The sequence below is a fragment of the Micromonospora rosaria genome (assembly GCF_001567585.1).
GTDB lineage: Bacteria > Actinomycetota > Actinomycetes > Mycobacteriales > Micromonosporaceae > Micromonospora > Micromonospora rosaria.
In genome coordinates, this window is the sequence record NZ_LRQV01000004.1 from 1 (window position 1) to 56959 (window position 56959).

Annotated in this window: 52 protein-coding genes and 4 tRNA genes (1 of these 56 cut by a window edge); 43 read left to right on the plus strand and 13 right to left on the minus strand. The window is 72.6% G+C overall.

What is annotated here, in order from left to right; all coding sequences use genetic code 11:
• The 6 genes from AWW66_RS34190 to AWW66_RS01955 all read left to right on the plus strand — a co-directional run.
• On the plus strand, positions 1-2028 hold a 2028-nt coding region (locus AWW66_RS34190; protein WP_067359566.1), incomplete at its 5' end, for a hypothetical protein.
• Positions 2029-2053: 25 nt separating this feature from the next.
• Positions 2054-3028, plus strand: coding sequence for an alpha/beta fold hydrolase (locus tag AWW66_RS01935; protein WP_067359567.1), 975 nt, complete (start codon positions 2054-2056; stop codon positions 3026-3028).
• 184 nt (positions 3029-3212) lie between these two features.
• Positions 3213-4130 (plus strand): DUF3152 domain-containing protein, encoded by a 918-nt coding sequence (locus tag AWW66_RS01940; protein WP_245647836.1) that lies wholly within the window; start codon positions 3213-3215, stop codon positions 4128-4130.
• Between the two features lie 100 nt (positions 4131-4230).
• Positions 4231-5121 (plus strand): DUF3152 domain-containing protein, encoded by an 891-nt coding sequence (locus tag AWW66_RS01945; RefSeq protein WP_245647839.1) that lies wholly within the window; start codon positions 4231-4233, stop codon positions 5119-5121.
• 92 nt (positions 5122-5213) lie between these two features.
• A complete protein-coding gene (moeZ, locus tag AWW66_RS01950; protein ID WP_211271815.1) occupies positions 5214-6434 on the plus strand; it encodes an adenylyltransferase/sulfurtransferase MoeZ in 1221 nt (406 codons plus the stop codon).
• 106 nt (positions 6435-6540) lie between these two features.
• On the plus strand, positions 6541-7362 hold the full coding sequence (locus tag AWW66_RS01955) for a prenyltransferase/squalene oxidase repeat-containing protein (protein ID WP_083978161.1): 822 nt from the start codon (positions 6541-6543) through the stop codon (positions 7360-7362).
• Between the two features lie 86 nt (positions 7363-7448).
• Here AWW66_RS01955 and AWW66_RS01960 read toward each other — a convergent pair whose 3' ends face one another.
• The 3 genes from AWW66_RS01960 to proB form a co-directional block, all read right to left on the minus strand.
• A complete protein-coding gene (locus AWW66_RS01960; protein ID WP_067359659.1) occupies positions 7449-8465 on the minus strand; it encodes a methyltransferase in 1017 nt (338 codons plus the stop codon).
• Positions 8466-8589: 124 nt separating this feature from the next.
• Entirely contained in the window at positions 8590-9834 is a 1245-nt protein-coding gene (locus AWW66_RS01965; RefSeq protein ID WP_067359569.1) for a glutamate-5-semialdehyde dehydrogenase, read from the minus strand.
• A gap of 86 nt (positions 9835-9920) precedes the next feature.
• The gene (proB, locus tag AWW66_RS01970; RefSeq protein WP_067359570.1) at positions 9921-11078 is read right to left on the minus strand and encodes a glutamate 5-kinase; all 1158 of its coding nucleotides are present in this window, start codon (positions 11076-11078) and stop codon (positions 9921-9923) included.
• A 13-nt stretch (positions 11079-11091) separates the two neighbouring features.
• Between proB and AWW66_RS01975 the strand changes: the two genes are divergently transcribed.
• The 4 genes from AWW66_RS01975 to AWW66_RS01990 are packed head-to-tail and all read left to right on the plus strand — an operon-like array spanning position 11092 to position 15105.
• Positions 11092-11412, plus strand: a complete 321-nt coding sequence (locus AWW66_RS01975; RefSeq protein ID WP_067359571.1) for an MGMT family protein — start codon at positions 11092-11094, stop codon at positions 11410-11412.
• A gap of 27 nt (positions 11413-11439) precedes the next feature.
• On the plus strand, positions 11440-12894 hold the full coding sequence (locus AWW66_RS01980; protein ID WP_083978154.1) for an MFS transporter: 1455 nt from the start codon (positions 11440-11442) through the stop codon (positions 12892-12894).
• Complete coding sequence (locus tag AWW66_RS01985; protein ID WP_083978155.1) at positions 12891-14474, plus strand: pyridoxal phosphate-dependent decarboxylase family protein; 1584 nt, start codon at positions 12891-12893, stop codon at positions 14472-14474. The genes AWW66_RS01980 and AWW66_RS01985 overlap by 4 nt, the downstream gene beginning before the upstream one ends.
• A 52-nt stretch (positions 14475-14526) precedes the next feature.
• On the plus strand, positions 14527-15105 hold the full coding sequence (locus tag AWW66_RS01990; protein WP_067359572.1) for an NADH-quinone oxidoreductase subunit B: 579 nt from the start codon (positions 14527-14529) through the stop codon (positions 15103-15105).
• Positions 15106-15545: 440 nt separating this feature from the next.
• Here AWW66_RS01990 and AWW66_RS01995 read toward each other — a convergent pair whose 3' ends face one another.
• A complete protein-coding gene (locus AWW66_RS01995) occupies positions 15546-15755 on the minus strand; it encodes a helix-turn-helix transcriptional regulator (protein ID WP_083978156.1) in 210 nt (69 codons plus the stop codon).
• A 273-nt stretch (positions 15756-16028) separates the two neighbouring features.
• On the opposite strand from AWW66_RS01995, the gene AWW66_RS36295 reads away from it, so the two are divergent.
• Genes AWW66_RS36295 through AWW66_RS02010 form a run of 3 tightly spaced genes read left to right on the plus strand, consistent with a single transcriptional unit; the run spans position 16029 to position 18074 of the window.
• A complete protein-coding gene (locus AWW66_RS36295; protein ID WP_396890330.1) occupies positions 16029-16478 on the plus strand; it encodes a hypothetical protein in 450 nt (149 codons plus the stop codon).
• Positions 16475-16720, plus strand: coding sequence for a flavin reductase (locus tag AWW66_RS02005; protein WP_067359574.1), 246 nt, complete (start codon positions 16475-16477; stop codon positions 16718-16720). The genes AWW66_RS36295 and AWW66_RS02005 overlap by 4 nt, the downstream gene beginning before the upstream one ends.
• 37 nt (positions 16721-16757) lie before the next feature.
• The gene (locus AWW66_RS02010) at positions 16758-18074 is read left to right on the plus strand and encodes a DUF2252 domain-containing protein (RefSeq protein WP_067359575.1); all 1317 of its coding nucleotides are present in this window, start codon (positions 16758-16760) and stop codon (positions 18072-18074) included.
• Between the two features lie 74 nt (positions 18075-18148).
• Here AWW66_RS02010 and AWW66_RS02015 read toward each other — a convergent pair whose 3' ends face one another.
• The 3 genes from AWW66_RS02015 to AWW66_RS02025 are packed head-to-tail and all read right to left on the minus strand — an operon-like array spanning position 18149 to position 20787.
• Positions 18149-19150 carry a hypothetical protein gene (locus tag AWW66_RS02015; protein WP_157527080.1) on the minus strand — a complete coding sequence of 334 codons (1002 nt, stop codon included), beginning with the start codon at positions 19148-19150 and terminating at the stop codon, positions 18149-18151.
• Positions 19147-19680: an RNA polymerase sigma factor gene (locus tag AWW66_RS02020; RefSeq protein WP_083978157.1), complete on the minus strand. Its 534-nt coding sequence runs from the start codon at positions 19678-19680 to the stop codon at positions 19147-19149. Before AWW66_RS02020 ends, AWW66_RS02015 begins: the two co-directional genes overlap by 4 nt.
• A 60-nt stretch (positions 19681-19740) precedes the next feature.
• Positions 19741-20787 (minus strand): glucose 1-dehydrogenase, encoded by a 1047-nt coding sequence (locus AWW66_RS02025; protein ID WP_067359661.1) that lies wholly within the window; start codon positions 20785-20787, stop codon positions 19741-19743.
• A gap of 513 nt (positions 20788-21300) precedes the next feature.
• Here AWW66_RS02025 and AWW66_RS02030 point away from each other — a divergent pair.
• On the plus strand, positions 21301-22065 hold the full coding sequence (locus AWW66_RS02030; protein WP_067359578.1) for an NADH-quinone oxidoreductase subunit C: 765 nt from the start codon (positions 21301-21303) through the stop codon (positions 22063-22065).
• Positions 22065-23030: a complex I subunit 1/NuoH family protein gene (locus tag AWW66_RS02035; protein WP_067359579.1), complete on the plus strand. Its 966-nt coding sequence runs from the start codon at positions 22065-22067 to the stop codon at positions 23028-23030. Before AWW66_RS02030 ends, AWW66_RS02035 begins: the two co-directional genes overlap by 1 nt.
• Positions 23031-23142: 112 nt before the next feature.
• On the opposite strand, the gene AWW66_RS02040 is transcribed toward AWW66_RS02035, so the two are convergent.
• The 3 genes from AWW66_RS02040 to AWW66_RS02050 all read right to left on the minus strand — a co-directional run bounded on the left by AWW66_RS02040 (position 23143) and on the right by AWW66_RS02050 (position 26550).
• Positions 23143-24372 (minus strand): S8 family peptidase, encoded by a 1230-nt coding sequence (locus AWW66_RS02040; RefSeq protein ID WP_067359580.1) that lies wholly within the window; start codon positions 24370-24372, stop codon positions 23143-23145.
• Positions 24373-24713: 341 nt separating this feature from the next.
• Entirely contained in the window at positions 24714-25754 is a 1041-nt protein-coding gene (locus tag AWW66_RS02045) for a glutathione S-transferase family protein (RefSeq protein WP_067359581.1), read from the minus strand.
• 82 nt (positions 25755-25836) lie between these two features.
• A complete protein-coding gene (locus AWW66_RS02050) occupies positions 25837-26550 on the minus strand; it encodes a CPBP family intramembrane glutamic endopeptidase (RefSeq protein WP_067359582.1) in 714 nt (237 codons plus the stop codon).
• Between the two features lie 61 nt (positions 26551-26611).
• Here AWW66_RS02050 and AWW66_RS02055 point away from each other — a divergent pair, with 61 nt between their 5' ends.
• Complete coding sequence (locus tag AWW66_RS02055; protein WP_067359583.1) at positions 26612-27202, plus strand: TetR/AcrR family transcriptional regulator; 591 nt, start codon at positions 26612-26614, stop codon at positions 27200-27202.
• Positions 27203-27283: 81 nt separating this feature from the next.
• Here AWW66_RS02055 and AWW66_RS02060 read toward each other — a convergent pair whose 3' ends face one another.
• A complete protein-coding gene (locus AWW66_RS02060; RefSeq protein WP_067359584.1) occupies positions 27284-27859 on the minus strand; it encodes a Uma2 family endonuclease in 576 nt (191 codons plus the stop codon).
• Positions 27860-27970: 111 nt separating this feature from the next.
• Between AWW66_RS02060 and AWW66_RS02065 the strand changes: the two genes are divergently transcribed.
• The 9 genes from AWW66_RS02065 (at position 27971) to AWW66_RS02105 (ending at position 37772) form a co-directional block, all read left to right on the plus strand.
• Positions 27971-28717 carry a NuoI/complex I 23 kDa subunit family protein gene (locus AWW66_RS02065; RefSeq protein WP_083978158.1) on the plus strand — a complete coding sequence of 249 codons (747 nt, stop codon included), beginning with the start codon at positions 27971-27973 and terminating at the stop codon, positions 28715-28717.
• Complete coding sequence (locus tag AWW66_RS02070; protein WP_083978159.1) at positions 28714-29316, plus strand: NADH-quinone oxidoreductase subunit J family protein; 603 nt, start codon at positions 28714-28716, stop codon at positions 29314-29316. The genes AWW66_RS02065 and AWW66_RS02070 overlap by 4 nt, the downstream gene beginning before the upstream one ends.
• A gap of 1 nt (position 29317) precedes the next feature.
• Complete coding sequence (gene nuoK / locus AWW66_RS02075; protein ID WP_067359585.1) at positions 29318-29722, plus strand: NADH-quinone oxidoreductase subunit NuoK; 405 nt, start codon at positions 29318-29320, stop codon at positions 29720-29722.
• Complete coding sequence (locus AWW66_RS02080) at positions 29719-31659, plus strand: NADH-quinone oxidoreductase subunit 5 family protein (protein WP_067359586.1); 1941 nt, start codon at positions 29719-29721, stop codon at positions 31657-31659. Before nuoK ends, AWW66_RS02080 begins: the two co-directional genes overlap by 4 nt.
• Complete coding sequence (locus tag AWW66_RS02085) at positions 31656-33191, plus strand: complex I subunit 4 family protein (protein ID WP_067359587.1); 1536 nt, start codon at positions 31656-31658, stop codon at positions 33189-33191. The genes AWW66_RS02080 and AWW66_RS02085 overlap by 4 nt, the downstream gene beginning before the upstream one ends.
• Complete coding sequence (locus AWW66_RS02090) at positions 33188-34726, plus strand: NADH-quinone oxidoreductase subunit N (protein WP_067359588.1); 1539 nt, start codon at positions 33188-33190, stop codon at positions 34724-34726. The genes AWW66_RS02085 and AWW66_RS02090 overlap by 4 nt, the downstream gene beginning before the upstream one ends.
• 90 nt (positions 34727-34816) lie before the next feature.
• Positions 34817-35692 (plus strand): zinc metalloprotease HtpX, encoded by an 876-nt coding sequence (htpX, locus tag AWW66_RS02095; protein ID WP_067359589.1) that lies wholly within the window; start codon positions 34817-34819, stop codon positions 35690-35692.
• A 154-nt stretch (positions 35693-35846) separates the two neighbouring features.
• Positions 35847-37121, plus strand: coding sequence for an MFS transporter (locus AWW66_RS02100; protein ID WP_067359590.1), 1275 nt, complete (start codon positions 35847-35849; stop codon positions 37119-37121).
• A 69-nt stretch (positions 37122-37190) separates the two neighbouring features.
• Positions 37191-37772: a hypothetical protein gene (locus AWW66_RS02105; RefSeq protein ID WP_067359591.1), complete on the plus strand. Its 582-nt coding sequence runs from the start codon at positions 37191-37193 to the stop codon at positions 37770-37772.
• A 122-nt stretch (positions 37773-37894) separates the two neighbouring features.
• Here the strand turns inward: AWW66_RS02105 and AWW66_RS02110 are convergent, their stop codons facing one another.
• Positions 37895-38389 carry a YajQ family cyclic di-GMP-binding protein gene (locus AWW66_RS02110; protein ID WP_067359592.1) on the minus strand — a complete coding sequence of 165 codons (495 nt, stop codon included), beginning with the start codon at positions 38387-38389 and terminating at the stop codon, positions 37895-37897.
• Between the two features lie 149 nt (positions 38390-38538).
• Here AWW66_RS02110 and AWW66_RS02115 point away from each other — a divergent pair.
• Both AWW66_RS02115 and AWW66_RS02120 read left to right on the plus strand, forming a co-directional pair.
• Positions 38539-38622: transfer RNA gene (locus AWW66_RS02115), tRNA-Tyr, on the plus strand.
• A 1078-nt stretch (positions 38623-39700) separates the two neighbouring features.
• On the plus strand, positions 39701-40411 hold the full coding sequence (locus tag AWW66_RS02120; protein ID WP_157527082.1) for a hypothetical protein: 711 nt from the start codon (positions 39701-39703) through the stop codon (positions 40409-40411).
• Positions 40412-40555: 144 nt separating this feature from the next.
• Here the strand turns inward: AWW66_RS02120 and AWW66_RS02125 are convergent, their stop codons facing one another.
• Entirely contained in the window at positions 40556-41095 is a 540-nt protein-coding gene (locus AWW66_RS02125) for a hypothetical protein (RefSeq protein ID WP_067359594.1), read from the minus strand.
• A 208-nt stretch (positions 41096-41303) separates the two neighbouring features.
• On the opposite strand from AWW66_RS02125, the gene AWW66_RS02130 reads away from it, so the two are divergent.
• From AWW66_RS02130 to AWW66_RS02205, 16 genes are all read left to right on the plus strand, one after another.
• Positions 41304-41795 (plus strand): hypothetical protein, encoded by a 492-nt coding sequence (locus AWW66_RS02130; protein WP_157527084.1) that lies wholly within the window; start codon positions 41304-41306, stop codon positions 41793-41795.
• 898 nt (positions 41796-42693) lie between these two features.
• On the plus strand, positions 42694-45222 hold the full coding sequence (locus AWW66_RS02135) for a putative bifunctional diguanylate cyclase/phosphodiesterase (protein WP_067359596.1): 2529 nt from the start codon (positions 42694-42696) through the stop codon (positions 45220-45222).
• 397 nt (positions 45223-45619) lie between these two features.
• Positions 45620-45692 (plus strand) — tRNA-Thr (locus AWW66_RS02140).
• A 26-nt stretch (positions 45693-45718) separates the two neighbouring features.
• Positions 45719-45791, plus strand: a tRNA-Met gene (locus AWW66_RS02145).
• 132 nt (positions 45792-45923) lie between these two features.
• Positions 45924-46091: a 50S ribosomal protein L33 gene (gene rpmG, locus AWW66_RS02150; RefSeq protein ID WP_046567246.1), complete on the plus strand. Its 168-nt coding sequence runs from the start codon at positions 45924-45926 to the stop codon at positions 46089-46091.
• Positions 46092-46299: 208 nt separating this feature from the next.
• Positions 46300-46746: a MaoC family dehydratase N-terminal domain-containing protein gene (locus tag AWW66_RS02155; protein ID WP_067359597.1), complete on the plus strand. Its 447-nt coding sequence runs from the start codon at positions 46300-46302 to the stop codon at positions 46744-46746.
• A 1-nt stretch (position 46747) separates the two neighbouring features.
• A complete protein-coding gene (locus AWW66_RS02160) occupies positions 46748-47140 on the plus strand; it encodes a MaoC family dehydratase (protein WP_067359598.1) in 393 nt (130 codons plus the stop codon).
• A gap of 131 nt (positions 47141-47271) precedes the next feature.
• Positions 47272-47344 (plus strand) — tRNA-Trp (locus AWW66_RS02165).
• A gap of 210 nt (positions 47345-47554) precedes the next feature.
• Positions 47555-47971, plus strand: coding sequence for a preprotein translocase subunit SecE (gene secE, locus AWW66_RS02170; RefSeq protein ID WP_067359599.1), 417 nt, complete (start codon positions 47555-47557; stop codon positions 47969-47971).
• 38 nt (positions 47972-48009) lie between these two features.
• A complete protein-coding gene (gene nusG / locus AWW66_RS02175) occupies positions 48010-48732 on the plus strand; it encodes a transcription termination/antitermination protein NusG (RefSeq protein ID WP_067359600.1) in 723 nt (240 codons plus the stop codon).
• A 210-nt stretch (positions 48733-48942) separates the two neighbouring features.
• Entirely contained in the window at positions 48943-49374 is a 432-nt protein-coding gene (gene rplK / locus AWW66_RS02180) for a 50S ribosomal protein L11 (RefSeq protein ID WP_067359601.1), read from the plus strand.
• 82 nt (positions 49375-49456) lie between these two features.
• On the plus strand, positions 49457-50173 hold the full coding sequence (rplA, locus tag AWW66_RS02185) for a 50S ribosomal protein L1 (RefSeq protein ID WP_067359602.1): 717 nt from the start codon (positions 49457-49459) through the stop codon (positions 50171-50173).
• A 449-nt stretch (positions 50174-50622) separates the two neighbouring features.
• Complete coding sequence (gene rplJ, locus AWW66_RS02190) at positions 50623-51171, plus strand: 50S ribosomal protein L10 (RefSeq protein ID WP_067359603.1); 549 nt, start codon at positions 50623-50625, stop codon at positions 51169-51171.
• Positions 51172-51225: 54 nt separating this feature from the next.
• Positions 51226-51615, plus strand: a complete 390-nt coding sequence (gene rplL, locus AWW66_RS02195) for a 50S ribosomal protein L7/L12 (protein ID WP_067359604.1) — start codon at positions 51226-51228, stop codon at positions 51613-51615.
• 573 nt (positions 51616-52188) lie between these two features.
• Complete coding sequence (gene rpoB, locus AWW66_RS02200; RefSeq protein ID WP_067359605.1) at positions 52189-55629, plus strand: DNA-directed RNA polymerase subunit beta; 3441 nt, start codon at positions 52189-52191, stop codon at positions 55627-55629.
• 87 nt (positions 55630-55716) lie between these two features.
• Positions 55717-56959, plus strand: partial view of a DNA-directed RNA polymerase subunit beta' gene (locus AWW66_RS02205; RefSeq protein ID WP_067359606.1) — the start only. 2645 nt of this gene lie beyond the right edge of the window; only the first 1243 of its 3888 coding nucleotides appear in the window; its start codon is at positions 55717-55719; its stop codon lies off the right edge, out of view.

Here is a 56959-nt window from a genome sequence, read left to right on the forward strand (position 1 = left end):
GGGCCGGAGGCCGAGCGGTCGTACCCGGCCGGCCCGGAGGCCGAGCGGTCGTACCCGGCCGGCCCGGAGGCCGAGCGGTCGTACCCGGTCGCTGACGGGGACCGTCCCGGCGCCGACGGCCGGCCGGGCCGGGCGTACGAGCACCGGGGCGCGGGACCCTACGAGCCGGCGGACACCGAGGCGCACCGCCCGTACGAGCAGCCGGCGGAGCCGCACCGGGCGTACGAGCCGGCGGCGACCGAGGCGCACCGTCCCTACGAGCCGGTGCCGGCCGAGCCGCCCCGCCCGTACCAGCCGGCGCGCTCCGAGCCGCCCCGCCCGTACGACCCGCCCCGGTCGGAGTCGGAGCCCTGGTCCGGGTACCCGTCCCTGGCCTCGCGGCTGCGCTCGGTGGAGACCCCGCCGGAGCGGCCGTCCTGGGCGGCCGGTGGGTCGCCGGAGGCCCCGGCCGGGCCGCCGCCCACCGCCGCGACCGACCGGGGGCCGGCCGTCGACCGGCCGGTCCGGCCGTTCCGGCTCCGCCCGGTACCCGACGATCCGGAACCCCTGCCCAGCCGGGACGAGGACCACGCCCCACACGGCGAGGACCGCCCGCTCCGCGACGAACCCGCCCGGCGGACCGCCGGTGCCGGGCCGGACCTGCGCCCGGTGGGCGCGGAGCCGGGACCCCGACCGGTCCCCGGAGAGCCCCGGCCACCCGCCGGGGACGCGACGGGACCGGCCACGACCGAGAAGCCGGAGCGCGCGCCGAACTCGGCCGGCCCGGTGGCCGCCCCCGCCACGAGCGGGATCGGGCGCCTCGACCGCACCCTGTCCGCGCCCGCCCCGGCGAGCGCACCCCCCTACGCGGCCCGTCGATCCGCCCCCGAACCGGCACCCGCGGCCCCGCCGGCCGCCGAGGACCGTACGACGGCGATCCTGCCGCAGCGCGTCCCCGCCGAACCGGACGTGCCCGTCGTGCCGGAGCCGCCTGTCGTGGAGCCCACCGAATCCCCGGAACTCGCCCGGATCGCCACCCACCTGCGGCGGGACGACGAGCCCGCCCCGCCCCGGGACCGGCCGGAGGGGTTCGACGTCAACGCGATCCTCGACGCGGTACGCGGCGTCGCCGGGGTCCGTGACGCGTCGCTGCGCCGTACCCCGGCGGGTGCGCACAGCCTGCGTCTCGACCTCTCCGACGGGGCGGACGCGGCCGAGGTGAGCCGGCACGTGGCCCGCCTGCTCCAGGAACGGATGGGGCTGGCCGCCGCCCCGCAGAACGTGCCGGGAATGCCGGGAATGCCGACCGGTCCGCCGCCTCCGGCGGTCCGGCGGCGCACCGCCGAGCCCCGGTCGCCGGAGGGGCGGGCCGCCGCCCGTACCCCGGACGCCCGCCGCCCGGTCGGACGCGCCGAGGCCGGCGTGGCGCAGGGCGGCGAGCCGGTCGGCCTCGACCAGCCGCGCCGCCGCCGGCAGACCACCGCCCGGGGACGGGCCGGCGTGGAGGAGTCCGCCTCGGTCTCCCCGGCGCTCGGCGGCCCCGCCACCGGGAGCCCCGCCACGGTGGGCGCGTCGTACTCCGGTGGGCAGATGACCACGACGGAGACCGCGCCGTCCCGGCCCCTGGACACCGGTGGGGTGCCGGGGCCCCGGGTGGTCATCGACCACGTCCAGGTGAGCACCTTCGGCCTCGACGCCACCGTGGAGGTACGCCTGCTCGCGGCCGGCGAGAGCGCGGCCGGCCACGCCACCGGCCCGGCGGTGGACGGGTACGTGCTGCGGTTGTGCGCGGTGGCCGCCGCCGCCGCGGTGGACGAGTTGCTGCGCGGCGACGACCGGACCGCCGACCGGGGACGGTGCTTCGTCGAGCACGCGGCGGTGGTGCCGTTCGGCAACTGCGAGGTCGCCACCGTGGTCGTGCTGCTGGTCTGCGACGGCTGGGTCGAGCAGCTCGCCGGCTCGGCGCTGGTCTCCGGCGATCCCCGGCAGGCGGTGGTGCGGGCCACCCTCGCCGCCGTCAACCGTCGGCTGGAGGCACTGCTGGCCTGACCCGTCGCGGGGCAGACTGGAGGGCATGAAGCCTGCCACCCTCTGGCCGGACGACCGGCTGCCCGCGCACCGGCCCCCGCCGCCGTGGCCCGGCCGCCCGGTACGCCTCGACGGCACGGTGACCTATGTCCGGGAGACCCCGGCCACCGGGCCCGGCGCCGAACCGGCGCTGTACCTGCACGGGCTCGGCGGGTCGTCGCAGAACTGGACGGACCTGGCCGGGCTGCTGGCGGACCGGCTCGACGGGCAGGCCATCGACCTGCCCGGGTTCGGGCGCAGCGAGCCGGGGCGGCGGTACACGGTCGCGTCCTTCGCCGATCTGACGGTGCGCTGGATCGAGCACACCGACCGGGGGCCGGTGCACCTGTTCGGCAACTCGCTGGGCGGGGCGGTCGCGGTGCGGGTGGCGGCGCTGCGGCCGGACCTGGTACGCACCCTGACGTTGATCTCCCCGGCGCTGCCCTTCCTCGACTTCCGTCGCTCGTTGCAGGGGCGGATGCTGCCGGTGCTGGCCATCCCGCGCGGTGAGCGGCTGGTCGCCTGGCGGCTGGCCCAACTCGCCCCCGAGGTGATGGCGGAGCAGGTGATAGCGGCGTGCGTGGCCGACCTGAGCCGGATCAGCGAGCAGCGGCGGGCGGAGGCGCTGGAGGAGATCCGGGTCCGGTACGAGGCGGACCACTACGCCGCCGCGTACGTCCGGACGTTCCGGGGCCTGGTCTCCAGTTTCCTGCGGTCGTACCTGCCCGGCCCGGACTCGCTGTGGCGGCTGGCCGGGACGGTGACCGCCCCGACGCTGGTGGTCGGCGGCCGGCAGGACCGGCTGGTCGACGTCCGGGTGGCCCCGCAGACGGCCCGGGCCATCCCGGACAGTCGGCTGTTGATGCTCGACGGGGTCGGTCACGTGGCGCAGGTGGAGGTGCCGCGCACGGTCGCCCGCGCGGTCCTGGGGCTGCTCGGCGAGTCGCAGCGAAGGAGTGGCCGGTCCGACGTGGCACCCTGACCGGGTGCTCTCCGTCACCCGACGTTCCCCCGCTGGACCCGCTCCGACCAGTGGTTCCGTCGCTGGACGGGCGCCGGCCGGTGGTTCCCCCGCTGGACCCGCTCCGACCGGTGCCTTCGTCGCTGGGTCGGTGCCGACCGGTGGTTCCGTCGCGGCCCGGCGGAGCCGCCGGGCACGTGCGCCGGTGCGGCTGGTCGGCCTGACCCTGGCGCTCGGGGCGGCGGTCCTGGTGGTCGTGGACCGGCCCGAGTCGGGTGCCGGGTCGGCCGCGCCCCGCACCGCGACGGCGGAGACCGCCGACGGGTCACCCACGACGGCCCTGCCCCGCCTGCTCTCGGCACCGCTGCCGCCCGCCGGTCCCGGTCCGTCGGGCGGCGATCCCTCCGGGCCGGCCAGCGGGCATCCCGCCGGCCCCTCGGGTGGCGGAGCCACGCCGGGCGGGCCGGGCGCGGGTGCCGCGCCGGGGTTCGTCGCCGCCCAGGACGCCGGGCCCGTGCTGCGGCTGCCCGGCACGGCACCCTCGGCCGGGCGGGGCACCTTCGGGTACGACGGGCGGACCGGGCCGGTCCTCGGCCGCGCCGGTGACCTGCGGCGGTACCGGGTGGCGGTGGAACGCGGGTCCGGCGAGGAGGTGACCGCCTTCGCCGACGCCGTGCACACCGCGCTGGCCGGGCCGGGTAGTTGGGTGGACGGTGGCCGGCTGCGGTTGCGGCAGGTCCCCGGCTCCGGCCCGTACGACTTCACGGTGTACCTGGCCACCGCGCGGACCGCCGGCCGGATGTGCGCGGCGGGCGGGGTGGACATCCGGGTGGGTGGCCGTCCGTACACGTCCTGCCGGGCGGTCGGCAGGGTGATCATCAACCTGGACCGGTGGCGGACCTCGGTGCCGCACTACGTCCGGGCCGAGGTGCCGCTCGCGGTGTACCGGACGTACGTGGTCAACCACGAGGTGGGGCACGAACTGGGGTACCGGCACGAGCGCTGCCCCGGTGCCGGCCGTCCGGCCCCGGTGATGATGCAGCAGACGCTCTTCCTGCGCGGCTGCGTCGCCAACCCGTGGCCGTACCGGGACGGGCGACGGTACGCCGGCCCCCGGCTCTGAAGCCGGCGGAACCGCGACGCCTCCGGGGGATAGTCGAACGATTTTCACGCTTTCGGGCAGAAGGCGGTTCTGTGTCCGAAAGGCGTGTGATGCTGGCGTCGTGGATGACACGTCCCCTTCTGTTGGCCCGACCGGACGCCGCCGCCGGTGGCGGTTCGCGACCCTGCTCGGGGCGGTGCTGCTCGCGGCGGTGGCGCTCACCGGCCCGCTGGCCGGCCCCGACCGCCTGGGGCCGGCCGACCCGACGCCGGAGCACCGCACCGGGCGCGGCCTCGGCGGCGGCGACCGGGACGGCCACGCGGAGCAGGACGGCGATCAGGGCGGCCAAGTTGAGCAGGGCGAGCAGGGCGGCCAGGGCGAGCAGGGCGGCCAGGGCGAGCGGAGCGACCCGGGGGAGCCGACCCCACGGCCGGTGACGCCGACCGTCGGGGCCGGCAGCTTCGCCACCGCCGGGGGCGAGTCGCCGGTGCGGGGCGGCGACGGCCCGGTCCACCGGTACCGGGTGGCCGTCGAGCAGGGCGTGGGCCAGGACGTCGCGGCCTTCGCCGCCACGGTCGACGCGGTGCTGGGTGACCCCCGGAGCTGGATCGCCTCGGGCACCCGGCGGGTGCAGCGGGTCGCCGACCCAGCCGAGGCGGACTTCACCGTCTACCTGGCCACCCCGGTCACCTCGGAACGGATGTGCGCGCTCGGCGGGCTGAGCACCGAGCGGTACACCTCCTGCCGGCTCCCCGGGCAGGTGATCATCAACCTGGCCCGCTGGCTGGAGGCGGTACCGGACTACGGCGCCCCGCTGGCGGACTACCGGGCGTACGTCATCAACCACGAGGTGGGGCACGAGTTCGGCCTCGGGCACGAGACCTGCCCCGGGCCGGGCCGCCCGGCGCCGGTGATGCAGCAGCAGACGTACGGGCTGGACGGGTGTGTCGCCAACGCCTGGCCGTACCTCGACGGGGCGCGGTACGCCGGTGCCCCGGTACCCGGGATCTGAGCTGGCCGGACGGGCCCGGCGGGTTATTCCCGCTCCCGCATGTCGGGCGACGTGTCCCTGCTCATGGCCGAGCCCCGTCCCGGCGAGCAACAATGGCGCGGCACACCCACGCCGATCCCGGGGAGTCCACCGTGTCGTTGCCCCCGCTCGTCGAGCCCGCCGCCGAGCTGACCGTTGACGAGATCCAGCGCTACTCGCGCCACCTGATCATCCCGGATGTCGGGGTGGTGGGGCAGAAGCGGCTGAAGAACGCCCGGGTGCTCTGTGTGGGCGCGGGCGGTCTCGGCTCGCCGGCCCTGCTGTACCTGGCCGCCGCCGGGGTCGGGACGCTCGGCATCATCGACTTCGACACCGTCGACGAGTCCAACCTCCAGCGGCAGATCATCCACGGCGTCTCCGACGTCGGCCGGTCCAAGGCCGAGTCGGCCGCCGCGTCGATCCGCGAGATCAACCCGCTGGTCACCGTCGAGATCCACAACACCGCGCTGGACCGGGAGAACGTCCGGGAGATCTTCTCCCGGTACGACCTGATCGTGGACGGCACCGACAACTTCGCCACCCGGTACATGGTCAACGACGCGGCGGTGCTGCTCGGCAAGCCGTACGTCTGGGGGTCGATCTACCGGTTCGACGGCCAGGCGTCGGTGTTCTGGGCCGAGCACGGCCCCTGCTACCGCTGCCTCTACCCGGAGCCCCCGCCGCCCGGCATGGTCCCCTCCTGCGCCGAGGGTGGCGTGCTCGGCGTGCTCTGCGCCTCCATCGGCTCGATCCAGGTCAACGAGGCGATCAAGCTGCTCGCCGGCATCGGTGAGCCGCTGGTCGGCCGGCTGATGGTCTACGACGCCCTGGAGATGAGCTACCGCAAGATCAAGGTTCGGAAGGACCCGAACTGCGTGCTCTGCGGCGAGAACGCCACCCTGACCGACCTGCTGGAGGACTACGAGGACTTCTGCGGCGCGGTCTCGGTGGAGGCCCAGGAGGCGACGGTCGACTCGACCATCACCGTGGCCGAGCTGAAGGAGTGGCAGGACGCCGGCAAGGACGTCTTCCTGGTCGACGTCCGGGAGCCGAACGAGTACGAGATCGTCTCGATCCCCGGCGCCACGCTGATCCCCAAGGGCGAGATCCTCTCCGGCGAGGCGCTGGCCCGGATCCCGCAGGACAAGCAGGTCGTCCTGCACTGCAAGTCCGGCATCCGGTCCGCCGAGGCGCTCGCCGCGCTGAAGGCCGCCGGGTTCCGGGACGCGGTGCACGTCCAGGGCGGCATCCTGTCCTGGATCAAGCAGATCGATCCGTCCCTGCCCACGTACTGAGACCGGTAGCGGGGCCCGTTCACCGTCGTCGATCCGGTGAACGGGCCTTTGCCGTTCCCACGAGCTACCGAGGCGCGATGACGTTTGCGCCGGTAGCGTGGCCGACGTGGTCGACTTGAACGCCGCAGTGGGGTTCGTCGTGGCGCACGGGGACGTGGTGGACCGTGCCCGGCTCTCCTGGCTGCGCACCGGCACCGCGCCGCCCCCGGACCTGCTCGACAGCGCGGAGGCCGGCCAGAGCCCCGAGGGAGGCTGGCCGGCCGTACGCGACGGCGTCACCGCCTCGGTGGAGGCGACCTGCTTCCGGCTGACCGAACTGGACGACCTCGGCGCGCTCGGCCGTCCGGCCGCCCGCCGGGCCCTGGACTGGCTGGCCGCCCGGCAACTGCCCGACGGCTGCTGGGAGGAGGACCCGGCGCTGGCCGACGCCGCCCCCGAGTGGGCCCGGCCGGGCGATCCCGAGGCCCGGCTCTACCTGACCGCCGACGCCGCCTTCTGGCTGACCGTGGCCGGGCTGGACGCGCGGGCCGCCGGGCCGCTCGACGACCGGGTCGGCGGCGCGTACGCCGGGGTGGTGCAGGCCGCCGCCCAGGCCCTCGCCGGCCGGCTCGCGCCCGACGGCAGTTGGCCGTCGTACCTGGCCGCCGGCTGGCTCAGCGCGGCCGTGCTGTACCGCCAACGGATGGTCGACGAGGCGGCCCGGATCCGGGCGGCGCTCGCGGAACGGCTGCCGGGGATGTCCCCGGCCGACGTCGCCTGGATGGCCGCCACCCTGCGCCGGGTCGGCCTCGACGACCTGGACTGGTTGCTCGTCGCGGCCCGTCGCCGGCTCGGCGAGACCCAGCGCGCCGACGGTGGCTGGGAGAGCGACGACGGCCACCACTTCGACGTGCACACCACCCTGGCCGTCCTCCGCGCCTGCCGCTGACCGGGCCGGGGCGTGCCGGTGGGGGCCGTCAGGGGCCCGGCGAAAGGACCGGACCCCTGACGGGTGCTCGCCGGTGTGCCGGGGGCTCAGGGGCGGCGGGCCACCACCGCGCCGTTGGCCCCCGGCGCGTCGAACCAGATCGTGCGGACGTCGGTGAAGCCGGCGTCGGTGAGCCACGCGCCGTACTCGGCACCGGAGTAGTTCCGGCCGCCCTCCGTCTCGACCAGCATGTTCATCCCCATCAGGGCGGCTGACGCCGGCCCGGTCCGCTCGTCGTTGAGCAGCAGTTCGGAGATGACGATCGCCCCGCCGGGCGGCAGGGCGGCGTGGCACGTGGCGAGGATCGACCGGTTCTGCGCCTCGTCCCAGTCGTGCAGGATCATGCTGAGCAGGATCACGTCGTGGCCGTCCGGCAGCGCCGGGTCGGTGAGGAAGTTCCCGCCGACGGTACCGATCCGGTCGGTGAGGCCGGCTGCGGAGATCTTGGCCTCGGCGAGCGCGCCGACGTGCGGCAGGTCGAAGATGGTCGCCCGCAGTTGCGGGTACCGCCGGCACAGCTCGATCGGGAAGGCGCCGGCGCCGCCGCCCACGTCGAGCAGCCGCTGGTGCGCGCCGAAGTCGTACGCCTCGCCGAGCGCCCGCGCGGTGAAGCTGGAGGTGGAGTACATCGCCTCCCAGAACAGCGCCAGCATGCCCTCGTCGACGTCGCTGAACAGGGAGTCCTGGCTGGCCGGGTCCCAGGTGAGCGGCTTGTCGGTGCGCAGCGCCTCGGTGACCCGGTGCCAGGGCAGGTAGGTGCGCTCGTCGCAGTAGCGCACCTGCCCGCCGAAGTAGTGCGGCTGCCCCGGGACGAGGAAGCGTTCGGCCAGTTCGGTGTTGCGGTACCCGTCGCCGGACCGCTCCAGCAGGCCCAGCGAGGCGCACGCGGCGAGCAGCAGGTCGGCGGGGCGCTCGGGGATGCCGAGTTCCTGCTCGGCCTGCTGGCGGGTGATCACACGTTGCCCGGCGAGGCGGCCGAAGAGGTCGAGTTCCACGGCGGCGGCGAGTGTCTTGAAGGCCCAGTAACCGGTCACGATGCCCATGAGGGGCGTGGGGGTGATCATCGCCATATTTGATCATCAAATGCCGCGAAAAGGTGTCGGCGAATTGACAGCGCTCGGGCTGTTGTTCGGGTAAGGGCGTCGGGCGGGGGTGGCGCAGCCGAACCGCCCCCGCCCCGGCTGCGGCTCAGCCGCGCAGGTGGCCGTCGCCGGTGACGACGTACTTGGTGCTGGTCAGCTCCGGCAGGCCCATCGGACCCCGGGCGTGCAGCTTCTGCGTGGAGATGCCGATTTCGGCGCCGAAGCCGAACTCCCCGCCGTCGGTGAACCGGGTCGAGGCGTTCACCATCACCGCCGCCGAGTCGACCCGGGCCACGAACTCCCGGGCCGCCGACTGCGAGTCGGTGACGATCGCCTCGGTGTGCCCGGTGCCGTACCGGTTGACGTGGGCGATGGCGGCGTCGAGCGAGTCGACGACGGCGACCGCGATGTCGGCGGAGAGGTACTCGGTGCCGTAGTCCTCCTCGGTGGCGGCGACCACCGCGTCGGAGTGGGCGGCCACCCGCTCGTCGCCGTGCACGGTGACCCCGGCCTCGGCGAACGCGGCCAGCACCGCCGGCAGGAAGGCGTCGGCGACGTCGGCGTGCACCAGCAGGGACTCGGCCGTGTTGCAGGTCGACAGCCGCTGGGTCTTGGCGTTCAGGGTGATCGCGACCGCCTTGGCCAGGTCGGCGGCGGCGTCCACGTACACGTGACAGTTGCCCACCCCGGTCTCGATCACCGGCACCGTCGACTCCTCGACCACGGTGCGGATCAGCGACGCCCCGCCGCGCGGGATCAGCACGTCGACCAGGCCCCGGGACCGCATCAGCTCCTTGACCGAGTCCCGGCTGGAGGCGTCGAGCAACTGCACCGCGTCGGCCGGCAACCCGGCCCCGGCGACCGCGTCGCGCAGCGCCGCGACCAGCGCCGCGTTCGAGTGCGCCGCCGAGGAGGAGCCGCGCAGCAGCGCCGCGTTGCCCGACTTGAGGCAGATCCCGGCGGCGTCCACGGTCACGTTCGGGCGGGCCTCGTAGATGATCCCGACCACCCCGAACGGCACCCGGATCTGCCGCAGCTCCAGCCCGTTCGGCAGGGTCGAGCCCCGGAGCACCTCGCCGACCGGGTCGGGCAGGGCGGCCATCTGCCGCAGCGCCTCGGCAATCCCGGCGACCCGGCCCTCGTCCAGCTTCAGCCGGTCCAGGATGGCCGCGGAGAGGCCGGCCTCGCGCCCGGCCGCCAGGTCCGTCGCGTTCGCGGTCAGGATCTCCGGGGTACGCGCCACCAGGGCGTCGGCCATCGCGTGCAGCGCGGCGTCCTTGGTGGTACGGGTCGCGACGGCCAGCGCGCCGGCCGCCTCCCGGGCCCGCCGGGCCTGCTCCGTGACGCTCATCCTGCACTCCTCAACGTGTTCATCGGGGGGACGGGTGTTAGGAGGGGGCCCCTGTACAACAGAATGCGTTAACAAGGGGCCCTTCCTTACAGCAGTACCAGGTCGTCGCGGTGGACGACCTCGCGCTCGTACGCCGGGCCGAGGGCGGCGGCGAGGTCGGCGGTGGAGCGGCCGAGCAGGCCGGGCAACTCGATCGCGTCGTAGTTGACCAGGCCCCGGGCGACCGGGGCGCCGGAGGTGTCCACCAGGTCGACCGGGTCGCCGGCGGTGAACGCCCCGTCCACGGCGGTGATCCCGGCGGGCAACAGGGACTTGCGCCGGCCGACCACGGCCTGCACCGCCCCGGGGTCCAGGTGCAGCCGGCCCCGGGGACTGGTGGCGTGGGCCAGCCAGAAGAGGCGGGCGGTGGGGCGCTGGCGGACCGGGTGGAAGAGGGTGCCGACCGGCTCGCCGGCCAGCGCGGCCGGGGCCAGCGGCGCGGCGGTGAGCACCACCGGGATGCCGAAGCCGGTGGCGATCCGGGCCGCCTCGACCTTGGTGACCATGCCGCCGGTGCCGACGCCGGCCCGGCCCGCGCCGCCGATGCTGACCCCGGCCAGGTCCTGCTCGTCGCGGACCTCGGCGATCCGGGTCGACTCGGGCCGGGTCGGGTCGCCGGTCCAGAGGGCGTCGACGTCGGAGAGGAGCACCAGCAGGTCGGCGTGGACCAGGGCGGCGACCAGGGCGGCCAGCCGGTCGTTGTCGCCGAAGCGGATCTCCTCGGTGGCGACCGTGTCGTTCTCGTTGACGATCGGCACCGCCCGTAGGTCGAGCAGCTTGCGCAGGGTCCGGTACGCGTTGCGGTAGTGCGCCCGCCGGGTCACGTCGTCGACGGTGAGCAGCACCTGACCGACGGTCAACCCGTGCCGGGCGAAGCTGGCCGCGTACCGGCCGATCAGCAGGCCCTGCCCGACGCTGGCGGCGGCCTGCTGGGTGGCCAGGTCACGCGGTCGGCGGGGCAGGCCGAGCGGGGCGAGCCCGGCGGCGATCGCGCCGGAGGAGACCAGGACCACCTCGCGCCCCTGGGCGGCCAGCGCGCCGAGCGCGTCGACCAGGGCCTCCACCCGCTCATCGGCCAGCCCACCCGACGTCGTGGTCAACGAGGATGATCCGATCTTGACGACGATCCGCCGGGCCGTCGTGACTGCTTCCCGCACCCGCCCATTCTGCGTGGTGGCTGTCGGCGCGCCGGCTCGGGTTCCCATATCGTGGCCGGTCGTGACCCCTGAGGAGTACGTGGAGGCGGTGCTCGACCTCGTCGAGCGGATCCCGCCGGGACGGGTGATGTCGTACGGCGCGGTGGCCGACGCCCTCGCCGACCGGTCCGGGCGGAACTCGGCCCGACTGGTCGGCTCGATCATGGCCCGGTACGGCAGCGCGGTGCCCTGGCACCGGGTGGTCACCTCGGCGGGGCGGCTGCCGCCGGGTCACGAGGTGCGGGCGCGGGCCCTGCTGCGGGCGGAGCGCACCCCGCTGCGGGGGGACCGGGTGGACATCGCGGCGGCCTGCTGGACGCCCGATCCGGAGGATGTGACGTAGCCCATAACATGAGTAAGATTCGGGACCATGCATGCGCCGCCGGTCCGATCCGGCCCACCCGCCGCAGCCCCCGGCGCGGGGCCGCTGCCCCGGCAGGTGCACGCCGGGTACGCCCTCGGCTCGCTGGCCACCGGCGCCTTCGGCACGGTCCCGGGCCTGCTCCTGCTGCCGTACCTGACCGACACCCTGGGCACCGCGGCCGGCGTGGCCGCGCTGCTGGTGCTCGGGCCGAAGGCGTGGGACGTGCTGCTCAACCCGGTGGTCGGGCGGCTCAGCGACCGGACCCGCTCCCGCTGGGGCGCCCGCCGGCCGTACCTGCTGGTCGGTGGGCTGGCGCTGGCGCTCTGCTTCGCCGCGATCTTCGCCGGCCCGTTCGGCACCGGCCCGGCCGCCGGGGCGTACGTGGCGCTGGCGTTCCTCGCCACCGCCACCGCGTTCGCCTTCTTCCAGGTGCCGTACGTGGCGATGCCGGCCGAACTGACCGGCGACTACGCCGAACGTACCCGGCTGATGACCTGGCGGATCGCGGTCCTCGCGCTGGCCATCCTGGTCTCCGGCGCGCTCGCCCCGATGGTGGTCACCGCCGGCGGCGACGGGCTGGCCGGATACCGCTGGATGGGGCTCTTCGTCGCCGGCCTGATCGCGGTCGGCGCCCTCGGCGCGTTCCTCGGCACCCGGTCCGCGCCGACCGGCGCCGTCGCGGAGAGCGAGCCGACGCTGCGCGCCCAACTGGCGGTGGCCGGCCAGGCCCGCGCGTTCCGGGCGCTGCTGCTCTGCTTCGTGATCCAGTCCGTCGGGGTGGCGACCATCCTGGCCGGGGTCAACTACTTCGCCGGGCACATCCTGCGCGACCCGGACACCGGGCCCACCGTCCTGTTCGCCTGCTTCGTCGGCCCGGCGCTGCTGGTCATGCCGCTGTGGAGCCGGGTGGGCGCCCGGCTGGGCAAGCTCACCGGCCTGGTCCTCGCCTCGCTGATCTTCGCGGTGGGGGCGTTCGCGCTGGTCGCCGCGCCGGTGCTGCCGGCGGTGGCGACCTACGCGGTGGTCGCGCTGATCGGCTGCGGGTACGCCGGCCAGCAGGTCTTCGCGCTGGCCATGCTGCCGGACTGCATCGCGTACGACACCGCGCGCACCGGGCGGCGGCAGGCCGGCGTCTTCACCGGCCTGTGGACGGCGGGGGAGACCCTGGGCCTGGCCCTCGGCCCCGGCCTGTACGGCCTGGTGCTCCAGCTCTCCGGGTACGTGTCGTCGTCCACCGGCCCGGTGGCGCAGTCCGACCCGGCCCGCCTCGGCATCCTGCTCGGCTTCACCGTGCTTCCCGCGCTCCTGGTCGGCCCGGCCGTCCTCCTGCTGCGGGGTTACCACCTGACCCCGACGGACGTTGATTTTACCCCGACCGACGTTGATTTCACCCCGGCCGACGTTGATTTCACCCCGGCCGACGTTGAGCAGGCGGCCGGCCACGGGAAGGGCGATGCATGAGCGAGCAGGGCGGGGCGGCCGTGCGGGCCGACACCGAGCACGGTGCGGCGTGGCCGGAGGACGACCAGCGCGGCGCGGGCGGGGCGGCGACGGGTGACGGGGAGCGGTCGGCGCTGCCGGCGCACGGGCTGCCCGCCGACCGGGTGCTGGCCGAGGTGCGTGCGCTGCGCACGGCGGACCGGGCCACCCACGGCGGCCGGCTCTTCGCCTACGTCTACGACCCGGCGGTACCCGGGCTGGACGAGCTGGCCGCCGCCGCGCACGCGGCCAGCGCGCACGTCAACGGCCTCGACCCGACCGCCTTCCCGTCCCTGCTGGCGATGGAGAACGCGCTGGTCGGCGCGGCGGCCCGGCTGCTCGGCGGCGGCCCCGGCACGACCGCCCCGGACGTCGTCGGCAGCGTCACCAGCGGCGGCACCGAGTCGCTGATCCTGGCCGTGAAGGCGGCCCGGGACGCCCGGCCCGACGTGGCCGCGCCCCGGCTGCTGGTGCCGGTCACCGCGCACGCCGCGTTCGCCAAGGCGGCGCACTACCTGCGGCTGGACCTGGACACGGTGCCGGTGTCGCCGCGGACGCTGCGTTCGGACCCGGCCGACGTGGCCGCCGCGATCCGCCCGGAGACCGTCCTGGTGGCCTGCTCCGCCCCCTCGTACGCGCACGGCGTCGTCGACCCGGTTGAGGCGGTCGCGGCGGTCGCCGCGCGGCGGGGGGTACGGTGCCACGTGGACGCCTGCTTCGGCGGCTGGACCCTGCCGTACCTGCGTCGCCTCGGCGCGCCGGTGCCCCCGTTCGACTTCGGCGTCGACGGGGTCACCTCGATCTCGGTGGACCTGCACAAGTACGCGTACGCCCCGAAGGGGGTCTCGGTGCTGCTCCACCGGGACGCGGCGCTGCGCGCCCCGCAGTACTTCGCCTTCGCCGGCTGGCCCGGGTACACCATGGTCAACCCGGTGATCTCCTCCACCCGCTCCGGCGGCCCGATCGCCGCCGCGTACGCCACCCTGCGCCACCTCGGCGACGACGGGTACCTGGCGCTCGCGGAGCGGACCCGCGCGGCGGTGGCCGGGCTGGCCGACGCGGTCCGGGGCGTCGACGGGCTGCGGCTGCTGGCCGAGCCGGAGTCCACCGTCGTCTGCTTCACCGGCACCGACCCGACACTGGACCTGTTCACCCTGGTCGACGAGCTGACCGCGCGCGGCTGGCACACCCAACCCCAGTTCCGGTACGGCGACCTGCCGGCCAGCGTCCACCTGACGGTCACCGCGGCGGTGGCCCCGACGGTGCCCGCCTTCGGCCCGGACCTGGCCGACGCGGTGGCGGCGGCACGGGCCGCCGGCCCGGTCCGGCTCCCCGCCGACCTGCTCGCCCTCGTCGGCACGCTCACCCCGGACGCGCTCACCCCCGACCTGCTCGCCGCGCTCGCCACCGGCCTCGGCCTGGGCGGCGGGGCGGGTGGGGCCGGGGCGGTCCTGCCGGAGCGGATGGCCACGGTGAACACGCTGCTCGACGCGGCCCCGCCCGCGCTGCGGGAACGACTCCTGGCCGGCTTCGTCGGCCTGCTGCAACGCCCGACCTACTGACCGCGTTGGTTGTGGTTCACTGTCGGGCGGGGAGAGTAGAGGGGGTGGGTCCGTGCAACTGCCGCAGGTGCTCGGCGAGCCGATCCGGTTCGTGCTGAACTGGGGTCGCCGCTACTCGCTCTGGGTGTTCAACTTCGGCCTGGCCTGCTGCGCCATCGAGTTCATCGCGACCAGCATGGGCCGCCACGACTTCATCCGGCTCGGCGTGATCCCGTTCGCCCACGGCCCCCGCCAGGCCGACCTGATGGTGGTCTCCGGGACGGTCACCGACAAGATGGCCCCGGCGATCAAGCGGCTCTACGACCAGATGCCCGAGCCGAAGTACGTCATCTCGTTCGGCGCCTGCTCCAACTGCGGCGGCCCCTACTGGGACTCGTACTCGGTGACCAAGGGTGTCGACCAGCTCATCCCGGTGGACGTCTACGTCCCCGGCTGCCCGCCCCGGCCGGAGGCGCTGCTGCACGGCATCCTCCGCCTCCAGGAGAAGATCGCCGCCGAGCAGTCCGGCCTCGGCGGGGTGGCCCGCCCCGACCAGCTCGCCCCGACGGCCGACGTCAGCGCGGTGGAGGCGGCCCCGCCCCGCCCCGTCGACTCCCTCACCGCCCCACCGGTCCGCCCCCCGACCAGCTAGCGGTCGTCACCTGTGACACCGAGCGGCGTTCAAGCGTCCGCTCACGTCACAACTGTGGGCGCAACTTTCAGGGAAATCGCCCCCACCAACACCCCGAGACCACAACGACAACGAAGTAGTCCTCGCCAACCTGTGCGTCTGCGGGTCGAGTGACGCTGCGCAGGGGCGAAAACGGCTTTATCGGCGCAATGCGCCCCTCGTTGGCCTGCCAGATCGCGTCAGTAGAAGACCTTGGAAGATTTCGGCCCCCGGAGGGGCCGTTTCGTTCCAAGATCTCTTAGGGTCGACCTCAATTTGCCAAGGGCCCACTCAAAAGACCTGACCGGCAGAAAGGCTGCCTTGCTCCTTTGTGCCCGAAAGGCTCCTGCCTTCCGGGCGTTTTAGGGCGGGCTGGAGGTCCGCCCGTGTCGGTGTCGACGGTCGGGTGGGCTCTTCGTGGATCAGGTGTCGCCTTCGGTGTCGGCGAGTTCGCGGCGGTGTTCGGTGATCCAGCGCTCGACGTCGTCCGCGAGCCACACCTTGCCCTGCGCCAGTTCGGCGACCGGCTCGGGGAAGTTTCGGCGCATTGTCAACTCGTAGACGCGCTGCCGGCTGATCCCGCCCAGGCGCACGCGGATCTCGTGTGTGCCCATCAGTCGAAGCCGCGTCATGGCCTGACGTTAGAAAGACGACCGCCGGTCGTGTGTCAACCTGTCAAGCGACCACCCGTCGTGAGTACTTGACGCACGACTAGTCCTAAGTGATGCTGAGGTCATGCGAACGAACCAACACTCACCGCTCGTCCCGATCGGTCCCGCCCACCGGCGGACGTGGCGGTCGTTCTGGCGGCGCTGCTCGTGTGGCCTGCTGGCGCCGTGCCCGGATCGGTTCAGCTCGTGGTCGATCGGGCGGGCGCCGGTCCGGCGTCGGAACGGGGGCCGCTGGTGACGGCAGAGCGCCCGATCAAAGGCGGCGACCTGCTGCACCTGACCCGCGCCGCGAGCGTGCAGTTCGTCCGGCCGATCGTGGTACGGGTGATCCGGCATCTGGCCGACCGGCACACGTACCACGGTTGGACCTGGATCGAGGGGTACGAGCTGGACGCCCGGGGCGAGGCGGTCGCCAAGCGTGAGCTGTACGTGTTGCGGGAGGGGTTGCGGTGGCTCACCCCCGGGCCGCCCGCCCCGGTGGCCCGCCGCCCGGCCCGGAGCCCTCGCGGCGCTCAGGAAGCCCAGACTGCTCAGGCTGCCCGGCGTGCCGGGGGTGCTCAGGGTGTCGGGGGTGCTCAGGGTGCCCGGGGCGCACAGCGCCCGCAGGGTGCTCGAGAGGCTGCTCGTGGGGGTGCTCGGGAGGCTGCGCGGGAGGGTGCGCGTGGCGTGCGGCTGCCGGGATGAGGCGGCGGGAGCACCTGCCGAGCCGGCCCACCTGGCGCTGCCGGGCCTGCGGAATTGCCTGGCCGTGCTCGGCGGCGAAGCTGCGCCTGCTCGGCGAGTACCGGAACGACCGGGTGGCGTTGGCGGCTCACCTGGCTGCGCTCCAGATCGAGGCCGCCGGGCACCTCACCCCACCCGACGGGGGTGCTCCGCCGGGCGACCTGACCGAGCGCTTCGTCGGCTGGACGCGCCCTGCGGGCTGACGGGCGCGGTGGCGCGTGGGGGCTAACCTTGCCGGCCATGAACCAGTCTGCGGATCAACGGTCCGCCCACATCATCGACGTCCTCATCGAGGAATTCGGCACGTCGATGGCGCTCGATCCGGCGGCGTTCCGGCGCAAGTTCCGGAAGATGGCCGCCTCGCCGTTCGCGTTCTACCGGGGCAGCGCCGCGCTGTTCTACGCCGACCAGCGCGGCGACTTCGCCGACGACCGGTTCCTCGACGACCGGACCAGCCGGGTGTGGATCCACGGTGACCTGCACGCGGAGAACTTCGGCACGTACATGAACGCCGACGGGCACCTGGTGTTCAACGTCAACGACTTCGACGAGGCGTACGTCGGGCCGTTCACCTGGGACCTCAAGCGGTTCGCCGCCAGCGTGGCCCTGATCGGGTACGCCAAGGCGCTCTCCGACCAGGCGATCAGCGACCTGGTCACCGGGTTCGCCGAGGCGTACCTGACCGAGCTGGGGGCCATCGCGCACGGCGGGGACGACGCGATCGGCTCGATCACCCTGGACAACGCCGACGGCGTGCTGCGCCGGGTGCTCCAGGAGGCCCGGCTCAACACCCGGGTCGACCTGCTCAAGCAGCAGACCACGATCGACAACTACGAGCGCCGGTTCACCCTGCGCGACGGGGTCTTCGAGATCGACGCGGACACCCGCAAGAAGGTCTGCGCCGCCTTCGAGGACTACCTCGGCACGCTGCCCCCCTCCAGCGCCCAGCTCCGCCCGGTCGCCACCCACATCAAGGACGTGGTGCTGCGCAAGGGCGTGGGCATCGGCTCGGCCGGGCTGCCCTCGTACAACCTCCTGCTGGAGGGGCACACCGAGGCGCTGGAGAACGACGTCGTCATCTACATGAAGCAGGCCCAGGTGCCCGCCGTGGCCCGGCACGTCACCGACCAGGGAGTCCGCGAGTACTTCCGGCACCAGGGCCACCGGACGGCCGAGTCGCAGCGCGCGTTGCAGGCGCACGCCGACCCGTGGCTGGGCTACACCGAGCTGGACGGGGTGGGTCAGCTCGTCGCCGAGGTCTCCCCGTACGCGGCCGACCTGGACTGGGCCGACGTCAACGAGCCCGAGGAGCTGGCCGGGGTGCTGGCCGACCTGGGCCGGGCGGTGGCCCGGATGCACTCGGTCGCCGACGACGAGTCCAGCCACGACCTGGTCGACTACTCGACCGAGGAGGCGATCGTAACGGCGGTGGAGGCCGACCACGCCGGCTTCGTCGGGCACCTGGTGGAGTTCGCCCACGCGTACGGCCTACGGGCCCGCGAGGACCACCAGCTCTTCGTCGACGTGTTCCGCAACGGCCGCCTCCCCGGCATCTGACCCCGGTGCAAGGAAGGGCCCCTTGTTAACGCTTTCGGTTGTACAGGGGCCCCTTCCTAACCCCTGGGCCGGCGTCAGCCGAGCACGTCGGTGCGCGCTCGGTCGAGGTATCGGGTCGACCAGTCCACGGCCCCGGTCTGATCGGCCCGGCTGCCGGCGGCCAGCAGTTCCCCGGTCTCCGGCTCGACGAGCAGGTACTCGCGGCCGTGGTCGCCGGGGCTCGGCCGGGGGCCCCGACCACGGTCGGCCGAGACCACGACGCCGGTCCGGCCCGTCGGGTCCGTCTGCTCACCCCGGCACGCCACCCCGTCGGTCGCAGCGAGCAACCGCAGCACGGCGACCCGGTGCGCGGCGTCCAGGATCCACTGCCGGTTCAGGTCGGCGACGTTGACCAGCACCTGCGACGGGCCGTTCTCCCGTGGCTGGTACAGCGCCCGCGCCAGGGCCTCCGGGTCGGCGGCCGGCAGCGCGGTCAGCTCCATGTCGCCCGGTCCCAGCTCCGTCGTCTCCGTGCCGGGCCGGGACTCCAGCTCCGGGTGCGCCGCGAAGAACGCCGCCGACTCGGCGTCCTGGTACTCCGGTTCGCCACGGATCACGCGGAGCCGTCCCGAGCCGTCCGCCGCGAGCCACCGCTCGGTCTCCCCGGGGTACCGCACCGAGGCGAAGCGGCCGGCGTGCCCCGGCATCTCGACCATCGACCCGCTCGGCGCCGCCACCCGCAGGTACTCGTACCGTCCGGCCTGCTCGTCGTAGGGGGCGGCCCGGAGCCGGTCGGCGACCGTCGCCAGGCACGGCGCCGGGACCGCCGTGGGCTCCGGCGGCCCGGCGGGGGTGCCCAGGGTGGGCCCGGCGGCGGACGGCCGCAGCGCCGCGACCGCTGCCGTCGCGACCAGGACCAGGGCAAACGCTCCGACGGGTACCAGCAGGGACGATCGTGACCGGGCCGGTGCGACCGGGGCGTACGAGGTGACGTCCGTGCCGGCGCGCTCCAGCAGCGCCGCCACGTCCCCCGGTCCCACCTCGACCCCGCGCGCCGGGTCGGCCGTCGCCAGCATGTCCCGCACCCGCCTGCTCATCGCACCGCTCCCAGCTCGTTGTGGACCGTCGACGCCGGTTCGGGCCGCTCCCGTAACAGTTCGGTGAGTCGCCGTCGGGCCCGGTGCAACCGCACCTTGGCCGTGGCCGGGAGACAGCCCAGCACCAGCGCCGCCTCACTCGGCGAGAGCTGCTCCCACCCCACCAGCCGGAGGATCTCCTGATCGTCGTCGGAGAGGCGGCCGAGCGCCGTCCGGACGTCCATCAGCCGTACGACACCGTCCTGCCGGTCCAGCTCGACCAACTCGGTCAGCTCCGCCGACGGTGGCACGACGCGCTGGGCCCGCCAGTGGTTGGCCAGCAGGCGACGGGCCACCCCGTAGAGCCAGGGCAGCGTCCGGGCGGGCACCTCCCCGCGCCGTCGCCACGCCACGAGGAACACCTCCTGGGCGAGCTCCTCGGCCGCTGCCATGCCGTCGAGCCGGCGCAGGCCGTAGCGGACGACGTCCGGAAAATGTCGCGCGTAGAGCCCGCGGAACCAGTCCGTCCCCCGGTCGTTGGCGTCCCTCATACCCATGTCTGTGTCGCCGGAGCGCGGTCGGTTACTGGTGCCGCGACGACTGCCGGCCGGTCAGCGGGCGAACTCCAGCACCACCTTGATGTCGTCCGGCCCCGGCGTGTACGCGTCGGTGTAGGAGTCCACCGGCACCCGCCGGCTGATCAGCGAGGCGAGCCAGCCCTGGTCGGCGCGGGTCAGCGCCTCGGCGGCCAGGTTCCAGTGCCGCCGGTTGGCGTTCACCGAGCCGAAGACCACGTTGTTCTCCAGGACCAGGGACCGGTTGAGCGCCCCGGCGTCGAAGTCGATGATCCGGCCGCCGCTGGAGACCCCGGTCAGGCAGACGATGCCGGTCGGCGCCGCCTTGCACATCGCCTCCAGCACCACCACCGGTGCTCCGGTGCACTCGACCACCACGTCCGGCTCGAAGCCGAACTGGTCAACCGGCTCGCTGTGGTAGGTCGCGCCGAGCGCCGCGGCCAGCGCCGGTTTCGGCCCGGACTCGGCCCGGTCGAGCACGTGCACCTCAAGCCCCCGCTGGCTGGCGAGCAACGCGGCCAGCAGGCCGATCGGCCCGGCGCCGGTGATCAACGCGGTCCGGGGCTGCCACTCGGCGCGGGCGCCGATCCGGTCGATGTGGTCCCAGGCCTTCGCCACCACGCTGGCCGGTTCGAGCAGCATCCCCACCTCGGCCAGGACCGGGTCCAGGCCGACGGCGAAGCGGGGCTGCACCCGCCACCGCTCCCGGGCGAATCCGGGCAGCGCCTTGATGCCGTGCTCGGTGTACTGCCCGTTGCGGCACATGTCCCACTCGTCGACCGCGCAGTTCGGACAGGGCACCGGATCGGGGTGCCGGACGATGCCGGCCACCAGGTCGCCCGGTGCCAGCGTGCCGGTGTGGTCCTCCAGTACCCGGCCCAGCGACTCGTGCCCGAGGACCAAATCCCGCTCGCCGGGCGGGGCCTCGCCGTACGCGCCCTCGATGATCTCGTGGTCGGTGCCGCAGACGCCCACCGCCAGCGCCTGCACCAGGATGGCCCCCTCCTCGCTGCTCGGCTCGGGATGGTCGTCCACCAGCCGCAGCGAACCGGGGACTCCGGGAGTGACGGTCACGGCGCGCACGCCCACGATTCTGCCCCGCCTCCGCCCCGGTACGCCGGACTTCCGGCCCAGGTCACCCGGTCGCCCGGCGGACGGTGATCGGGTGGTCTGGCTGGGTGGTGGCCTGGCCGGTGGCGACCCGGCAGGGGAATGGTGGTGCCCTTCCTTTCGAGCTGCCCCGACAGACGGGGCAGCTCGACGTTCTCGACGCGCTGATGGTTCGGCGGCCCTCGTTCCCGTCGACCCCGTCGACCCCGTCGACTCGGGCGACTCGGCGCTGGTGGACCGTCGGCCCGGGGGTGGGCTGTTGCTGCGGGGCCCGGTGGTCCTTCGACCGGGCTCGGGGGACGGGGCGGGCCCGGTGGTCTCATCGGTGGGGCAGCTCGAAAGGGCGTGTGTGTCATGTTCCGGGCCGGCGTACCGTCGTGGTCGTTCCTGGCCGGGGTGGGTCGAGATGACCCAGGAGCGCCGCCGGTGCGCGTGACGGAACGTAGCCCTGCGGCACGGGGCCGTGTGGGCCATAGGATCAGCGACATGACTCCGGAAGAGGTCGGCCAACGAGTGGTGGCGCTCCTCGCGCCCGTCGACGTCACCGCCTCGGTCTCCGGCGGTCAGGGGTACGCCCGCCCGACGGTCGACGTACCCCTGGCGAGCTGGCGGGACGCGGTGCGCGCGGCCCGGGACGACGCCGAGCTGGGCTGCGACTTCTTCGACTGGCTCTCGGCGGTGGACGAACTGGCCGGCGGGTTCGACGTGGTGGTGCACCTCTGGTCGACCCGGCACCGGCACGGGCTCCTGCTGCGGACCCGGGTGCCCCGGGAGACGCCGACGGTCGACTCGGTGGTCGACCTCTATCCCGGCGCGGCGTGGCACGAGCGGGAGACGCACGAGATGTTCGGCCTCGCCTTCACCGGCCACGCCGGGCTGCGCCCGCTGCTGCTGCCGCCCGGTTTCGAGGGCCACCCGCTGCGCAAGGAGTTCGTCCTCGCCTCCCGGGTGGCGAAGCCGTGGCCCGGCGCGAAGGAACCGGGCGAGTCGGAGGCGGGTGGCGGTCGCCGTCCGATCCGCCCCCCGGGCGTACCCGCGCCCGGCGAGTGGGGGATCGTCCCCACACCGGGCGGGGCGGCCGGCGCGGGTGAGGGCCCGCGTGGTGGCGCACCGGCCCGTCCGGCCCGGGAGCGCCCGCCCCGACCCGCCCCCGGCGAGCGCCCGGCGCGCCCGCCCCGTGAACGCCCGACCCCGCCGCCGTCGTCGTCGGCTCCGCCCCCGGCAGAGCCGACGGAGGGGGGTGCGGGCTGATGCCGCTCTGGCTGGAACTGCTCATCCGGGTGGGTGGCGTCGTGGTCGCCTTCCTCACCCTGCCGTTGCTGGTGGGGCAGGTCGAGCACAAGGTGATGGCGCACATGCAGGGCCGGCTCGGCCCGATGTACGCCGGTGGCTTCCACGGCTGGGCGCAACTGATCGCCGACGGCGTCAAGTTCGTGCAGAAGGAGGACGTGACGCCCCGGGCGGCGGACCGGGCCGTGTTCCGGTTGGCCCCGGTGGTCGCCCTGGTGCCGTACCTGGTGGTGCTGCTGGTGATCCCGCTCGGGCCGGGCGGGCTGGTCGGGCAGCCGTTGGACGTGGGCCTGTTCTTCGTCCTGGCCGTGGTCGGCATCGGTGTGCTCGCGGTGCTGATGTCCGCCTGGGCGTCGGCCAACAAGTACAGCCTGCTGGGCGGGTTGCGCGGGGCGGCCCAGTTGCTCGGCTACGAACTGCCGCTGGTGCTGGCCGCCGCCTCGGTGGCGATGGCGGCCGGCACGTTGAGCCTGTCCGGCATCGTCGAGGCGTGGCAGCCCTGGTGGCTGCTCTGGCAGGCGCCCGCCATGATCGTGTTCTTCGTGGCCGGGCTGGCCGAGATCCGGCGGCCCCCGTTCGACATGCCGGTCGCCGACTCCGAACTGGTCTTCGGGTACATGACCGAGTACACCGGCCTGCGGTTCGCCTTCTTCCTGCTCGCCGAGTACGCCGGCATTGTGGTGATCGCCGCGCTGACCACCGTGCTCTTCCTCGGCGGCTGGCAGGGGCCGTTCGCCGACGCCCAGCTCGGCTGGCTCTGGACCCTTATGAAGGTCTTCGCCGTCTCGTTCGTGATCATCTGGGTCCGGGTGTCGTACCCGAGGCTGCGCGAGGACCAGTTGCAGCGTCTCTGCTGGCTGGTCCTCGTCCCGGCGGCGCTGGCCCAACTCGTCCTGACCGCCGCCGTCCGCCTCGCCCTGGCGTAAGGAAGGGCCCCCTGTTAACGCTTCCGGTAGAGGAAGGGCCCCTTTTTAACCAGCGAGCCGGAACGCGTGCCGGCCCGGGGGCGCGGTGCACCCCCGGGCCGGCGTCACATGGTCACGGGGCGGCGTAGAGCAGCCGGTTCGGGGAGCCGGTACCCGGGCTGGACACCACCCCCGTGGTCGCGGCGGCGATCAGCGCCGCCTTGGCCGTCGCCTGCGTGGCCGTCGGGTTGCCCTGGAGGTAGCGGGCCAGCCAGCCGGCCGCGTGCGGCGCCGCCATCGAGGTGCCCGACCAGCCGTACGCGACGGCGGTGTCCGACGCGATGCCGGCCGAGTTGATGGAGACCCCGGGGGCGAAGACGTCGACGCAGGTGCCGTAGCTGGAGAACGACGCCCGGGTGTCGCTGATGTCGGTCGCCGCGACGGTGACGCCCCGGGAGGACCGGGGGCCGTTGGTGCAGGCGTCGGTGTTGAAGTTGTTGGCGATGAAGACGGCGTGCACCCCGGCGTCGATCATGTTCTCGGTCGCGACGCTGGCCGAGGTGCCGTACCCCTGGAGGCTGAAGTTGGCCACCGAGACCGGGTCGGCGTTGGCGGCGATCCAGTCCATGCCCTCGATCAGGTCGGTGCTCCAGCCGCTGTTGTCGCACTGGAGCACCCGGACCGCCTTGAGGGTGGCGGCCTTGGCGACGCCGAAGTCCTCGCCGCCGACGGTGCCGGCGACGTGGGTGCCGTGCCCGTGGCAGTCGTTGGTGCCGTTGCCGTCGCCGACCGCGTCGTAGACGCCGCTGGCCCGGGTGCCGAAGTCGTCGTGGGTGGCCCGGATGCCGGAGTCGACCACGTAGACCGTCACCCCGGAGCCGGTCGAGCTGTAGCTGTAGCTGCTGTCCAGCGGCTGGTACCGCTGGTCGATCCGGTCCAGCCCCCACGACGGCGGGTTGAGCTGCGGGCTCGCCGCCTCGACCAGGCCGCCGGTGATCCGGGTGTCCCGCTCGACGTACGCCACGGCGGGGTCGGCCCGGACCGCGGCGAGGGCGGCCGGGGAGAGCTGCGCCGCGTACCCGTCGAGGACGTGCCCGTAGCGGGCCAGGATGGTGCCGCCGGCCCGTTCGGCGGTGGTGACGGCGCGTGTGGTGCGCGCGGAGCGGGCGTCGCCGGACGGTTTCTCCGAGAGCACCACGATGTACCGGTCCGTTGCGGCCTGCGGCCCGCTGGTCAGCAGCGGGGCGGGCGTCGACCGACCCGGTGCCGCTGCGGCGGGCGGGGCGACGGCGGTGACGAGCGCGCCGGTGAGTACCCCGGCCAGGACGCCCAGACGTACCGTTCTGCCACCTAGCTTGCGCAAGCTACGACCTCCTCAGGCGATACGGTCCCGACGGTCGACGTCGACCCGGTCCGGCCCGTCCCGCACGTGCGGGGTCTCGACGGGCAGGTGCCGCGCGACCGGCGGCGACCGGGACGGTGGTCCGACCGTCCTCGTCCGGTGTGGACGAATGGGTCCTCCGCCGGCCCGGTGGGGCTCGGCGGCGAACGCCCCTAATTCGATCATCTTCAATCGACAATCGTGTTAACCGGTGAAGTCTGTCGATGGAAGGATCGTCGGCCGTGGACGAACGGGTACGCGACGCCGCCCCGCCGGGTGCGGTCACCAGGCGGGGCGGTGTGGTGCTGCGGGACGGCGGAGGCTCAGCCCAGCGGGGTGTGGGCCGGGGGCACCTGCTCGGCCGGCGGCGGGGGCGGCGGGGGAGTGCCGTCGCCGAACGGCCGCCCGCCCAGCGCCTCGCGGCCGTGCGGGCTGAGCCAGTCGACGAGGTCCGGGCCGAGCGGCACCACCCCGGTCGGGTTGATGTCCCGGTGCACCTCGTAGTAGTGCCGCTTGATGTGGTCGAAGTCGACGGTGTCGCCGAACCCGGGGGTGGCGAACAGGTCCCGGGCGTACGCCCACAGCACCGGCATCTCGGTCAGCTTCTGCCGGTTGCACTTGAAGTGGCCGTGGTACACCGGGTCGAAGCGGACCAGCGTGGTGAACAGCCGGACGTCCGCCTCGGTGATGGTGTCCCCGACCAGGTAACGCTGGTCGGCCAGCCGGTCGCTGAGCCAGTCCAGCCGGTCGAAGAGCCGGTGGTACGCCCGCTCGTACGCCTCCTGGCTGCCGGCGAAGCCGCACCGGTACACCCCGTTGTTGACGTCGGCGAAGACCACCTTGTTGACCTCGTCGATCTCGGTGCGCAGTTCCTCGGGGTAGAGCCGGGGGGCGCCCTCGCGGTGGTACGCCGTCCACTCGGTGGACAGGTCCAGGCTCATCTGCGCGTAGTCGTTGGTGACCACCTGCCCGGTCGGTGTGTCGACGATCGCCGGGACGGTGATTCCCCGGTCGTACCCGGGGAACCGGGCGAAGTACGCCTCGGCCAGCCGCTCGTAGCCCAGCACCGGGTCCCGCCCGTCCGGGTCGAGGTCGAAGGTCCAGCTCCGGGCGTCGTGGGTGGGCCCGGCGACCGCCATCGACAGGGCGTCCTCCAGGCCGAGCAGCCGCCGGACGATGATCAGGCGGTTGGCCCACGGGCAGGCCCGGCTCACCGCCAGCCGGTACCGGCCGGGTTCGACCGGGTACCCGTCCCGCCCGTCGGCGGTGATGCGGGTGGCGATGTACCGCTGGTCGCGGGTGAACTCGCCGCCCGGCTCGACGTACTTGCCGCCGGTCTGCTTCCCGCCGTCGCCCTCGCCCATCTGTCGCCCTCTCCGCCGTCGCCGCGTCCGTTCCGTCCCATCATGGCGGAAGCGTCGCCGTTCGGCCGAGCGACGACCCGGGTCAGGCGGCCTCGGCGAGGAAGGCGAGGACGACCAGGGTGCCGTTGCTCACCGCGTGGGCCAGGATCGGCACCCAGAGGTTCCGGTACCGGTGCAGCAGCCAGGCGAAGAGCAGCCCGGCGAGGAGCGCGCTGACGGTGTTGAACACCCGGGGCAGGTGCATCACCGCGAAGAACCCCGCGGAGAGGGTGATCGCGGCCAGGGCGGGGAGCCGGGCGGCCAGGCCCTGGAAGAAGACGCCCCGGTAGAGGACCTCCTCGTACACCGGGGAGGCGATCGCGCCGAAGAAGAACGCGAAGGTGAACTGGGCGAGCAGGCCGCCGGGCGGGTAACCGCCCTCCCCGCCGCCGCCGCTGGTCACCGCCGCCGGCAGGACCACCAGCAGCCCGAGGGTCAGGGCGGCCTTGGCGAGGCCCCACCCGGCCGCCGCGCCGAGGTGTCCGGCGCGTGGGCGGTCCCACCGCAGGGGCCCGCGTACGGCCCCGAACCGGTGGTACGTCACGGCGAGGCCGACCGCCAGTTGGGTGCCGTTGATCAGGAGCCAGGCGAGGCTGGTCGCCGTCAGCTCGGAGGCGCCGAGGAGTGCCGGCCCCCGGGCGAGGAAATCCGCCACCGGCGCGTTGGCCAGCCCGAAGCCGACGGCGAGCACGATCACCAGGTCCAGCCAGGTGAAGCGGGTCGAGGTGGTGGGCGGTGGCGTGGTTCGAGTCGTCACCGCCGCGAGATTAGTCGCGTGACCTATATAGGTCAAGCGACCGATAACGTAGGATCGGGCGATGCCGAAGGTCGTCGACCACGAGGAGCGGCGGCGGCTGCTCGGAGCTGCCGCCTGCGCCGTGCTGAGCCGGTCCGGAGTCGCCGGGACCACCGTCCGGGCCGTCGCGGGCGAGGCGGGGATGCCCCTGGCCACCGCGCAGCACTACCTCCCGACCCGGGAACTGATGGTCCGCGCCGCGATGGCGCACCTGGCGGAGCGGGTCGTCGGCCGGGCCCGTACGCTCCGGCGGGGGTCGACCGCCCTGGCCACGCTCCGGCTCGCCGCGCGGGAACTGGTGCCCCTCGACCCGGAACGGATCTTCGAGGCCCGGGTCTGGCTGATGCTGACCGCCGAGGCGCTGATCGACGAGCAGGTCGCCACGGTCGTCCGGGAGAACGCGGCCGAACTGCACGGCAACCTGGTACGCCTGATCGACCTGGCCCGTGCGGACGGCAGCGCCGGGGCCGGCGTCGACGGATCCGCCGCCGCGAGCGCCCTGGCCACCCTGCTGGACGGGTTGACCGTCCGACTGCTCTCCGGCGTGCTCACCCCTGACGAGGCCCGGTCCGAGATCGACGCCCACCTCGCCCGCCTCGCCCCGGCCCACTGACCCTCCCGACGGCCGGGCGGCCGGGGCCGGGCCGGGCGGGTCAGGCGGGCTGGCCCCGGGCGGTCAAGAGGTACCGGGGGGTCAGAGGTACCGGGGGGTCAGCCGGGCGACCGACAGGTTGACCGGGAACGGCTCCCCGGTGTCGACGAACTTCGTCCAGCGTCCGGTCTCGGTGTAGACCTCGTTCACCGGGTCGATCGTGTGGGTGTGCACGGTCAACCCGTCCGGTCCGGTCTCGATCCGCCAGTAGTGGGGGATCCCCGCCTGGGCGTACAGCGCCGGTTTCAACACCCGGTCGATGGAGCGCGTGCTCGGCGAGACGATCTCCACGGCGAGGACCACCTCGTGCGCCTCGTACCGGGCCGGCCGGCGCTGCGCCGCCGGGGTGGTGATGACCATGACGTCCGGGATGAAGGAGCGGGTGCGGTTGATCCGTACCTCGACGCCCTGGGTCACCTGGTACTCGTCGGGGCACTCCTCTTCGAGCGCGACCATGAGACGGCCGGCGATGGTCTGGTGGGCGGCGGTGGGGGAGGGGGACACGAGTAGCACTCCATCGAGCAGTTCGCGGCGGCGACCGTCGTCGGGCAGGGCGTCGAGGTCGTCCGTCGTCCACTCGCCCGACGGCGGTGGGTCGTCGTGCAGCGCGGCGGTCATCGACGGGCACCTTCCTCTTGCGGTGATGTCCGGTGTGTCGTTCTCCCCACCCGTACCGTACCGCCGCGAAGAGTCGGGTGGTGGTCGCGCGCGCCGGGCCCACAGGGCAGGATGGTCGACATGAGCGAGCATGGGGACCGCAGTGGGCGCAGCCTGCCCGGGGCCGGGTTGGCGAAGGGACTGGCCGTCACCCTCAAGACGATGACCCGCCGCTCGACCACCCAGCAGTACCCGGACGTCGCCCCCGACCTGCCGCCGCGCAGCCGGGGCGTGATCGCGTTGCTGGCGGAGAACTGCACGGTCTGCATGCTCTGCGCCCGCGAGTGTCCGGACTGGTGCATCTACATCGACTCGCACAAGGAGGAGGTGGCGGTCCCCGGGGCCGCCCGTCCCCGCCAGCGCAACGTCCTCGACCGGTTCGACATCGACTTCTCGCTCTGCATGTACTGCGGCATCTGCGTCGAGGTCTGCCCGTTCGACGCGCTCCACTGGTCCCCCGAGTTCGAGTACGCCGAGTACGACATCAAGGACCTGCTGCACGACAAGGACCACCTCGGCGAGTGGATGGCCACCGTGCCACCGCCACCCGCGCACGACCGGCACGGCGAGCCGGCCAAGGAGGAGATCGCCGCCGCCCGCAAGGCCGCCGCCCCCACCGCGCCGCCCGCCCGCCCGGCCGCCCCCCGGGGTACGCCGCCCGCCCGCCCGACCCCCGACCGGGTCGCACCACCGGCCGGCGACCGCGGTACACCCGCCGAGGGCCGGCCCGCCGAGGGCGGCACCCCCGGCGCGCAGGCCCCTGGCGCGGAGGCCCCCGGTTCGCAGGCCCCCGGCGCGGACGGGGGCGCGGCCCGGTGACCGGCGTCGACGTGCTGCTGCTGGCCCTCGGCGCGGTGGCCGTCGGGGCGGGCGCGCTGGTGGTGGGGACCAGCCACCTGGTGCGGGCCGGCCTGTACCTGGTGGTCTGCCTCGGCGCGCTGGCCGGCATCTACCTGGTGCTCACCGCCGAACTGGTCGCCTGGGTGCAGGTGCTGATCTACGTGGGCGCGGTGGTGGTGCTGCTGCTCTTCGCGGTGATGCTCACCCGGGCCCCGATCGGCGCCTCCGACGACCTGGACCGGCCGGGCTGGCCGGCCGCGCTGATCGGTGGGGGCAGCGGGCTTGGGCTCGCCCTGCTCCTGGTCGACGCGTTCCGCTGGTCGACGGTGGACCTGCCCGAGGCGGGCACCGCCGAGCGCCTCGGCGACCAGATCTTCCGCAGTTGGGTGCTCCCCTTCGAGGTGCTCTCGGTGCTGCTGCTCTCCGCCCTGGTCGGGGCGATCGTGCTGTCCCGGCCCGACATCGGCCGCCCCGCCGGCCGGGACGCCACGGCCGGCGGCGACGGGACAGGCGGCGGCGCGGCCGGCGGCGGTCCGGCGGCCCCCGACGACCGGACGCGCACCGGAACGGGGCGGTGACGTGCGGCCCGTCATCCCGTACGTCACCGCGGCGCTCCTGTTCGGCCTGGGCGTCTACGGCGTGCTGCGCCGCCGTAACGCCGTGCTGGTGCTGATGGCCGTCGAGCTGATGCTGAACGCGGTCAACCTGATCCTGATCACCGCGGACACCACCGCGACGTCGATGTTCCCGCACGGCGGTCAGGTCTTCGCGCTCTTCGTGATCGTGCTCGCCGCCGCCGAGATCGGTGTCGGGCTGGCCATCGTGCTCCAGCTCTACCGGATGCGGGCCAGCGTCGCGGTGGACGAGGTGCCACTGACCGAGGAGACCCCCGCGACGGCCCCCGTTCCGGCCGGCACCCTCGCGGCCGGCACCGCTCCGACCGGGCCCGCGCCGGCCGGTACCGACCGGGAGGGGGCGCGGTGACCGGGCTGCTCGGTGTGCTGCTGCCGGCCGTACCCCTGGTCGCCGGCCTCGCCGGACTCCTGCTGCCGCCCGCCCCCCGGGGCGCGGCCGGCGGCGAGGGGCCGGCCCGGCGGGCCGCCGTCGCGCTCGGCGTGACCGGTGCGGCCGGCGCGCTCGCCGTCGCGGTCGCCCTGCTGGTCACCCTCGACACCCCGACCGAGGCCGGCACCACCTGGTTGGACCTGGCCGGGCTGCGGATCACCCTCGGGGTACGCCTGGACGGCGCCGCCGCCCTGGTCGCCGTCGCGGTGGCCGCGGTCGCCCTGGCCGTGCAGGTGTACTCGGTCGGCTACCTGCGTCGGGGCCCGCACGACGACCTCGACGTCGACCACCGGTACCCGCCGTACGCGGCGCAGATCAGCCTCTTCACCGCCGCGATGCTGACCGTGGTGGTCGCCGGGGACCTGATCCTGCTGCTGGTCGGCTGGGAGGTGATGGGCATCTGCTCGTACCTGCTCATCGCCCACGACCGGCGGTTGCCCGAGGCCCCGGCCGCCGCGACGAAGGCGTTCCTGGTCACCCGGGTCGGCGACGTCGGCTTCCTGCTCGGCATCGCCCTGCTCGGTGTCTCGGCGGGCAGCTTCCGGATCGCCGACGTGCTCGCCCACGACCACGCCACCGGTACGCTCACCGCCGCCTGCCTGCTGCTGCTCGCCGGGGTGGCCGGCAAGAGCGCCCAGTTCCCGCTGCACACCTGGCTGCCGGACGCGATGGCCGGCCCGACCCCGATCTCCGCGCTGATCCACGCCGCCACCATGGTCGCCGCCGGGGTGTACGCGGTCACCCGGCTCTTCCCGCTCTTCGTCGCAGCCCCGGTCGCGCTGGCCGTCCTCGGCGTCATGGCCGCGACGACCCTGCTGCTCGGCGCGTTCGCGGCCACCGCGCAGGACGACCTCAAGCGGGTGCTGGCCTGGTCCACGGTCTCCCAGATCGGGTACATGACCGGGGCGCTCGCGGTCGGCGCCCCCGCCGCCGCGCTGTTCCACCTGCTCACCCACGCCGCCTTCAAGGCGCTGCTCTTCCTCGCCGCCGGTGCGGTGATCCACGCCGTCGGCACCACGTTGATGTCCCGGATGGGCGGGCTGCGCCGCAGCATGCCGGTCACCTTCTGGTGCACCCTGGTCGGGCTCGGCGCGCTGGCCGGGCTGCCGCCGCTGTCCGGGTTCTGGAGCAAGGACGGCGTGCTGGCGGTGGCCCAGACCGCCGCGCTGGACGGCACCGGGCCCGCCCCGGCCTGGGTGGGCTGGCTGGTCTGGCTGGCCGGGCTGCTCGGCGTGGCGGTGACCGCCTGGTACGCCACCCGCCTGCTGCTGCGGACCTTCTTCGGCGAGCTGCGGGAGCCGCTGCTGCACCCGCACGACCCACCGGCGCTGCTGCGCTGGCCGGTGCTGCTGCTGGCGGTCCCGGCCGCGCTGCTCGGGCTGGCCGCGTTCCTGCCCGCCTTCGCCGACCGGCTCGCCGTCCCTGCTGCCCGGCTCGCCGTCCCCGCCGACGGTCCGGCGGAGGAGCTGGTGCACCTCGGGCCGGCGCTGCTGCTGCCGACCGTGCTGCTGCTGGCCGGCGCCGGGCTGGCCTGGGCCGGCTGGCGGCGCGACCCGACCGAGGACCCGGCCCGCGCGCTGGGCCCGCTGCGGCCGGTCCTCGCGGCCGGGTTCCGGCTCGACGACGTCCAGCACACCCTGGTGGTACGCCCGGTCCGGGCGCTCGGCCGGCTCGCGCGTACCGCTGACGAGACGGTGGTCGACGGCGCGGTCACCGGGACCGGGCGGGCCGCCCGGGGCCTCGGCGGCGGCCTGGCCGCGCTGCACCGGGCCGCGCTGCCCCGGGCGGCGGCCGGCGTGCTGGCCGGCGCGCTGCTGATCGGCCTCGCCGCCGTCCTGATCGGAGTGACCTCATGAGGTTCGGCGAGTTCCTCCTGCTCGCGGTGCTGGCGGTGCCGGCGGTCGGCGCCGTGGCGGTGGCCGCGATCCCCCGGGACCGGGCCGCCCGGCTGGTCGGCACGGTGGTCGCCGGGCTCACCCTGCTGCTGGCGGCGCTGCTGGCCACCGGGGACCGGAGCTGGACCACCTGGGCCGCCGGGACACCGGCGGTCCGCCCCTGGCACCGGCTCGACCTGCCCTGGGTGCCCGGCCTGGACCTGCGCTTCCACCTGGGCGTGGACGGCATCTCCTGGCCCCTGGTGGTGCTCACCGCCCTGCTCACCCTGCTCTGCTGCGGGTACACGCTGTGGCGGGTGCCGCCCGGCGGCAGCGGCCGGGCCCTGGTGGCGCTGCTGCTGGTGGTCGAGGTGGGCATCCTGGGCACCTTCCTCGCCCTGGACCTGGTGCTCTTCTTCCTCTTCTTCGAGGTCGTCCTGCTGCCGATGTACGCGATCATCGCCGGCTGGGGCGGCAGCGCGGTGCCGGGCGGCCCGTCGGCCCGGGACGCGGCGCGGGCGGCGGCCCGCAAGTTCGCCCTCTACACCCTCTTCGGCTCGGTGCTCCTGCTGGTCGGCGTCTACGTCGTGGTGGCCGCCGCCGGCACCGCCGACCTCGTCGCGCTGACCGGTGGGGCCGGGCTGTCCCGGGGCACCCAGCTCGCCGCGTTCGTCCTGCTCGGGCTGGCGTTCGCGGTGAAGAGCCCGCTCTGGCCGCTGCACTCCTGGCTGCCCGACGCGCACACCCAGGCCCCCACCGTCGGCAGCGTGGTCCTCGCCGGGGTACTGCTCAAGATGGGCACGTACGGGCTGATCCGGGTGGCGGTCGGGGTGGCCCCGGAGGGGGCCCGCTGGGCGGCCCCGGTGCTCGGCGCGCTGGCCGTGACGGCGATCCTGGTCGGCTCCCTGGTCTGCCTGGCCCAGACCGAGCTGAAACGGCTGATCGCGTACTCCAGCGTCGGGCACATGGGGTTCGTGCTGCTCGGCATCGCCACCCTCACCGCCACCGGCCTGCAGGCGGCGCTGATCGGCAACGTCGCCCACGGGGTGATCACCGGGCTGCTGTTCTTCCTGGCCGGGGCGGTGAAGGACCGCACCGGCACCGGCTCGCTGGCCGAGCTGTCCGGGCTACGGGAGACCGCGCCCCGGCTCGCCGGGCTGCTCGCCTTCGCCGCGATCGCCTCCCTCGGCCTGCCCGGCCTGGCCGGGTTCTGGGGCGAGGCGCTGGCCGTGGTCGCCGCCGTGCAGGTGGGCGGGGCGTTCTGGACCACCCTGGCCGTGCTGGCCGCGCTCGGCGGGGCGCTCACCGCCGCGTATCTGCTGCGGCTGCTGCGCCGGGTGACCCACGGGCGGCCCAGCCCGGCGGTCGGGCGGGTCGCTCCCGGGCTGGCCGGGGCCGAACTGACCGCGTGGGCGCCGCTGGTGCTGCTGGCCCTGGCCATCGGCCTGGCCCCGACCCTGGTCCTCGGCGTCGCCGACGCCCCGGTGGCCGCCCTGGTGGAGGTGCTGCGATGACCGGGAGCCTCGTCCAGAGCATCGACCACGTGGCGCTGCTGCCGGCGTACCTGGCCGCCGGGACGGCCGTGCTGGTGCTGCTGGCCGACGTGCTGGTGGGCCGGGGTCGGGTGACACTGGTGGTGGCCGCCCTCGGTGCCGCCGGCACGGCGGTCGGCGCGGCCGTGGTCGGCGCGGGCCCGACCCGGCGGACCTTCTGCGTCGGCACCGACTGCTCGTACGTCCTCGGCGACCGGGCCGCCCTGGTGGCCGTGGTGTTCGCCCTGCTCGCCCTCGGTGTGCTGGGGCTCTCCGGCCCGCTGCTGCGCGCCGGTGCCGCCCCGGTGGGGGAGTACGCCTTCCTGCTGGCCTGCTCGATGACCGGCGGGGTGGTGCTCGGCGCGGCCGGCGACCTGATCACGCTGATCGTGGCGCTGGAGACGCTGACCCTGCCGATCTACGTGCTGGTCGGCCTGCGCCGGGGCAGCCTGGCCAGCGCCGAGGCGGCGGTCACCTTCTTCGTGGTGAGCGTGGTCGCCACCACGCTGACCCTGCTCGGCGCCGCCCTGCTCTACGCGGTCACCGGCGGGCTGCACCTGGACCGGCTCGGCGCGCTCTTCGCCGAGCGACCCGACCTGCTCGACCTGCCGCTGGCGAGCGCCGCCGTGACCCTGGTGGTGCTCGGGCTGGCCTTCAAGGTCGCGGCGGTACCGTTCCACGCCTGGGCGCCGGCCACCTACGACGGCGCGTCGGTGCCGGTGGCCGCGTACCTCTCCACGGCGTCGAAGTTCGGTGGCGTGGTGGCCCTGCTCGCCGTGGTCCAGCACGCGCTGCCGGCCACCGTGACCGGGCCGGTGCTCGCCCTGCTCGCGGTGCTGACGATGACCGTGGGGAACCTGGTGGCGCTGCGACAGCGCCGTACCGTCCGGCTGCTGGCCTGGTCCTCGGTGGCCCAGGCGGGGTACATCCTGGCCCCGCTGGGCGCGCTGGCGCTGGCCGCCGGTCGCGCCGAGGAGGCCCGCACGGCGGCGTACGCGGCGGCGGTGGCGTACGCGGTCTTCTTCGTGGTGCTGGAGTTGGGCGCGTTCGCGGCGGTGGTGGCCCTGCGCCCGGCCGGCGCGGACGGTGGCACGATCGCGGACCTGCGCGGCGCGGCCCGGCGACGGCCCTGGGTGGCGGCGGCGTTCGGGCTGGCGCTGGTCGGGCTGGCCGGACTGCCCCCGGGGCTGGCCGGGCTCTTCGCGAAGGTGACCGTGGTCCGGTCGCTGCTGGCCGGCGAGGCGGGCTGGCTCGCCCTGGTGGTGGCGCTGAACGCGGTCGTCGGGCTCGCCTACTACCTGCGGGTGGTCGCCACCCTGTACGCCCCCGACCCGGCCCCGGCCACCGCCGCCGCGCCGGCGGGTGCTCCCGGGCAGGTGGGCGCTGCCGTCGCCGGGGGACCGGTCGTCGGGGCGGGGGCACGGACGGTGCTGGTGGTGCTGGCCGTGGCGACGGTGGTGGCGGTGGTGGTCGGTCTCGCCCCGCAACTGGTGCTGGATCTGGCCGCTCCCAGGTAACTCTCAGTCATTAGACGGACTGTGGTGGGGTACCGGTTTGTTGAACCGGTCAGCGGATCGGCGTCCGGTCCGTGCACCGAAGGAGACAACGTGCACCACAACCGTCTGAAGACCGCCGCGCTGCTCGGGCTGCTCACGTCGCTGATCCTGGCGGTGGGCTACTGGTTCGGCGGCAGTGGCGGACTGGTCATCGCCGTCGTCGTGTCCCTGCTGATGAACGGCGTCAGCTACTTCTTCTCCGACAAGATCGCACTACGCTCGATGGGGGCGCAACCGGTCAGCGAGGCACAGTTCCCCGAGCTGTACCGGATGGTGCGGGAACTGGCCACCCAGGCCGACCAGCCGATGCCCCGGCTCTACGTGAGCCCCACCGCCCAGCCCAACGCGTTCGCCACCGGGCGGAACCCGCAGCACGCGGCGGTCTGCGTCACGCAGGGGATCACCCAGATCCTCGACTACCGTGAGTTGCGGGGCGTGATCGGGCACGAGCTGTCCCACGTCTACAACCGGGACATCCTGATCTCCAGCGTGGCCGCCGGCCTGGCCGGCATCATCACCATGCTGGCGAACCTGGCCCTGTTCATCCCGCTCGGCGGCCGGGACGAGAACGGTCCCAACCCGCTGGTGCTGCTGCTGACGATCATCCTGGGCCCGATCGCGGCCACGGTGATCCAGTTGGCGATCAGCCGGAGCCGGGAGTTCCAGGCGGACGCCTCCGGGGCCGAGCTGACCGGGGACCCGCTGGCCCTGGCCAGCGCCCTGCGCAAGATCCACCGGGGTACCCAGGCCCGGCCCCTGCCCGCCGAGGGACAGCTCACCAGCACCGCCCACCTGATGATCGACAACCCGTTCAAGAAGGGTGGCGGGGTGGCGGCCCTGTTCGCCACCCACCCGGCGATGGAGGAGCGGGTCCGCCGGCTGGAGCAGTTGGCCGCCAACAGCGGCCCGGTCCGCTTCCAGCGCTGACCCTCGACCCGTCCCGGTAACCCCACCCGCCACCCGCGTCCGGTCTCCACCGGGCGCGGGTGGCTCGGGTGTGAGGCAGAAAACCGTTTCCCCGCCGGAAGGTCGGCGTTAGGGTCGTACGGTCTTGCGCTCATTACACACAAGGGGGGCCGTCGTGGCCGCAGTCGGTCGCTACCTGGGCGTGTGGCGGATCCCCGGGGCACCCGTACTGCTGATCACCGGCATCATCGGCCGGCTCGGCATCGGCATGACGCCGCTGGCCCTGCTGCTCGTCGTGGAACAGGTCACCGGGCGGTACTCCCTCGCCGCCGTCGCCGGTGGGATCTACGCGCTCTCCGGTGCCGCGCTCAGCCCGGTCGCTGGCCGGGTCGCCGACCGGCTCGGCCCCACCCCGGTCCTGCTGGTCACCGCCGTCGCCCACCCGCTGGCCCTGGTCGCCCTGCTGCTGACCAGCCGCTCCGGGTCGGGCGCGCTGACCTCGATCTACCTGGCCTCGGCGGTGGCCGGGGCCACGTACCCGCCGCTCACCGCCGCCATCCGGGGCGCCTGGAACGACCTGACCGCCCCGACCACCGGCCGGTACCACCTGCGCAACACCGCCCTGGCCGCCGAGACCACCCTCTTCGAGGTGGTCTTCGTGCTCGGGCCGCTGCTCGTGGCGGCCTTCGTGCTCCTCGCCGACGCCTCCGCCGCACTGCTCGGCGCGGCCGTGGTCACCCTGGTCGGCACGAGCGTGGTGGCGCTCGGCCGGGTGATGCGCGGCTGGCGTCCGCACCCGCGCGAGCACCAGGCCCGAGGGCTCGGCCCGCTCGGCGTCCCGGGCTTCCCGGCGCTGCTGGTCTGCGTGGCCAGCCTCGGAGTCGCGTTCGGCGCGGCCGGGGTGACCGTCCCGGCGTACGCCACCGGGCACGCCGGGGGCGGGGACGCCGAAGGGCTGGCCGGGGTGCTGCTCGCCGTCTGGGGCGTGGGCAGCGCCGCCGGGGGCTTCTGGTTCGGCACCCGGGCGCCCGCCCGGAACATGACCCGCCAGTTCGCCTGGCTGCTCGCCGGGGTGGCCGGCTCCTTCGCCGTCTTCGCGGTGATGCCGGGCCCGGTCGCGCTGGGCGTGGCCCTGATCGTCGGGGGCGCGCTGATCGCCCCCGCGCTGACCCTGGAGAACACCCTGGTCGGCCGGATCACCCCGAACGGCATGCTCAACGAGGCGTACACCTGGGTGGTGACCATGTCGGTGGGGGCCAGCGCGGCCGGCGGCGCGATCGCCGGGATGATCGTCGACCACGCCGGCGGCGTGCCCGGCGCGTTCCTCTTCGCCGGGTCGGCGGTCGCCGTCGGGGCCCTGGTCGCCGCGCTGCCCGCCGGCCCCGTCGCCCGCGCCGAGTCCCGTTCCGCGGTACGCCCCGACGACGTCCTCGCCCCCGAGCCGGCCTGACCCGGGGCGGTCCGGCCGTCGTCCGGGGCTGCGGGCGGGGCGGATCCGTCGCCGTTACGCTCTCCGGACGTGGGCAGCAGCTACCAGACCATTCTCGCCGCCGGTGACCTCACCGACGTCCGCGCCGCGGTCACCGAGTCCGGTCAGCGGGCCGTGGTCGTCCCGGTCGGGGAGCGCCGCTGGGCGGTGGTACCGGCCCCGGCGGACGGCGGCTACGCGGAAACCGAGGAACTGGCCCGGCTGCTCAGCCGGCCGGCCGGTGCCGTGGCCGCCGCGTTCGACGTCTTCGACTCCGACGTGGTCGTGGCCCGACTGTTCCGGGACGGTCGTGGCTACCACGACTACCTCTCCGAACAGAGTCACCACGAGGAAGCCTGGGACGACGACGACAACGAGATCCTCTTCGACATGCTCGGCCGGCCGTACCCGCCGGGCGCCACCCTGCCCACCGGCCCCTACGGCGCCGACCCGGCCGCGTTCGTACCGCTGGGCGTCGCCCCGGTCGACGAGGTGACGCTGGAGGCGGCGCTCGCCGGCCCCGAACCGCTGGCCGAGGTGCAGCACCACCGGATCCTGCGGGCGCTGAACCTGCGGCCCGGACCGCTCGCCACGACCTACGACGAGGCGGTCGCCGCCGGTCTCGGCGTCTGATCCTCTTCGTCTGGTCCTGCCCGCTTCTGGTCCTGCCGGCGTCTGGCTCCGGACGTGGGCGAGCCCCACCGGGTGCCGGTGACCCGGTGGGGCTCAGCCGTGTGTCGGCGTCGCGGCGGGTGTCAGCGGTAGTTGGTGAACTGGAGGGCGATCCCGAAGTCCTCGGCCTTGAGCAGCGAGATGACGGCCTGGAGGTCGTCCTTCTTCTTGCCGGTCACCCGGAGCTGGTCGCCCTGGATCTGTGCCTGGACGCCCTTCGGCCCCTCGTCCCGGATCTTCTTGCTGATCGCCTTGGCCTTCTCCGACTCGATGCCCTGGACGACCTTGCAGTCGATCTTGAAGATCTTGCCGGACGGCCGGGGGTCCTCGGCGTCCAGCGACTTCAGCGAGATGTTCCGCTTGACCAGCTTCTCCTTGAACACGTCCAGGGCGGCCCGGACCCGCTCCTCGGTCTCCGCCTGGAGGCCGATCGTCTCCTCACCCGACCAGGTGATCTCGGCGCCTGTGCCCCGGAAGTCGAACCGCGTCGAGAGCTCCCGCTCCGCCTGACGGAGGGCGTTGTCGACCTCCTGCCGGTCGACCTTGCTCACGATGTCGAACGACGGGTTCGCTGCCATGCTCATGCTCCTGCTGTCTGGCGGTCTCGGTACGGACGGTCGCCCGCCGGCCGGCGGGCGGAACCCCCTGACCGTACCCGGTTGCGGTGGGCCCGGAGGGAACCGCTATCCTTGCATCCGCCGCCGCGCACCGCGCGACGGTACGCCCTGGCGGGTTGCCCGAGCGGCCAATGGGAGCGGACTGTAAATCCGTCGCGAAAGCTTCAGAGGTTCGAATCCTCTACCCGCCACCAGGTGCGAACACGGCCCCTGACCAGCAGAGATGCTGATCAGGGGCCGTTGTCGTTGATCTAGCCGGGTCCGGTTGAGTCCAGTCGATCACGACTGGCGGTGGGCAGGTCGATCTTGCCGGCTGGGCGGCCCGGTGACGGCTTTCGGGCCGGTGTTGGTAGGGCTGGCTGGGGTCGTGCGGGCCGGGCGGGCTGTGGGCGGCTGAGGAGCTGCGTCCGGTGCGACTCGGCTGCGGTAGGTAGGCCAGTGGCAAGCCAGTCCCGGTCCTGGACTAGTGCGGCAGCCGGAAGCCCTCGATCCGGGATCAGGTCGACCCGGTCGGCTTCCGTACCGCCTGGTGGTCGTCGAGGCTTCTGGTTAGCCGTACGGGCGGCGGCGGCCGGTGCTCACCGCCGGCCGGCTTCCCGCCCGCACCGCAACCAGGCATTCCTCCAGGTGGCCTCAAGGACTGGGGAAGATCCGAGACGCGTACCGTTCCGATCCCGCCCCGGCTCGTCGAGTTGCTCTGCGCGCACGTCGACAACCACGGCATCGGTCCGGATGGCCGGTTTTCCCGGGGCCTGCACGGCGATCCGCTCTCCGAATCGGTGTACGACCGCCGGTGGAAGCTCGCCTGCGAGAAGGTGCCGACCGAATCGCCGATTGCCTCCCGCTCGTCCGTCGCCCGTACGATCTTTGGCACGCGGCGGGCTCCCCCTGGCTGAACCGCCGGTGTCCTGCCGACCGAGGTCGCCCGCCGTCTGGGCCACGGCGTCGCCGTCCTTTTCCGCGTCTACGCCAACCACTTTGACGGGGGAGACGACGCCATGAACGACAAGATCAGTGACGCGCTCGGATCCTGGCAACGTCAGAGGCTGCGCAAGGCTTCTTGACCGCCTGCGAGACACTCGTAACCATGTGGCTGCGTGTAGTAGTTGGATTGGCGTCAGTCTGTGCAGGTCAAGCGGGCGGTGTGCGTTGATCGTAGGGGCCGCCACGCGGAAAGGGGTGCCGTTGACGCCTCGTCCCCCGGGTCTGCTGAGTCCTCGTCGACGTTCGACACGCGATCGTGCTGTATGGGTAGCCCTCGCTTTTCTGTGCATGGCGCTCACCGGCTGTGATCCAGAGACCTCCGGCAAGGTCCGTTACAAGCCTGCGATGCTGCCGGTGGCCTTGACGGTCGGGCCAGATGGTGTGGCGGTCGAGGGTGATACAGGTGTCGTCACCCCTATCGGTGAGTTTTCGATCGGCGCCCAGTACTCCCTGCCGTCGCGGAGTAAGGATGAAATATATGTCCTGCTTCGTGACCAAAAGAAGGGAAAGTCCGGTTTCGACAAGGTTTTCAGGGTTCGCGCGGTCGGCGATCAGCTTACGGTGGTCGTCAACGGAAGCAGCACGATTCAGGTGAAAGACGGGCAGGTCCTGATCGACGTCACCGACGGTGCGGTCAAAAAAGTTCAGTTCAAGCGGGTAGGTCAAGCGGCGGTCAAGGAGGGTGGTGACTCGTACTGGTCCAAGGTGGGCGCAAAATGGGACAAGGGCTGGGACTCCTCCCTGTATAAGCCCTTCGTGTTTACGCGCTGGGCCTACGACGACTCGACCATTGGCAAGTGGTGCGGACTGGGCTTCGTCTGGTTCCTGGTGCGCTTGGCGCTTACGATCGTGCTGCTGTTCGTCGACCTGGCGCTGACATCGATCTTCCTGGTCGCTCAGGTCGCCTACCTGTTCTGGGCCGGCACCGGTCGGAACATCGTCTGGGGAGTCGCCACCCTGGCGGTGATCATCTCGGGGTGCCGCTTGATGTTCTACTAACCCGCACACCTCGGACGTGGGCAGATGGTGGGACGTGCGGTGACTGGTGGCCGTTGCCATCGAGCCGGCCGCGTCCGGCTGAGTTCAGCCAATCACGTACTGGTCGTGGGCAGGTTTGCACGGCAGGCTCTCCACATCAGTCTGTCACCCCTCGGATAAGGGCCGTGGTTCAGTCTTTTCGATTGTCGGAGGGTCACCGGTCAGCCGCCGTGCCTCGGCGATGACGTCGTCGTCGACATCCTCGGCCATCGTGCTGGGGTATCGATTCCCGTCGTAGACCGCATCAACGTAGTGATAGGCGTTGTCGAGGGCGATCAGGTCGGCCGCCAGGGGAGTGCCATCCCAGGTGGTGGACCAGTACGCCCAGGAGGTGAGGTCGCGAGGCGTGATGCTCTGTGCGAGCAGTCGACGGGCCATGATCCGGAGCGCTTCCTCTTCGCCCTCTCGGCTGCCCTCCCGGTAATAGGTCAGCGAGAGTTCCGTGAGGGCGACGTCGAGCCAACGCCGCAGGTCGTCACTCTCGCTGCCTTTCGTCGGCGAGATGCCGGCGACGATCCGGAGCGTGGGGCTGTCCACGTCTGCGGTGAGGCAGTCGCAGGCGGCCCCGATCACGTCCGCCGCCGTGCTCGGGTTGGTGCTCCACAGGGCCGCAGCGTCCTGGAGGCGAGCGAGGGCATCGTGCACCGGTACATGGTCCGCCAGGGAGCCTTCGTTGTCGCTGACATATTCAACCGGGGCAGAGTGGCCTGGGCGCCTTTCCGGCGGCCCCGTCCACACCAATCGGGCGACCGGCGTGCGCGACGACACCGTGGAGTCGACGAGGCTGTTCTTTCGACGTGTTCGCTGAGATCTCGGCATTCGGATGGTGCCTGGCATCGATACGCTCGCGGTCATGAGCCGACACGGACCACGGTGGCACCGCAGCGGACCGGCGAACCCGCGTTGCCGCCGGGTCGGTCTGGTGCTGGCGGTCACCGCGCTCACCCTCGTCGGCTGCGCCGACGGGATCGACCGGGGCCGGCGGGACGCCAGGGACGCGGCGCTGGCGGATGCGCAGCGGTACGTCCGGGACGCCGAGGTCGCCGCGATCAGCCGCGGTGACCTCGGCGACGGATCCGTCCGCTACCTGCGCGGGCGGCTGGCGGAGGCGGGCGCGCAGGTGCTCGGTTCGGGGAGTGTCCCGGGCATGGCCGAGGCGGGGCCGGTGGTCGGTTGGGTCGACGCCGCGCTCACCCGTAGCTCCACCAACACCGTGTGGGCGGAGGGGGCGACGGTGACGACCTGCGTCCGCTTCGAGGTGTCCTGGTCCGACCGTGCCGGCGCCCGGTACGTCTACCACGTCAAGGACTGTCCGGCGGACCTGTCACCGGCGGCGACCCCATAGCCCGCGACCGGTACCCGGCCCGCCCGGCGCGGCTGGTCCGGCCACCCGACCGGTCGTGACACCGTCGAGCCGGGCTGCGGCGCACTGGGCTTCGGCGGTCGGCTGGGGCCGCCTTGCTTCCCGGCCCGCGTCACCCCGCTCACCAGGGAGTGGGCTATTCGGACAAGCGCGCTGTGCGGTGGCCGAACCGGTTGCGGGGCGGCCGTACCCTTTGGGCGGTTGTGGGCCCGGGGGGTGGGCTCGGGTGGGGCCCCGGGGTCTCCGGGCTGGCCGGGTGCCGGCGGTTGCTGGCTGCGGCTTCCGGCGATCCGGACGGACGCCGAGGCGCAGTTGCGCATAATGCGCATTGCGGTCGAATGGCCGCTGTTATCAATGATGCGACAGCCGGCGGTGAAGGTACCCCAGAACAGCGTCCAATGTGGTGCAAGTGCAGCTGCAGATGCGAACGCAGGTGCAGATGCAGGGGTTCGGTGATCCGCGCGGTTCGAGGGTGAGGTCGCAATTTGCAGCTTCTGTAGCAGCCGACGGACCTGCGGTGACAGGCATCTGGGCCGGAGAGGTGGTCACGGGCGTCGAACGGATGAATTAGTCAGCCGGGGCCCTGGGGAGCGGTCCTCTCCGCTTTTACGCCTGCATGCCGTGTGGCACCATCGTGGAACCTCCGCCTTCTCTGACGGACTCGTGACAGGAGCGAACATGTCTGGTCGAAGGTTGGGCCGTATCATCGGCTCCCTCCTCGCTCTTGCTGCCCTGGGGGTCCTCTCGGGCGCAGTGATGGAAACCCAGAACAGCGTCGAGTGGCACATGCCGTCACCGCATGTGACCGTTCGATACCCTGTCGGTCAGGTCGGCTCAGGCCGGCTGACTGGATCCCACGGTGAGCGTCAGAGGGGGCGGGATGGCTGAGCGCCGGCCCCGTTCGCGTCGGTCGATCGAGAACGCCTGGTTGGTCACCGGCCCCCTCGCGCTCATCGCGGTCTTCTGCTCGTCCGTCCTGGCCCTGGTCGCCCGACCGGTGGTTGGGGAGTGGTTGACCACCCTGGGAATGCTGGCGGTGATGGTCGCCGCCGCGATGCCCACCATCAACATCGTCGTCCGGCGGCAGGCCCTCGGCCTGCTGCTGGCCGAGATACCCCTGGTGGTGGCCTTCTACCTGCTGCCACCGCTGTCGGTGGTGCTGGCCTACACGGTCGCCACGCTGATCGTGCAGATCCGGCGCAAGCTCGCCCCGGTCAAGTTCTGGTTCAACATCGTCCTCGCGGCGGCCGGGACGTCGTTGGCCGAGACGGTCCTGCTGGCCCTGCCCGAGCCGGACGGGGTCGGCCCGGCGACGTGGGGCACCCTCTTCCTCGCCACCAGCGTGCACACGCTGGTCACCCAGGCGGCCGTGGTCGCCGTGATCGCCGTGGTGCAGGGGTGGCAGGCCGGTCGGCAGCTCATCCGGAGCTCGCCGCCGATCCTGCTGGCCGGGATCATCAACGTGGTGATCGGGCTGCTCATCCTGATCACGCTGGTCACCAACCCGTGGAGCATCGTCCTGCTCGCGGCGTTCGCGCTGGCCCTCGTCCTGGTGTACCGCTCGTACACCCAGTTCCTGCGCCAGCACCGGACGCTGGCCGACCTGTACCAGCTCACCCGGGCGATGACCGAGAGCGGGCACGACGGCACCCTGGTCGACGCCCTGCTCGGCCGGGTCCGGGGCCTGATGCAGGCGGAGTACGCCACCCTCTGGCTCCCGGCGCAGGGACGCCACCCAGAGTTCCTGCTGACCGCCCGGGAGGACGACACCGGCCTGCTGGACGTCGCCGTCACGCCGGCGGAGTTGCGGGAACGGGCGCTGCGCGAGGCGCGGATGGTCGCCGTGGGCGCCCGGCTGCGCGGCGAGCCCGACCTGCGGGCCTGCCTGCGGGCCGAACGGGTCAAGGACGTCATCATCCTGCCGCTGCGCTCCGGTCAGGTGGTCATCGGCACCCTGGAGGTGGCCAACCGGCTGGGCGACCCGAACCACTTCACCGCCGACGACATCCCCGTCTTCGAGACGGTGGCGGCGCACGCGGCGGTGGCGCTGGAGAACTCCCGGCTGGTCGACCGGCTGCGGCACGACGCGTACCACGACGCGTTGACCAAGCTGCCCAACCGGCGTCGGATCACCGCCGCGCTGGACGAGGCGGTGAAGATCCGGGCGCCCGGCGAGGTGGTCGCCGTGCTGCTCTTCGACGTGGACGGGCTGCGGCAGGTCAACGAGACGCTCGGGCACGCCGCCGGGGACAAGGTCCTCGCCGAGGTCGCCGACCGGCTGCGGTCCTGCGCGCCGTCGGCCGCCCTGGTCGGCCGGGCCGGTGGCGACGAGTTCGTGGTCACCCTGCGCTTGGAGAACGTCGAGGCGGCCGTCGAACTGGCCGGCACGTTGCGCGAGCAGATCCGCGACGAGATGGTCTTCGACCCGCTGACCCTCGACGTCGACACCGCGGTCGGGGTCGCGGTGCACCCGGACCACGGCAGCGACGCGGCGACCCTGCTGCAACGGGTGGACCTGGCCGCGATGGCGGCCAAGTCCGTACCGGGCAACGTCCAGGTGTTCAGCCCGGCGCTGGAGTCGCCGTCGCTGCACCGGCTCGGCCTCGCCGGCGACCTGCGACGCGCACTCGACGAGGGTGAGGTGCAGGTCTACTTCCAGCCGAAGGTCACCCTGCGGGACCGCCGGCTGGTCGGTGTGGAGTGCCTGGCCCGCTGGGAGCACCAGACGCACGGGGCGGTGGCGCCGGAGGACTTCGTCGCGGTGGCCGAGCACACCGGACAGCTCGGCCGGCTGACCGAGCTGGTGCTGCGGGAGGGGCTGCGGCGCAGCCGGGACTGGTCGCACGCCGAGCAGCCCCTCGCCGTCTCGGTCAACCTCGCCGCCCGGACGCTCACCGACCGCGACTTCCCCGAGCGGGTACGCGAACTGCTCACCGAGTACGGCGTGCCGCCGCACCGGCTCACCTTCGAGATCCGGGAGTCCGGGGTGCTCGACGGGACCGACCGGCCGATCCCGACCCTGCGGCGGCTGCGGGACCTCGGCGTACGGCTCTCGCTCGACGACTTCGGCACCGGCGCGACCTCCCTGGCGTACCTGCGGCGGCTGCCGGTGCACGAGGTGAAGGTGGACCGGGCGTTCGTCCAGGGGATGGCGACCGATCCCGGCGACCTGGCCATCGTGAACGCGGTGGTGACCCTCTCCCAGCAGTTCGGCCTCACGGTGGTGGCCGAGGGGGTGGAGAGCGAGCTGACCCTGGAACTGCTCCAGGACATCGGCTGCGAGATCGGCCAGGGCTTCCTGTTCAGCCGCCCGCTGCCGTACGAGCGGTTGGCGGCCTGGTTCAGCGCCCAGGCCGAGCCGGACGCGGTGGGCATCCTGGACCTGCCCCGCCTCCGGGCCGTGACCTGATCCACGGCTGACCCCGCCCGGCGCTCCTGCTGCCCCCTTCCGGCTCCGGGGCGCCTGTCGCCACCTCCCCGGCCTTCCGACGTCCCCGGCGCGAGCCGCTGGCCGGCCGGTCCGGGTGCCCCTGGCTCGCCTCGGCCTCTCTCGTGCTGCCGTGGCCGCTTGTCGGCCGGGCCGATGCTTCCTGGGCCGCTGTCGGCCGGGAGGTGCGGCCTGTGCCGGCTCCGACCGGGTGCGCCCGGGGGTGCCTCCGACCGCCCTCAGCGCCCTTCCGGGTGCCGCTGCGACTGCGCTGACCTGCGGGGACGCGCCCGGCGGCGGTGAGCGGGGGATCCGATTTCACCTCCGGGTCCGGGCCGTGTACTCTTACCCGTGCGCGCCCCCCGGGGAGATCGCGCAGGCCCCCTTAGCTCAGTCGGCAGAGCGTCTCCATGGTAAGGAGAAGGTCTACGGTTCGATTCCGTAAGGGGGCTCAACGGGTCCGGCTGGACCCACCCGCGGCGGTGTAGCTCAGATGGCAGAGCAAGCGGCTCATAATCGCTGTGTCGCCGGTTCAAGTCCGGCCACCGCTACTTTCGGCCTCTGGGTACGTTCCCGGTGGTCGTTGGGACGGGCGCCACAGGCGCCCGCTTTGCGTGTCCGCGTCGTCAACGCGTACGCTGATGCGCTGTAGTTGTGTCCGTTAGCGAGGAAGGCACTCCGCCGTGGCGAAGGCGACCGATGTCCGGCCGAAGATCACTTTGGCGTGTGTGGAGTGCAAGGAGCGCAACTACATCACGCGCAAGAACCGCCGTAACGACCCGGACCGCATCGAGCTGAAGAAGTTCTGCCCCCGGGACGGCAAGCACACGCTGCACCGCGAGACCCGCTGAGTCTGCGCCGGCCCGAGCCGGCGACCCTCGAACGCCGATCCGGAACGGACGCGCGGCACCGCCGCACGTCCGACCCGGGTCGGCGTTTCGTGTTCCCGGCCACCGGCCACCGGCCACCGGCCACCGCCAGCGGCGGTCGGCGTGGCGACCGGCCGGCGGGCCCGGTCACGGGTGCGGAGGCGTGTCGGGCCCGTTGTAGGTTCTCGGCATGCCCATGGACCCGTCCTTCGTCGGCCGGACATACCCGCCGACCGCCCCCTACCAGGTGGGCCGAGAAAAGATCCGCGAGTTCGCCACGGCGATCGGCGCCGCCGACCCGGCCCACCACGACCCGGATGCCGCCCGCGCGCTGGGCCACCCCGACGTGGTGGCCCCGCCGACCTTTCCCGTGGTGGTCTCCGAGCGGGCCAGCCAGCGGGTCTTCACCGACCCGGAGCTGGGCGTCGACTTCAGCCGGGTGGTCCACGGCGACCAGCGGTTCGCCTACGTCCGCCCGGTGGTCGCCGGGGACGAACTGGTCTGCCACCTCACCATCGAGGAGATCACCCAGCGCGGCGGGCACGACTTCCTGACCACCCGTACCGAGGTCGTCACGACGGCCGGCGAGCCGGTGGTCACCATGTGGTCCAAGATCGTCGTACGCGGGGAGGGCTGAGATGGAGCTGCCGGTCAGGACGTACCGGGTGACGCGGGCGGACCTGGTCCGCTACGCGGGCGCGTCGGGCGACTTCAACCCGATCCACTGGAACGACCGGGTGGCCACCTCGGTCGGCCTGCCGGGGGTGATCGCCCACGGGATGTTCACCATGGCGCTGGTCGGCCGGGCGCTGACGGAGTGGGCCGGCACCGCCGACGCGGTGGTCGAGTACGGGGTCCGCTTCGCCCGGCCGGTCGTGGTCCCGAACGACGACGAGGGCACCGAGATCGAGGTGTCGGCGAAGGTCCGGGAGGTCACCGAGGATGGTCTCACCAGGCTCGATGTGACCGCCGTCTGCCAGGGGGAGAAGGTCCTCTCGCAGGCGCGGGCGACGGTGCGGACGCGCGGCTGAGGCGGCTTCGCCACGCGTGTGGGGGAGACCGGTTGGGAAAGTCGTGCTGGTACCCGTACACTGGTCCGCCGTGGGGCATGTGACCCCCGCACGGTCCTGCACGACCGGGTGGGGTGCGCGTTGCCGCACATAGGGGTGTAGCTCAATTGGCAGAGCAGCGGTCTCCAAAACCGCAGGCTGCAGGTTCAAGTCCTGTCACCCCTGCGCCTCAGGCCTGACCGTTCCGTGGGTCGCGCCGCCCTCCAGCGGCGTCCGGCCCGTGGTGGTGGTATCGGCGGGTGGCTCCGAGGCGTCGGGGCCCTTCCGGTCGGTCCGCCGGCCGCGGCCCGTCGCGGGACGGTTGGTCCGGCCGGCGTGACCAGCGCCGCGTACGCCACCCGGCGTACGACCCGATTTCCCGCGACGGAGGGCGAAGTGGCCGATAACAAGCGGCGCGGCGAGGACGCCGGCGACGACCGTCTGAACGAGAACGACGACGTCGTCGACGAGACCGCCGGCGACGATGTGGCCGATGCCGACGCCACCGGCGCGGACGAGCCGGTATCGCGCGGCGGCACCGCGACCCGGTCGAAGGCCGCCAAGGCCGAGTCGGCGGACAGCAAGCCGAAGACCAAGGCGGACAGTGGCCGGGTGGGCCTCTTCGGCCGGGTGGCGCGGTTCTTCCGCGAGGTCGTGGCCGAATTGCGTAAGGTCATCTGGCCGACCCGCAAGGAGCTGCTGACCTACACCGCCGTGGTGGTCGTGTTCGTCACGGTGATGCTGACGATCGTGGCCGGGCTCGACTTCGCCTTCGCGAAGGGCGTGCTGTGGGTCTTCGGCAACCCCAGCTGACCGGCTGACTGAGCCGATAGTGACGGAAGTGAGCGAGCGTGCCTGAGTACGACGAGACCGCCGGAACCACGGACGACCAGTCCACGGTGGCGACGGCGGCCAGTGACGAGTCGGTCGGGGCCGCCAGCGAGCCGGAATTCCCGACCACCGAGCCCGAGCCGGCCGAGGACTACGACCCGGTCGCCGAGCTGCGGCAGAAGCTGCGGTACGCGCCGGGCGACTGGTACGTGGTCCACTCGTACGCCGGTTACGAGAACAAGGTCAAGACCAACCTCGAGACCCGGATCACGTCCCTCGACATGGAGGACTACATCTACCAGGTCGAGGTGCCGACCCGGGAAGAGGTCGAGGTCAAGAACGGCAAGCGGTCCCAGGTCCAGGCCAAGGTCTTCCCGGGCTACATCCTGGTCCGGATGGAGTTGACCGCCGAGTCGTACTCCTGCGTGCGCAACACCCCCGGGGTCACCGGCTTCGTGGGGGCGACCGACCGGGCCGACCGCCCGGCGCCGCTCTCCCTCGACGAGGTGCTCAAGTGGCTGGCCCCGGCGGTCGAGACCGAGCAGAAGAAGGCCAAGCCCGAGGTCAAGGTCCTGGACTTCGAGGTCGGTGACTCGGTCACCGTCACCGACGGCGCGTTCGCCTCGCTGCCGGCCACGATCAGCGAGATCAACGCCGACCAGCAGAAGCTGAAGGTGCTGGTGTCGATCTTCGGCCGGGAGACCCCGGTCGAGCTGAACTTCAACCAGGTCACCAAGATCTGACCGATCGCCGGCGGCGGGCAGCCGCCGCCGGCGGCAGGTGGTTCTCGACCCCCGACGGGCCGCTCCCGGCGGGGGTCGTCGTCCCCGCCGGACCTCTTCCGGAGGGGCCGGGGTGGCTGCGCTACCCTAGAACGTCGCCGTCGTCGCACCGCGCTGACCGTGCGCGCCCGAGGCCGGCGCCTTTCCCAGTTCCAAGCCCCAGGAAGAGACATGCCTCCGAAGAAGAAGCTCGTCAAGACGTTCACGCTTCAGCTCCCGGCGGGCCAGGCCACCCCGGCGCCGCCGGTCGGCCCCGCGCTCGGCCAGCACGGCGTGAACATCATGGAGTTCTGCAAGTCCTACAACGCGCAGACCGAGTCGCAGCGGGGCGACATCGTCCCCGCCGAGATCAGCGTGTACGAGGACCGCTCCTTCACCTTCGTGCTGAAGACCCCGCCCGCCGCCCGGCTGCTGATCAAGGCCGCCGGTGTGCAGAAGGGCTCGGGCGTCCCGCACAAGGAGAAGGTCGGCTCGGTGACCCGCGCCCAGCTCCGGGAGATCGCCGAGAAGAAGATGGCGGACCTCAACGCCAACGACATCGAGCAGGCCGAGAAGATCATCGCCGGCACCGCCCGGTCGATGGGCCTCAACGTCGCCGACTGACGTCGGTCACCTTCCGACCAGACCCGATCGTGGGAGGGCGCGCGGTCGCGCGGCCCGCCAGAGACCACAGGAGTAACCAGAGATGCAGCGCAGCAAGGCGTACCGCAAGGCGGCCGAGGTCATCGACCGCTCGAAGCTCTACACCCCGGCCGAGGCGGTCAAGCTCGCCAAGGAGACCACCAACACCAAGTTCGACGCCACGGTCGAGGTTGCCATGCGCCTCGGCGTCGACCCCCGCAAGGCGGACCAGATGGTCCGGGGCACGGTCAACCTGCCGCACGGCACCGGCAAGACCGCCCGCGTGATCGTCTTCGCCGCCGGCGCGAAGGCCGAGGAGGCCGTCGCGGCGGGCGCGGACGAGGTGGGCACCGACGAGCTGGTTGCCCGGATCCAGGGCGGTTGGCTGGACTTCGACGCCGCCATCGCCACCCCGGACCAGATGGCCAAGATCGGTCGGATCGCGCGGATCCTGGGCCCGCGCGGCCTGATGCCGAACCCGAAGACCGGCACGGTGACCATGGACGTCACCAAGGCGGTCACGGACATCAAGGGCGGCAAGATCGCCTTCCGGGTGGACAAGCACTCCAACCTGCACCTGATCATCGGCAAGGCGTCCTTCTCGGCGAGCCAGCTCGTCGACAACTACGCCGCGGTCCTCGACGAGGTGCTGCGGGCCAAGCCGTCCGCGGCGAAGGGCAAGTACCTCAAGAAGGTCACCCTGACCACCACCATGGGCCCGGGTGTCCCGGTCGACCCCAACGTGGTGAAGAACCTCCAGGAGTCCGGCGCCGAGGGCTGAGCAGCAGTCGACCCGACGGGCCCCGCCACGACCTGGCGGGGCCCGTCGCGCCGTTCCGGGCCGGTGGTGTTGCCTCCGGTCCCGTGGCGCCGTTCCCGGCCTGTCGGCGCTGTTCCCGGCTTGGCAGGGCGGGGGAGTGACCCGGGGCACGTGGGGGCGATTTGGTGTCCACCGGATACGTCACGTAACCTGACGGAGTTGTTCCACCCAGAGACCGCTGGTCGCCGTGCCTCGGCACGGTCGAAGGTCCCGCGATGACGGGCGGCCCGCGCAGGGCGGTAAGCGAAACTTCGGTGTGTCCCGTGGTCCGCCGACCACGACGATCTGCCGTCTCTCGCCCCGTGCGCCCTGCGCCGGGGCTTTTCGTTTGTCGTGATGCCTCCGCCGCCGTCCCAGGGCCCACCGGCCCGACGACGGCGACCAGCTCCGAGTAACGAGAGAGGAGGGACATGGCGGACAAGCCGATCCGGGCCGACAAGGCCACGGCCGTCGCCGAGCTGACCGAGAGCTTCCGCACCGCGGGGGCGACCGTGCTCACCGAGTACCGTGGTCTGACGGTCTCCCAGCTCACCCAGCTGCGGCGCTCGCTCGGCAAGGAGACTTCCTACACGGTCGCGAAGAACACGCTGGCCAAGCGTGCCGCGACCGACGCGGGCATCTCCGGCCTCGACGAGCTGTTCACCGGTCCTACCGCGCTGACTTTCGTTTCGGGCGACGTCGTCGAGGCGGCGAAGGGCCTTCGCGACTTCGCGAAGGCCAACCCGAAGCTCGTCATCAAGGGCGGTGTCTTCGAGGGCAAGGCCATCACCGCGGCCGAGGTCACGAAGCTCGCCGACCTGGAGTCCCGCGAGGTGCTGCTGGCCAAGCTGGCCGGCGCGATGAAGGGCAACCTGAGCAAGGCCGCGGCCCTGTTCCAGGCTCCGCTCTCCAAGGCCGCCCGCGCGGCGGCTGCCCTGGCGGACAAGAAGCGCGAGCAGGAGGGCGCCGAGGCGGCCTGAGGCCGCACGGCGCACCCACGTTCTTAGTAAACCTTTCAGGAAAGGACGCCAGACATGGCGAAGCTCAGCACCGACGAGCTGCTCGACGCGTTCAAGGAGATGACGCTGATCGAGCTCTCCGAGTTCGTGAAGCAGTTCGAGGAGACCTTCGAGGTCACCGCCGCGGCCCCGGTCGCCGTGGCCGCCGCCGGTGGTGCCGGTGGTGCCGCCGCCGCTCCGGCCGAGGAGGAGAAGGACGAGTTCGACGTCGTCCTCGAGGCTGACGGTGGCAAGAAGATCCAGGTCATCAAGGTCGTGCGTGAGCTGACCGGCCTGGGCCTCAAGGAGGCCAAGGACGCGGTCGAGTCCGCGCCGAAGGCGATCCTGGAGAAGGTCAACAAGGAGACCGCCGAGAAGGCCAAGGCCAAGCTCGAGGGCGAGGGCGCCAAGGTCACCCTCAAGTGACCTGAGGCTCCACCAGGCGGGTGTCCGGCTCAGTGAGCCGGCGCACACACCGCGTCGCGACGGGCGGCGATCCGGCTACGGGTCGCCGCCCGCCGTCGTTGGTGGGCCCCCAGTCGGACCAGCGTGACCAGGGCGTCCGGTGCCGGGGTGGGGTAACCTGACGGCTACCGACGGGGCGGGCGCGGATGCAAAGAAGTTCTCACCCGTAGGGTCGGCCCTTGACGCGACACCGACCCGACAGGCACGCTGACACACAGCAAGACCTTCCGCGCTTGCAACGGCCACCACTCGGGTAATGGCAGCGGTAGCACCGCCGCAGGACCTGAGCGGCCCGGCAGGAACGACGCGTTCCGAGCGGCCCGGAGAGACCCGGTTCCAGGGTCCCGAGGCGCGTTCCGCGACGACCTGCGGGGTGGGCTGGACAGCGGTTAGCCTTTCGGCTACACTGCTAGTTTGCGCTGCCTTCCGACTTGACCCCTGTTCGGAATGTCCGATTATGGATAATTCTGACGGGGCCATTGGAGTGCACGCGTACCAGCCGTTCTGCAGCACCGGTCCTCGGAAGGACGCATCTTGGCAGCTTCCCGCCCTGCGAAGACCAGTCGTACGTCGAGCGCTTTCGCGCCCCGCCGAGTCTCTTTCGGCAGGATCACCGAACACCTCGAGGTCCCCAACCTCCTCGCCATCCAGAACGAGTCCTTCGACTGGCTGGTCGGTAACGAGGCTTGGCAGGGCCGGTCGGCGGACGACCCGCACGCACGTTCTGGTCTCGCGGAGATCCTCGACGAGATCAGTCCCATTGAGGACTTCTCCGGCACCATGTCGCTCTCCTTCTCGGCGCCGCGCTTCGACGAGGTGAAGGCCTCGATCGAGGAGTGCAAGGAGAAGGATCTGACCTACTGCGCTCCGCTCTTCGTGACGGCGGAGTTCACCAACAACACCACCGGCGAGATCAAGAGCCAGACGGTGTTCATGGGTGACTTCCCGATGATGACGCCGAAGGGCACCTTCATCATCAACGGCACCGAGCGGGTCGTGGTCAGCCAGCTCGTCCGCTCCCCGGGCGTCTACTTCGACAAGCAGCCGGACAAGACCTCCGACCGCGACCTCTCCAGCGTCAAGGTCATCCCGAGCCGGGGTGCCTGGCTGGAGTTCGACATCGACAAGCGCGACACCGTCGGCGTCCGGATCGACCGTAAGCGGCGTCAGGCCGTCACCGTGCTGCTCAAGGCCATCGGGTGGTCGGCGGAGCAGATCCGCGAGAAGTTCGGCTGGTCCGAGCTGATGATGACCACGCTCGAGAAGGACCACATCGCCGGGCAGGACGAGGCGCTGCTCGACATCTACCGCAAGCTGCGCCCCGGCGAGCCGCCGACCCGCGAGAACGCCCAGACCCTGCTCGACAACCTCTTCTTCAACCCGAAGCGGTACGACGTCGCCAAGGTCGGTCGGTACAAGTTCAACAAGAAGCTCGAAGTGGGCGTGCCGATCACCACCGGCACCCTGACCGAGGACGACATCGTCGCCACCGTGGAGTACCTCTGCCGGCTGCACGCCGGTGAGGACGGCTACGAGGCCGACGACATCGACCACTTCGGCAACCGGCGCCTGCGGACCGTGGGCGAGCTGATCCAGAACCAGGTCCGGGTCGGCCTCTCCCGCATGGAGCGGGTCGTCCGCGAGCGGATGACCACCCAGGACGTCGAGGCGATCACGCCGCAGACCCTGATCAACATCCGCCCGGTGGTGGCGGCGATCCGGGAGTTCTTCGGCACCTCGCAGCTCTCCCAGTTCATGGACCAGACCAACCCGCTGGCGGGCCTGACCCACCGGCGCCGGCTGAGCGCGCTCGGCCCGGGTGGTCTGTCCCGGGAGCGCGCCGGCTTCGAGGTCCGTGACGTGCACCCGTCCCACTACGGCCGGATGTGCCCGATCGAGACGCCGGAAGGCCCGAACATCGGTTTGATCGGCGCGCTCTCCACCTTCGCCCGGGTCAACCCGTTCGGCTTCATCGAGACGCCGTACCGGAAGGTCGTCGACGGTCGGGTCACCGACCAGATCGACTACCTGACCGCGGACGAGGAGGACCGGTTCGTCAAGGCGCAGGCCAACGCCCCGCTGCGGGCCGACGGCACGTTCGCCGAGGACCGGGTCCTGGTCCGCCGGAAGGGCGGCGAGACCGAGGACGTCGCGCCGGGCGCGGTGGACTACATGGACGTGTCGCCGCGGCAGATGACCTCGGTCGCCACCGCGATGATCCCGTTCCTGGAGCACGACGACGCCAACCGCGCCCTGATGGGCGCGAACATGCAGCGCCAGGCGGTGCCGCTGGTCAAGGCCGAGTCGCCGCTGGTCGGTACGGGCATGGAGTACCGTGCCGCGGTCGACGCCGGTGACGTGGTGGTCGCCGAGGTCGGTGGGGTGATCGAGGACCTCTGCGCCGACTACATCACCATCCACCAGGACGACGGCCACCGCCGGACGTACCTGCTGCACAAGTTCCGCCGCTCCAACGCCGGCTCCTGCGTCAACCAGAAGCCGGTGGTCTTCGAGGGTGACCGGGTCGAGGCCGGCCAGGTCATCGCCGACGGTCCGTGCACCGACGACGGTGAGATGGCGCTCGGGCGCAACCTGCTCGTGGCGTTCATGACCTGGGAGGGCCACAACTACGAGGACGCGATCATCCTGTCGCAGCGCCTCGTGCAGCAGGACGTGCTCACCTCGATCCACATCGAGGAGCACGAGGTCGACGCCCGGGACACCAAGCTCGGCCCGGAGGAGATCACCCGCGACATCCCGAACGTCAGCGAGGAGATGCTCGCCGACCTCGACGAGCGCGGCATCATCCGGATCGGCGCCGAGGTCGTCCCCGGCGACATCCTGGTCGGCAAGGTCACCCCGAAGGGTGAGACCGAGCTGACCCCGGAGGAGCGGCTGCTCCGCGCGATCTTCGGTGAGAAGGCGCGTGAGGTCCGGGACACCTCGCTGAAGGTGCCGCACGGTGAGACCGGCACGGTCATCGGCGTGCGGACCTTCTCCCGGGAGGACGGCGACGAGCTGCCGCCGGGCGTCAACGAGCTGGTCCGGGTCTACGTCGCCCAGAAGCGGAAGATCCAGGACGGCGACAAGCTCGCCGGCCGGCACGGCAACAAGGGCGTCATCTCCAAGATCCTGCCGGTCGAGGATATGCCGTTCCTGGAGGACGGCACCCCGGTCGACATCGTGCTGAACCCGCTCGGTGTGCCCTCCCGGATGAACATCGGCCAGGTCCTGGAGACCCACCTCGGGTGGGTGGCCAAGACCGGCTGGAGCGTGGAGGGCGACGACGCGGAGTGGAAGCGTCAGCTCCGCTCGATCGACGCGCACGAGTCCGAGCCGGACACCAACGTGGCCACCCCGGTCTTCGACGGTGCCCGCGAGGAGGAGATCTCCGGTCTGCTCGCGTCGACCCTGCCCAACCGGGACGGCAAGCAGCTCATCGGCTCCAGCGGCAAGGCCCGGCTCTTCGACGGCCGCTCCGGCGAGCCGCTGCCGGACCCGATCGCGGTCGGTTACATCTACATCCTGAAGCTCAACCACCTGGTCGACGACAAGATCCACGCCCGGTCGACCGGTCCGTACTCGATGATCACGCAGCAGCCGCTGGGTGGTAAGGCGCAGTTCGGTGGCCAGCGCTTCGGTGAGATGGAGTGCTGGGCCATGCAGGCGTACGGTGCCGCGTACGCGCTGCAGGAACTGCTCACCATCAAGTCCGACGACGTCCTCGGCCGGGTGAAGGTCTACGAGGCCATCGTCAAGGGCGAGAACATTCCGGAGCCGGGCATCCCGGAGTCGTTCAAGGTGCTGCTCAAGGAGCTCCAGTCGCTCTGCCTCAACGTCGAAGTGCTCTCCAGTGACGGTGTCGCCCTGGAGATGCGCGAGACCGACGACGAGGTGTTCCGGGCGGCGGAGGAGCTCGGCATCGACCTCTCCCGCCGCCCCAACGAGGGTGTGAGCAGCGTCGACGAAGTCTGATCCGGGCCGGGTGCGGCGGCGGAACCGCCGCCGCACCCGCTCCGCCGAACCACTCAACCGAGCTGACTTGATGTGAGGGATAACCAAGTGCTCGACGTCAACTTCTTCGACGAGCTCCGGATCGGGCTCGCCACCGCCGACGACATCCGTCAGTGGTCGCACGGCGAGGTCAAGAAGCCTGAGACGATCAACTACCGCACCCTCAAGCCGGAAAAGGACGGGCTCTTCTGCGAGAAGATCTTCGGTCCGCAGCGGGACTGGGAGTGCTACTGCGGCAAGTACAAGCGGGTCCGGTTCAAGGGCATCATCTGTGAGCGCTGTGGCGTCGAGGTGACCCGCTCCAAGGTCCGGCGTGAGCGGATGGGGCACATCGAGCTCGCGGCTCCGGTCACTCACATCTGGTACTTCAAGGGCGTCCCGAGCCGGCTCGGCTACCTGCTCGACCTGGCCCCCAAGGACCTCGAAAAGATCATCTACTTCGCCTCGTACGTCGTGACGAGCGTGGACGCCGAGGCGCGTCACCGTGACCTCTCGACGATCGAGAACGAGATCCTCGCCGAGAAGCGCCAGTCGGAGAACAGCCGCGACTCGGAGATCGAGAAGCGGGCCGCCAAGCTCGAGGCCGACCTGGCCGAGCTGGAGGCCGAGGGTGCCAAGGCGGACGTGCGGCGCAAGGTCAAGGAGGGCGGAGAGCGCGAGATGCGCCAGATCCGCGACCGGGCCCAGCGCGAGATCGACCGTCTCGACGAGGTGCTGGACACCTTCCGCAAGCTGGACTCCAAGCAGCTCGTCACCGACGAACTGCTCTACCGGGAGCTGCGCGACCGGTTCGGCGAGTACTTCACCGGCGGGATGGGTGCCGAGGCGATCAAGGCGCTGGTCCAGAACATGGACCTGGACGCCGAGGCGGAGAACCTGCGGGAGACCATCCGGACCGGCAAGGGGCAGCGGAAGATCCGCGCGCTCAAGCGGCTCAAGGTCGTCGCGGCGTTCCTGAACACCCGCAACTCGCCGCTCGGCATGGTGCTGGACTGCGTCCCGGTCATCCCGCCGGACCTGCGGCCGATGGTGCAGCTCGACGGTGGCCGCTTCGCCACCTCGGACCTGAACGACCTGTACCGCCGGGTGATCAACCGGAACAACCGGCTCAAGCGGCTGATCGACCTCGGGGCTCCCGAGATCATCGTCAACAACGAGAAGCGGATGCTCCAGGAGGCCGTCGACGCGCTGTTCGACAACGGCCGTCGGGGTCGCCCGGTCACCGGTCCCGGTAACCGGCCGCTGAAGTCGCTCTCCGACATGCTCAAGGGCAAGCAGGGCCGGTTCCGGC

Bases quoted from the DNA above. Each gene is read 5' to 3' on its own strand.
- AWW66_RS01935 (WP_067359567.1), top strand. From the start codon at position 2,054: ATGAAGCCTGCCACCCTCTGGCCGGACGACCGGCTGCCCGCGCACCGG.
- moeZ (WP_211271815.1), top strand. From the start codon at position 5,214: ATGGCGCGGCACACCCACGCCGATCCCGGGGAGTCCACCGTGTCGTTG.
- AWW66_RS01960 (WP_067359659.1), bottom strand. From the start codon at position 8,465: ATGATCACCCCCACGCCCCTCATGGGCATCGTGACCGGTTACTGGGCC.
- AWW66_RS01965 (WP_067359569.1), bottom strand. From the start codon at position 9,834: ATGAGCGTCACGGAGCAGGCCCGGCGGGCCCGGGAGGCGGCCGGCGCG.
- proB (WP_067359570.1), bottom strand. From the start codon at position 11,078: ATGGGAACCCGAGCCGGCGCGCCGACAGCCACCACGCAGAATGGGCGG.
- AWW66_RS01980 (WP_083978154.1), top strand. From the start codon at position 11,440: ATGCATGCGCCGCCGGTCCGATCCGGCCCACCCGCCGCAGCCCCCGGC.
- AWW66_RS01985 (WP_083978155.1), top strand. From the start codon at position 12,891: ATGAGCGAGCAGGGCGGGGCGGCCGTGCGGGCCGACACCGAGCACGGT.
- AWW66_RS01995 (WP_083978156.1), bottom strand. From the start codon at position 15,755: ATGACGCGGCTTCGACTGATGGGCACACACGAGATCCGCGTGCGCCTG.
- AWW66_RS02005 (WP_067359574.1), top strand. From the start codon at position 16,475: ATGAGGCGGCGGGAGCACCTGCCGAGCCGGCCCACCTGGCGCTGCCGG.
- AWW66_RS02010 (WP_067359575.1), top strand. From the start codon at position 16,758: ATGAACCAGTCTGCGGATCAACGGTCCGCCCACATCATCGACGTCCTC.
- AWW66_RS02015 (WP_157527080.1), bottom strand. From the start codon at position 19,150: ATGAGCAGGCGGGTGCGGGACATGCTGGCGACGGCCGACCCGGCGCGC.
- AWW66_RS02020 (WP_083978157.1), bottom strand. From the start codon at position 19,680: ATGAGGGACGCCAACGACCGGGGGACGGACTGGTTCCGCGGGCTCTAC.
- AWW66_RS02030 (WP_067359578.1), top strand. From the start codon at position 21,301: ATGACTCCGGAAGAGGTCGGCCAACGAGTGGTGGCGCTCCTCGCGCCC.
- AWW66_RS02035 (WP_067359579.1), top strand. From the start codon at position 22,065: ATGCCGCTCTGGCTGGAACTGCTCATCCGGGTGGGTGGCGTCGTGGTC.
- AWW66_RS02045 (WP_067359581.1), bottom strand. From the start codon at position 25,754: ATGGGCGAGGGCGACGGCGGGAAGCAGACCGGCGGCAAGTACGTCGAG.
- AWW66_RS02055 (WP_067359583.1), top strand. From the start codon at position 26,612: ATGCCGAAGGTCGTCGACCACGAGGAGCGGCGGCGGCTGCTCGGAGCT.
- AWW66_RS02060 (WP_067359584.1), bottom strand. From the start codon at position 27,859: ATGACCGCCGCGCTGCACGACGACCCACCGCCGTCGGGCGAGTGGACG.
- AWW66_RS02065 (WP_083978158.1), top strand. From the start codon at position 27,971: ATGGTCGACATGAGCGAGCATGGGGACCGCAGTGGGCGCAGCCTGCCC.
- AWW66_RS02085 (WP_067359587.1), top strand. From the start codon at position 31,656: ATGAGGTTCGGCGAGTTCCTCCTGCTCGCGGTGCTGGCGGTGCCGGCG.
- AWW66_RS02090 (WP_067359588.1), top strand. From the start codon at position 33,188: ATGACCGGGAGCCTCGTCCAGAGCATCGACCACGTGGCGCTGCTGCCG.
- AWW66_RS02110 (WP_067359592.1), bottom strand. From the start codon at position 38,389: ATGGCAGCGAACCCGTCGTTCGACATCGTGAGCAAGGTCGACCGGCAG.
- AWW66_RS02120 (WP_157527082.1), top strand. From the start codon at position 39,701: ATGGCGCTCACCGGCTGTGATCCAGAGACCTCCGGCAAGGTCCGTTAC.
- AWW66_RS02130 (WP_157527084.1), top strand. From the start codon at position 41,304: ATGAGCCGACACGGACCACGGTGGCACCGCAGCGGACCGGCGAACCCG.
- AWW66_RS02135 (WP_067359596.1), top strand. From the start codon at position 42,694: ATGGCTGAGCGCCGGCCCCGTTCGCGTCGGTCGATCGAGAACGCCTGG.
- AWW66_RS02155 (WP_067359597.1), top strand. From the start codon at position 46,300: ATGCCCATGGACCCGTCCTTCGTCGGCCGGACATACCCGCCGACCGCC.
- AWW66_RS02160 (WP_067359598.1), top strand. From the start codon at position 46,748: ATGGAGCTGCCGGTCAGGACGTACCGGGTGACGCGGGCGGACCTGGTC.
- rplK (WP_067359601.1), top strand. From the start codon at position 48,943: ATGCCTCCGAAGAAGAAGCTCGTCAAGACGTTCACGCTTCAGCTCCCG.
- rplA (WP_067359602.1), top strand. From the start codon at position 49,457: ATGCAGCGCAGCAAGGCGTACCGCAAGGCGGCCGAGGTCATCGACCGC.
- rplJ (WP_067359603.1), top strand. From the start codon at position 50,623: ATGGCGGACAAGCCGATCCGGGCCGACAAGGCCACGGCCGTCGCCGAG.
- rplL (WP_067359604.1), top strand. From the start codon at position 51,226: ATGGCGAAGCTCAGCACCGACGAGCTGCTCGACGCGTTCAAGGAGATG.